Here is a 57,671-nt window from a genome sequence, read left to right as displayed (position 1 = left end):
CGATAGATACTTCAGAAACAATAGGCAAAAAATTGAAAATAAATAATCATAACAAAAACAATATATACAATGGTGGCCCTACAGATTAAGGATAATATTCTTCATGTCTAAAAAATTATTATTTATATTATTAACACTTGCTATTTCTCACAGCCTTGTGGCCATGAAACATGAATATACACCTGTAGAAAAAGCCTTTCGAGAAGAATTTTCTATAACACCATCAAAGCCTTTTACTCAAGTCGCTAAAGCCGTATTGGGATCAGGTCTTGTAGCAGGCGGCGGATATCTTCTTAAAAAGAACTTAGCAGGCATACATGCTATTCCAACAGAATTGAGTGTGCAAGCTAAAATATGTGGCGCAGCAACAGCAGTATTTTTGGGTCTTGGTTTATTAGCATGGGTCAAGCCAAACCATTTTTGTAAGATCAAAAAAGAAAAAAAATTTAATGATTTAGTAACAAAAAGTATGGGTGGTACCAATGCAGGATATCATATAAATTTTAAAGTAAATGCAACAGAATATATCAAAGATATTAATGCTGGTGGCTCTTTGTTTAATTTAAGTAAAGATAATAATAAGTGTATTTATGATCAAAGTACAAATGCGATTAAAGGAATTAATGATAAATTTAAAAATAGTATAAAAATTATTAGCGATAGAAAAAACAAAACCTTTTTACCTTGGCTTTTTTCTAAAATAATAAGAAGTAATACAATAAAAGATCAAGCTGAAAACTACTTAATCATAAAGAATTATTTATATAATTTGATTGCTCTATATAATTTCTATGAAAAAAAAATTGCTGAGCAAGAAGAACAAAATAAAGAACAAAATTCTGCGCTTTATCCTTTTTTCTTTTTTAACACCCAAAATACAGATGCCATAATGACAATAGAGTTCGATATGAATGGCATGCTGCGTATTATAAAAGCAAAAAAAAAAGACGCAACAATCCCAGTAAATAAAAACAGAAAAAAAATAACAAAACAAAGTAGCAATCTTGATACTTTAATCCAAGCGGTTACAAATATTAAAGATCAAAAGTATAATTGCATCACAGCTTGGCACGAAGATGTACGTTCTGAAGTTGAAAAAATTCAAAAAGCAGCAGCGGCTAAAGAAAACAACGTAGTAGAAAAAGAAGTAAATGAAAAAAAAGAGAATCTAAATAGTGTTTATTCAAGCGTCGTAAGTAGTGATTCGAGCAAAAAAGTAAATGAAGAAAAAAAGAATACAGATGGTGATTCAAGAGAAGAAAAAGAATGTAAATATCTTTTATTTAGCATAAGAATGAGATATAAAGTTATGATGCGTTTCAACAAAAAAGTATATACAGAAGCAATAAAAAAAGCAAAAGAATATAGAAAAAAAGCAGCAGAAGCAAAAACAGCGTATGGAAAAAAAACAGCATATGCAAAAACAGCAGCAGAAGTAAAAAAAGCAGCAGAAGCAATGTTATTATTAGCAGCAGCAAAAAAAGCAAAAGTAATAGAAAATGCAGCAACGAGAGCATTATTAGAAGCCGTAAAAAAAGAAGCAAAAGCAAAAGCAATAGCACTAAAAAAAGAATCAGAAGAAACAAAAGAAGCCGAAGCAAAAGCAATAAAAGCAAAAGAAATAGCACTAGAAAATGCCGCAGCAGTAGAAAAATCAGCAGAAAAAATAATAAAAAAGGCACAAAGGGCAACAGCTAAGAAAAAACAATATAAAAAAAATAATAAGAAATTGATAAGTACTTCAAAAACAACAGGCAAAGAATCAAAAATAAGACAACTCAAAAGAAAAGCAGCAAAAAATAAAGCATTAATTAGTAAAGAAAAGTAAAGTAACATCGATTTTAAGCCGTGTGGCTTTCGAGCCAATGATTTGGCGCATTCATACCAAAGTTTAAAACCTATGGGGTGTTCTGCGCAAGATAAATAAAGCAATTTTTTAAAATTGGACCAACGTTTTTTCCTTTCAGCAACGCTTTGAAAACTGATCCATCAATTGCTATCCACTTCATCATTTCACAATTTTTTCTTTGGTATTTTTTCAAAATTTTTATATAAAAGTTATGGAAAGTCTCGTTTTTTGATGAATTTTTAACATTTTTTTATCAGCGAGATTTTCCTCTTTTTACAAAACTATTTCAAGATTTTAATTTTGGGATAGGTTCTTAATTTGCTTTTTTGATTTTTTTATATAATCGATTACAAGTTTATCGTTTACTATATTGAAAGATAGATCGGAGAGACTTTTAGCGATAGATAATAGAGTTGTTTGAGTCTTTTCGAGTTGTTGTACTATTGAAGGTTCTAATAATCGTTGTACTACTTCATCATTCACTGTTTTTATTAGCGGATTTAAATTTTCTATTATGGTAGAAAGTAAGGTAACAAGGATGGCTGTGTTGAAGAGGGTGCTTCTAGTGAACTCAAGAATTGTTTGTATATTAGATAATACATTAATAAGACCTTTTTTTGTTGTATTTTGTGATAGACTATATTGAATTTGTTTGACTAATGGGTTACTTTCATTAGTTCCTAGGCTAATTTGTTTCCAGTCTTTTGCTATATTATCGAGCACGCGGTCGAATATAATAAATGCTGTATTGGTATTTCTTATTGGATCAGAAAGCTTTTTTGAAGAAAGAAGTGCGTGAATATTTTGTATACCTTTAAATTTATCGGGCAGTGTTTTGACGAGCTGGAGAGCTTGTTTTGCTTTTTGTATAACTGTTTGTTGTTCTGATTGCGATAAATCGGTGTGAACTTGTTGTTTAATCATGATTTCTATAGCTGGTTCAATATTTTGTAATCCACTCATTTTAATTAAAGCACTTGTACCAGAGCTTATTTTTTTGAAGCATTTGCTCATGTTGTGATTAAGTTCTTTGATTGAGTTTTCTATTTCTTTACTTGAAAAACGAGAGATGATATTAGTTACATTCTTTGTGTTATCAATTAAAATAGAGAGCTGTTTTGCCAGATAGGCTATTTTTTCTAAAATGTTTTTATCGTTCAATAAGATCTCGAAAGTATATATTACAAATCCGAATCTTTCTAGAGATTCGATATAATTGGATTTTCCACACAATGATTTAATGTATTGATGTTCTGTTGTTTCTAATTTGTATTTTTCTAGTATTTTTTTGCATTCCGGAGTAAGGGGTGTTTGAAAGGTAAGTTCTTTAAAAATTTTAAAGTCTTCTAGTAGTATAGTGATTATTGCATTTACTTTTTCAATGTTTAGTTTTTCTAAAAATGTGTATATATCTTTTTTTGAGTCGAAAATAGATTGGAATACTGCTGTGCTTTTTCCTATAGTAGTCGTTACTGGTGTTTCTTTTAGTTTTGCAAGCTGTCTCATTTGCATCCAAAGATTTTTTGCCTGTTGAGTAATGGGATTCGTGTATCTACGCCAGCCATCCATGGAGATTGATAAGCGTGAATAAATCAAAAAGGCTAGAATAGCTAAAACAACAATAGCTTTTTTTGCGTGCTTCATACTCAGCTCAATATAATTGTTTTGTTATTTATCTTATTTGAAAGAGTAATATATCATGTGAGTGAGAACACAAGAGTTTTATTAAAAATATGTTATTCGTCTGTTTATTTTTATCTATTAAACTCTTGCAACATGTATTGAAACCTTGCAACGCTACAATTCTGTAAGATATTTTTTGCTCTGTGTAAAAGAAACAGGTTATAAATAATGTTGCTAAGTTTGATAAATAATTTATTTGGTTACGCTTTTTTTTATTTTTTATGTGTTCCATTTTTTGTTTATTCTTTTTTTGAAAGCCACATTTCAAAACCTACAATTAATTCTTTTCATAAAAATAATTCTTATTATCGTCTTTTATCTGATAGTTTTTCTAGTTTTTGTATAGAACAAAAAAGTACTGTTATTGCCCCAAAAACAAAATCAAAAAAGCATTCCGATCATTATATAATCCCTTGGAAAAAAGAAAATGAGCAGATATCAGCACCACCATCATTAATGGGAAAACAAATGGGTGTTGTTGAAACACCTGGTGTACCTCCTTTGGGCTATGAGCTTGATGGTAATATTAAAATTTTTAGACTCATTGCACAGCCAATCGAGCATCTAATTGTTGATGAAAAAAATCGACGGTAGCTCATCTTATACCTGAACAAAACAAGGCTTCTCATTCGATGCATCATATTCCGCGATATCAAATAGTTAAGTGCTGGGGTTATAATGGAACAACGCCTGGTCCAACAATTGAAGCAACTGAAGGGGACAGAGTACGTATTATTGTAAAAAATGAACTCCCTGAACCAACATCTATACATTGGCATGGTATAGAGCTTCCTAACAATCAAGATGGTGCAGCTCCTGAAACAGCCCAACCTATTATGCCAGGAGAAGAATACACGTATGAGTTCACTCTTTATCAATCTGGTACTGTTATGTATCACTCTGGATTTAATGTGATGCGTCAGGATCATATGGGGCTTAATGGAACTTTTGTTATTCATCCTAAAACATATGAAACAAAAATTGATAAAGATTTTGTGATTATGCTTCAACAATGGGCAATCTTACCGGGAAGTGATTATGTTAATCTAATTACTATGGATTTTAATTGGTTTACTTTTAATGGTCGAGCAGCTCCTAACATTCCTGTTTTAACGGTTAAACAGGGCGATCGTGTTCGTATTAGATTTAGTAATGTTATTATGGATAGTCATCCAATTCATCTACATGGATATATTTGGACGCATGTAGGAACTGAAGGAGGGCCAGTTCCATTATTAGCTCAAACAAAAGGCTCTACAATCCTCGTTTCGGCTGGTACTACCCGTGATGTAGAATTTACTGCATGGAATGCTGGTATATGGTGAATACATTGTCATAAGCTTCATCATATTGTGAATGCCCATGCTGAGGTTCCAATGGGGTACATGGAACATGGGGGTATGTTTACGCTTCTTCATGTCATTCCAACAAATACTCATACAAGATGGGAGCATCCTAGCCAGAAGGGGACAGGATTATGAAAAAATCACTATCAATTTTAAGTCTTATTCTGCTATTACCACAATGCTTAAGTTTTCGACATGAAAAAATATTTGATCCAATCAAAACTGCATCGAAAAAGAGAATAAATATTGCTCCCGAATGGATGAATCCTTCAGTATCGTATGCAACTTTACCTCAAAGTAAACAACTAACGTTACAGGAAGCAATCGCAATTGGATTACAGTATAATCCAACTTTACAAGCTCATTTTGAAGAAATTGGTATTCGTAAATCAGATCTTATTCAAGCAGGTTTTTATACTAATCCTCATGTGGAATCTATATTTAAACTACCAACTAAAAATAATGATACCCATACTAAAGTAGAAATTTCAGCTCATTTTATGCTTTCAGATCTATGGCAAGTTCCTTTCAAGAAGAAGGTAGCTCAACGAAACTTAGATATGAAGACACATGAAATAATGAGTATTATTTTATCAACGAGAAAGACTGTTCAACATGCATATCTAAACTGTAAATATCAACAAGAATATTTAGAAATAGTAAAAAAAATAACTACAGTAATACAAAATATAAAAGATCATATTAAGTATCGTTATCAATTTGGCTATAACACAAAACTTGATTATTATTTTTCTTTGAGCAAACTTGCTGAATGGCAAGCAAAAATTATTGATACGCAAGTAGCTCTACAAATATCTTACACAAAATTGTATCAGTTATTAGGTGTACCCATCAACAATGACTATATTAGTCTAACTGATTCAATAGTAATGCCAACAGTTTCTATTTCTCAGCAAGAGCTAGAACGGTATGCGATGCTTTTTCATCCAGACATATTAATTGAGCAATCAAAAATTGCCAAAGCTCGCAGAAGTTAGTTATGAAAGATCACGTATTGTTGATAATGTACAAGTTGGTATTTCATATGAGCGAGATTTTGAGAAAAAAGTTTCTGGTGTGGGCCCAGCATTGGGTATTAATATTCCATTATTTAATACTAATTATGGTAATGTTGAGCGGGCGAAATCTGAAATCAATAAAGCTGAAAAGAATTTATTGGCACAACAACGCACGATTTTTGCGAATATATTTAATCAATTGTCTCGTTATAATTCATATCTAGCTCAAATTGAGCACTATAGACATAATGTATTGCCACCTGTTATGCAAGCAATTAAATTTAGCAAAGAATTTTTCGATAAGATGCAAATGAGTATGATCGTATTTCTTGAAACTCAGATTGATCTTTTTCAATCAAAAGTAAAATTGCTCGATCTTACTTATCGAGCTTCCTTGGAATATATAGATCTAGAATTTAGTGTGGGAGCTCAATTAGAAAATGTTGCAACCTAAAGGATAATCTAGCTTCCTTAAAGTACCATTATTTTGTTATATGGCGTTTTTATTATTTTAAAACTTTTTATTTGCACGTCTGATAGTTATTTTTGATGGTATATACATTTATAAAAAATTGAGATATAACTTAGCCGGCTAATTTTAAAAGTGTTAACAAAGTAGAGTTTGTTTAAAATGAGGACATATATGAAAAAGATACTAGGTTCTGTTGAGTTTTCAAAATAGCAGAAACTTTTTGTATGATAGCACCGAAAAAAATTAGCTTAGCAACAAAAATCAATCGGTACTATCATGAAAAAAGAGTATATCAGTGAATTTGCATGGATCAAAATTTTTAAGTTTTTAAAAGATTTGATTCATGGAGTAAAAAAAGTATTTGGAATGAATTACTTAAATTTTGCAATGAACAAGGAATAGACAGAGGTGTTGGCGGATTCACCAGTAAAATTCATGCAAAAGTTGATGCACTGGGCAATCCTTTGAAATTTTTAGTTACACCTGGACAATCAAACGACGTTAATCAAGCAGAAAAATTATTAAAAAACACTTCTCAATCGTATGTTTTAGCCTACAGGGCTTATGGTCAGTTCGTAATTTCAAAGCTTTTTTATCATTTGTTGGAGCAGTTTTATGGTTAAGATGAAAACTCAACAGGACCTATTAGAAATTAGCTGTACCACATCACTTCACTTTTTCAACCATCGGCAATAAACACATTGAAATCAAGTTTTTTGTATATCTTCAGAAGATTCAATATCATAAAGTGATACTGCATCCTCAACAGAAAATTAGCCAATAGAAAGACGCCGTAATGCTTGCGTGGTAGCGACGGTACCAACTTTTTCTGCAATATCATTTATCAAAACACGAATATCGGATATTTTTTGTTTACGCAATAACTCAGAAAGCGCCCAACCTTTATACTTAAGTGCAGAATAAATAGGTGGTATTTGAACATATCTTTCACCAAAAGATGTAATAGCATCTTGTAGCATGTGCTTTGTCACACCATTATTTACATGATATTGACCAGTCGCTTCGTCACGACTTGGCCTTGGCACATCCATTAGTTTACCTGTAAAATCAAGCGTATCTGTCAGCTGACCTAATTTGCCTTGCGCAATATACATCTTATCTAAGCTCATCAGCTTATCAATATGCCGCGTTGCACTTCTATCTATAGCAACGATTAATAAACCAGTCGCAAATGAATCAAGCGTACCAGCATGGCCAATTTTTATTTTCTTTGGTAGAAAATTTTCAATCTGGCAACACACTTAAATGATGTTATACTTGTTGGTTTATCTATTAATAAAAAACCTCTCATATTATTTTGTATTATATTCATGAAATTTTATAGATACGATGTTTACCAACCTTGATAATCATACCAGCTTTCCACTTAATTTCTTTTCTAAAGTCCTTCATAGATTTATCATCAATAATAACAGCCCCCGACTCAATTAAACGTTTTGCCTCAGAAGAACTTTTGACTGCATCAAGTACTTTAAGTAAATCTATAATCCAACATGGATTTTTAACATTAGATGGTAAACTAACTTCATTTGCTTGCGAATAATCTTTTTTCTGGAACAATGCCTCAAATTGCTTACGAGCAGATTCCGCTTCTTCTTTTGACCAAAATCGCTCTATAATCTCATATGCCATTTCTTTTTTTGCAGCCATTGGATGCAATGTACCGCCAGCAACACGCGACTTTGCCTGCGTCATCCAGCTATGATCTTTATATAAAAGCAGTTCAAAATAGCGCCACATCAAATCATCATTAATCGACATCAATTTCCCAAACGCCTGGCCTGCTGGCTCAATTAATCCAATAGCATTACCAAGTGATTTAGACATTTTTTGCACACCATCCAACCCTTCCAGCAAAGGCGTTGTGATAATAATTTGAGGTTCTTGCCCATACTGCTCTTGCAAATAACGACCCATGAGCAAATTGAATGTTTGATCAGTACCACCCAATTCAATATCAGCTTCAAGCACAACAGAATCATACCCTTGCAACAAGGGATAAAGTAATTCATGAAATCCAATTGCTTGCTGCGCTTGAATACGATTGGCAAAATCTTCACGCTCAATCAAACGCGCCACGGTAACCCTAGCACATAAACTAACAAATTCTTTACTGCTCAGTGCATCAAGCCACTCAGAATTACATTTTACCGTTACTTTGTCTGGATCTAAAAATTTTTTAATTTGTTCAAAATAAGTTTGCATGTTGCGCTGAATTTCAGCCTCTGTTAGTGGCGGGCGCATTTTTGATTTACCTGTTGGATCCCCGATACGTGCAGTATAATCACCAATTAAAAAAATAATCTCATGTCCCATGTCCTGTAGTTGTTTCATCTTTGAAAGTACAACTGCATGGCCTAAATGCAAATCTGCTGCTGTCGGATCCATGCCTAGTTTTACTTTAAGCCGACCACCACGTTTTAGTTTTTTATATAAATCAACTTCCGGTAACAAAGTTGATGTACCAATACGCAACTGCTCTATAATTTTTTTTATTTCCATGTAATACGTCGCTTTTCATCAGACAAGATTAACAAAATACGCAAGCATAAAACCAATTGTTGAAATAATCCACAACACAAAAAGACGCAGTGGATAAGAAAAGAATAAAATTAACAACATCGGTACCAGCAAAAATAAATAATTTCTATAGCGCCAATATTCTGGATAACGCTCAAGTAAAAATATAGTCAGTAAACCAAAACCACTTATGATAAAGCTCAAGGCAGCAAGAACAACATTTAAATATACTATTGCAATAATAATAAACATCAAAGAAACTGCCAGAGAAGAACTTGCAGTATATTCTTGCGCAATATACGTATGAGACATAACACCAAAACGTACCATTGGAATCACCAACTCTAAAACACGCGTACCAAAACCAACAAGTAAAGTAAACATACCAATAGTTGCAACAGCAAGATGTGCAAATGTATCAGAAAGATATGCCGCACACATGCGCAATGTACGTGATGGACCATGAATATTTAATGGATTAATAGGAATATGCCGTCCCCATCCGAATTGAAAAACAAACAAAAAAGCAAGACCAAACAGGTCAATATGCGCCAGAGGACTTAATGTTAAAAAACCAAGCGCTTGCCCGGTTTCGTCACCCATTTTATATGCAGTCCATGCGCGAAATGCACCTGCAACTGCAACAGAAATACAATATGCGATTAATAGCGTGATAATAGTAATGATTGAAGAAACACCTTGCAGTGTAACCATGAAAATCCTTTATACATAATGATAATAGGCCTATACAAAGCTTACGGTAAATTAAAAATAGGGTCAAACAAAACAACCTAACAATCAAAACAACTACATAGTAGTAAACACTAACAAACCTTTCAATTGCATTTAAAATGGATACCTCGACAAAAAAAAAATCGAAGGCTAGACTGCAAAAGTTGCTTAAAAAATGTATATCTAGAGAAAAAAATATGAAGCAAAACAATAGTGTAACAAAAAAAACACATCAATGGTCTTTTAATGTTATAATAACAACAATTCTTGCGTCGCTTACTGCAATTATATATTACCCTTCACTTAATTATGAATTTCAGTTTGATGATATCGCCAATATAACTAAACACTTTAATATTCGCCACTACAGCCTAGAACGATTATTTTTTTCTGGCCCACGTTGGATCAGTTACTGGCTCAACTCACTTAATTATAAGCTAGGTAAGTTTGAACCATTTTACTATCGTTTATTTAATATCTCATTTCATATCATCAACGGCCTACTTGTTTTTTTTGTTATTTTTTATGCATTATCACAATTAAAAAAAACAAGCTTTTTTACAAAAAATAAATTCGAATTGGCTACACTTACCTCATTATTATTTTTGTTGCATCCTGTGCAAACACAAACAGTATCATACGTTATTCAAGGGCAGCTTGAGGGCCTCTCATGTATGACAATTTTAGGTATGAGCTTAATTTTTTTATTATATGCACGCACCCAAAATACACTATCTAACGTAGTTTTAACATGCATTTTATTTATCCTTGCTATACTTTCATGCGGCACAAAAGAAATTGCTATAATCTCTCCTACACTTATTTTGTTGATTGATTGGTTCTTTGTGTCACAAGGAGATTGGTTATCACTCAAAAAGCGATTGTGGCTCCACATAGGAATTTTTGCCACCGTTTTTGGTATTTATTTATATCTACTCAAGCCACAATTTTTCACTGATATTTTAGGTTTCAAGCGGTTGGCAAAAAATAATATTGGTAATGTAATAACCCATACACCACAAACAACCATTACTCCGTGGATATTCTTCATTTCGCAGTTTAAAGTTATTTTGCACTACCTATGGATGTTTATTTGGCCATTTGGTATCAGCGTTGAGTATGATTGGAAATTAGCACGCGACTTTTTATCACCAGATGCATTTATACCATTTTTAGCGCTATGCCTTATCTCATGGAGTGTTATTACTCTACTTCGCAGAAGTATGAACCATACCATTGCTTTTGGTGCACTGTGGTTTTTTATTTGCATTGCACCACGCTCCAGTATTATTCCATCGCCAGAATTACTAGTAGACTACAAAACATACACTGCATCAATTGGCTGGCTTTTTATTCTATCTTGTGGCATTTTTAACTTTTTTTTATGGGCAAAAAAACAATTAAAAACCAAATCTCTTTTATTAGAACAATCATATATTAACCTCGCATTTATGCTCGTATTTGCAACACTTATTGGATTTGCCACTATTAACAGAAATCAGGTATGGCGTTCGGGGCATGAATTTTGGGAAAATATTATTAAAAATGCACCTGGTAAAGCACGTGCCTATAATAATTATGGCGTCGAACTTTCACAAAAAATGCACAAATTTGAAGAGTCAATCCCCTACTTTAAAAAAGCAATTGCTATGGATGCGAACTACCCAGACCCATGCAATAATCTAGCCGTCGCATATAGTCAAGTTGGTAAGATAGATCTAGCCATTCAAGCACTCAGGCGTGGTATAAAAATAAATCCATATTATCCTGAAGGCTACAATAATTTAGCATCATTTTATGTGCAAAAGAAGAAATTTGATGAAGCAGAAAAAATTCTCAAAACAGCTTTACGTTTGCGCCCGTATTATGGCAAAGCCTATTTTAATTTAGGGCGCGTATATCTAGAAAAAAATGAAATAGAAAAAGCATGGGAATGTTTTAAAGCTTGTTGCACTAAGGCCGATCTTGATAATGAATTTGGCTTTACAATGTATGGAAAAGCAAGTATGAGGATGAAAAAATATGAAGATGCTATTATTGCATTCACACGTCTGTTAGAATTTAAACCAAACGATTATGAAACATATTTTAGTTTAGCAAATGCTTATTTTTTAAATAAACAACACGCCAAAGCAATTCCATTATATAAGCAACTACTACACAGAAATCCAGATGATGTGCGCATTACATATAATATCGCAGAAGCATATTTGAACATGAACAATCCAGATATAGCACTAGAACTTTTTGCAAAACTCAAACCATTTGAAAAACAATTTCCCCACATTAATATCCGCATGGCCGCATGTTATGAAAAAATGGGCCGCATCCCAATGGCTAAAGAACTCCTTGCTCAACTAGTACAAAGCAATGGTCCTGAACAAATAAAAAATAATGCAATGACTTTAATTGCTCAGTTAAATAAAAAATATCTTACGTAATAACAATTTTGACGATTTAGTGCATTACAAGTAAAATTAAGCATTATGGATAAAAAATACGATCATAAAGTTCACGAAAAAAAGATTCAAGATAGTTGGGATAATAAAAAAACCTATGCACCACAAAATAATCAAGGGCAACAATACACTATAGATACACCACCACCAACTGTTTCTGGTTCTCTGCATATTGGGCATATATTCTCATACACACAAACAGATATCATTGCTCGCTATAAGCGAATGAATGGTTTTTCTATTTTTTATCCTTTTGGTTTTGATGATAACGGCCTACCAACTGAACGATATGTAGAAAAAAAACGCAAAGTAAGCCCATACAAAATTGGTCGCTCAGAATTTATTAAGGTATGCCTTGAAGAAGTAGAGCTTTCAGCACAAGAGTTTACTCAACTATGGAAGCGTATGGGACTTTCTGCAAATTGGGATGCTATATATTCAACTATTTCGGCAAGCACACGGAAGCTTTCACAAGAATCATTTATCAGATTGCATGAGAAAGGATTTATATATCGCAAAAATGAACCTGCTCCCTATTGCACATCCTGTAGAACCTCTGTCGCACAAGCAGAGCTTGATGATGCACAACATGATTCACTTTTCAGCACTATCGTATTTAAAGATCAAGAAGGTAACAATTTATTAATCGGAACAACGCGCCCAGAGCTATTATCTTCATGCGTTGCAATGTTTTATCACCCTGATGATAAACGGTATAAACATTTAAAAAATCAAAAAGCAATCGTACCATTATTTGAATATCAAATCCCTATTTATGCCGATAAACGTGTTAACCCAGAAAAAGGAACTGGGTTAGTAATGTGTTGTACGTTCGGTGACAGTACTGATATTGAATGGTATAAAGATTTTAATCTTAATTATAAACAATCAGTTGGCCGTGATGGAAAATGGGGCGAAGATACTGGTATATTGGCTGGCAAAAAATGCAAAGAGGCACGCCAGATCATTTTAGACACACTCAAAAACAACAACTTATTACTTGAGCAAAAGCCGATTTCTCACGTGGTAAATGTACACGAACGCTGTAAACAAGAAATTGAATACTTGATGTTGCCGCAGTGGTTTTTAAATATTATGTCTCACAAAAAAACATTTATTGAGTTAGCAAATCAGATTAACTGGCACCCAAATTTTATGAAAGCTCGCTATCTAGATTGGGTTAATAATATTGGATGGGATTGGTGTTTATCTCGCCAGCGCTATTATGGTATTCCATTTCCTGCGTGGCATTGCCAAGATTGCAATGAAATTCTGTTAGCAGATATTGAAACTTTGCCTATCGACCCGCAAGAAACTCAATATTCAGGTTCATGCACCACATGCGGATCATCAAATATTATTCCTGATACAGATGTTATGGATACGTGGAACACATCTTCACTCTCTCCATATTTATGTCACAAGCTTTACAGCAATGTTGTTGAAGGTAAGCAGGTAAATCCACTTACCGAGCCCGCAGGCACATTTGTTCCTATAAGTATGCGCCCGCAAGCGCATGACATTATTCGCACATGGGCATTTGATACCATTGTAAAGGTATGGATGCATCATACGACTATTCCATGGAAAGATATTATTATTTCTGGCCATGTACTGAGTGGTGATAAAGAAAAACTTTCTAAATCAAAAGAACAAAAAGCACTTGCGCCAATAGCGTTATTAGAAAAATATCCTGCTGATGTTATAAGATATTGGACAGCTTCTGGCGCCCTAGGACAAGATACTGCATTTTCTGAAACACAATTAAAAATTGGACAAAAACTCATTACAAAATTGTGGAATGCATTTTTATTTTTAAATGAGCACACAACCACAATTACATCTGTAAACAATTTAGTTGAGGTTTCTTCACCAATTAATAAATGGCTACTACATAATGCAAGCAACACATTCGATCAATACAAAAAATATTTTGAAAAAAATGAGTTCAGTTTAGCACTCGGCGTATCAGAGAAATTTTTCTGGCAAACATTTTGCGACAATTATTTAGAATTAATTAAAAATCAGTTGTTTAATCCAAAAAATTATGATGAACAACATGTACAAGAAACTCAAGCAACATTGTATCATGTCGGTTTACGCATCTTGCAACTGTACGCACCATTCGTACCACATGTAACTGAAGTATTGTACCAAGAAATATATAAACCTAATACGTCCACAGATTCACTACATCAAACAAGCTTTGCCAATATGCAACAAGCATACATGTTTGAACAAGAAACAAAAATTATGGATCATATTGTTGATCTTGTTGTAAAAGTACGCAAGCTCAAAACAGCCAAGCAACTTTCGTTAAAAACAGAGCTAAAAAAACTTACTGTTGGTCTAATTGATACAGAATTACTTGAGGCTATCAAAAAACAAGATCAATTATTACGTGGTGTAACACAAGCCTATGATATTGAGTATAAAATTACCAATAAAATATCTGATAAACTAGAAGAAAAAGATGGCTTCTGGCATGGGTTTGTTACATGATTCTTATCAGAAACACACAGAAAAAAATAAACATCAATCAAAAAAAATTGCAGCAAGACGCACAAAAAATATTGGATATCTTAGGTTATAATGATTTTGATTTGGGTATTTGGCTAACAACCAATACAACCATCAAAAAATATAACCATAATTACCGCAATAAAGATAAACCCACTGATATCCTCTCATTTCCCTATCACTCCGACCTAAAAGCTGGCGATAAAATTAGCGCAACAACAGATGAAGATAGAAATCTGGGTGATATTATCATCAGTCCTGAATATGTCAAAAAAGATTCCCCACGATGGGGACACAGTTTTGAACAACACATGCAAATGCTATTAGTTCATGGTATCTGCCATCTGCTTGGCTATGATCACATCAAAGATCAAGATTATGCAGTAATGAAAAAACAAGAAAATTTTTTGCTTAAAAAACTATCTCAATAACAAGTTTGTGTATTCAAGAGTGAATTGTGAAATTAAAAAATAAGTAAAAACAAAGTAGACTAGCTTCGTTTTTTTGGACAAAAAAAGGAGCTAGCCAATGCTAAAGAAATTTCTTTACAGAGAAATAATTTTATAGTTTGATGCGAACAGAGTTTTCAGGATGTTTTAAAAATATTCCAAGTTATCCACAATTTACTCGATCAATTAGAAAAGCTTTGCCATATATAGATCTTGTTTTAGCTGTTTTTACAAAAATTAACGCAAAGAAGTATCATGGACCCTTAGATGAATTTTTAACATCTTTTTGTCAGCGAGATTTTCCATTTTTTACAAGATTATTTCAAGGTCTTAATTTTGGGATAGGTTCTTACAAAAAAACATATGTGTCGTCCTGCAAATTACTTGTAGGGTGCTTTTTAATAAATATGCGTATTTTATAGCAAGTTATTGTTTATTTGTAATTTCTTTGTATAGCATCTTTGCTTTGTGACTTTCAATAGCATGATCGACCATTGGTGTTGGATAATTATGTATTGAATCGTGTGTATCTTTAAACCAGCTATGAATAATTTGATTATCAATATTTTTAAGTTCAGGAACCCACTTTTTTATATACATGCATTCAGGATCAAATTTTTTTTGCTGTAGCCATGGGTTGAAAATTCTAAAATACGGCTGTGCATCACACCCTGTTGATGCTGACCATTGCCAATTGCCATTATTAACGCTTGGATCATAATCAACCAATTGTTGTGCAAAATATTTTTCTCCCCATGTCCAATTAATATGTAAATCTTTTGTTAAAAATGAAGCGGCAATCATTCGTACTCGATTATGCATAAAACCAGTTTTATTAAGTTGCCGCATGCCTGCATCAACAACTGGAAATCCAGTTTTACCGTTACACCACTTTTTAAAATTGGTTTTACTTTTACTCCACCATAATTTGTTATATTTTTTGTAATATGCTTGTCCAAATACAAATGGACTATTGTAGGCAATATGCGTAAAAAAATCCCGCCAATATAGTTGTTTTATCAGTGGATGATCTTTTCCCAATTTTTTGCCAATACTATGATATGTTTGGCGAATTGATATGGTGCCAAACTTTAAATGTGCAGACAGATTACTAGTTTCAATAGCAGGAAAATCTTTTGTTTTTGTATAACTTTTCAAGCGAGTAATATTGCCAATTAACTTTTTTGCCTCTTGTGTGCCGCCATTAACATGTAAATTGGGATTTTCTTTTTTCAAAAATTTTTTATATATCATAGGTGTTTGTGAGCCTCTAATTGCGTGTATGTAAAAATTTTTCTTTCTACATATTTTTGGTATGGCAATTGTTTCTCTAATACTACGCTTATAAAAGGCACTAAAGATGCTATAGGGTGTGCCATCTTGTTTTTTTATTTTTTCTGGTGCATTAAGCAGCAAATCATCACACGAGATAAATTTTATTTTTTGTCTTAAACATATTCTTTTTATTGCATTATCTCTTTTTATACTAAACGGTGTGTAATCCGCATTGACATAAATAGCTTCGATTGTTTCCTGTTTGATGAGCCGCTCAACTACTTTTTCTGCAATACCATTGAAAATATACAACTTGCCTTTTTTTTGTTTGAGCTGCTCATCTAAATTTTTTAGTGATTCAATCATAAATTGAATACAGTTTTTGCTCTTGAAACTATTGCTTATACCAACTTGGCGGGGGTCAAAAATAAAGCAGGAAATAACTTTTTCTGATTCTGATAGTGCCTGTAAAAGTGTAATATTATCATCTAAACGGAGGTCTCTTCGAAAAATAAAAATTGATGTTTTATATTTTTTCATAGCTAAATAGATTATGGGATTATTCTTTTTATGCCGCTCACGACTTAAGTATCGTAGTGGTTTGTTATACAGGGTGTAAACATTTTTTATAGGATATATTGTAGAGATAAAAAGACATAAGGTGTGTTTTGAGTATATTTTATCTTGAATAACAGCTATTTTTGTGATTATATAGCCAGCAGTAAAAAGAAGGGAGCTTATATATGTCTTTTTATGATATAGATAAAAACTTCGAATATAATGCCAAAAATGCTGGTAAACTTGACCATGAAATTCCTGAGCGCATTTGGCCAGATAAAAACTTGTGGTACCCGTTTCTTGATAGCAAAATTGCCAGTCCTCTTGGGATTCCCGCATGTAGTATTACAACAGGTAAAAAAATTGAGCAAATAACTAAATTAGGATTTGATGTTCTGACGTACAAGACGGTCAGGAGTATTTGTGTTAATGCTCATCCAATGCCAAATATTTCTTGGATAGAGTGTAAAAAGCAGCTTAAAAAAATTGATGAGGGAGATATTTTTTTATCCAAATACACAGTGACTGATCTAACCAATGTAGCTATTGCTAACTCTTTTGGAAATGCATGCTTGAACATCAATTGGGTGCTTGAAGATATTGCATTTGCAAAATCATGTATGTCTAATGGACAATTTCTCATAGTCTCTGTTTATGGAAGTGTTGAACAAAAAGCGCGAACGTTTTTTGATGATTTTGCCTATGTTGCTGCTTTAGTGCAAGAGGCTGGCGCACAAGCTGTAGAGCTGAATATATCATGCCCAAATTATTGCGGTAAATCATTATATAAGAATTATTATGATGTTTATAAGTTGGTTAAGACAGTTAATAGGGCTGTTAATTTACCAATCATAATAAAAGTTGGTGTATTTGATAATTATGAGCAAGCAAAAAAAGTATTATATGCTGCAGCTCGTGCTGGTGCTCGAGGTATCTGTGGTATTAATTCTATGCCAAGAAAGGTTATGAATAAGGATGGAAAACCTACATTTGGTAAAAGAATTAAAGCTGGTATTTCGGGTAAGCCAATTTTTAGTTTAGCGCAGGAATTTATTATAGATACTCGTACAATTATTGATCAAGAAAAATTAAGTTTAATATTACTTGCAGCTGGTGGTGTAACATGCGCAGATGATTTTGATGTTTTTTTGGACCTTGGTGCAGACGTGGCTATGAGTGCTGGTGGTGCTATATGGAATCCTTATATTGCTCATAAATGGCATAAAAAACATTCATTTGTGTATTCACACTAGATGGGCCTATAAGACAAGCGGAGATAATTATGAATAAATGGGAGTTAGTTAGAAAGCTCTATGAAGTTAATGCAGTAAAATTTGGTAGCTTTGTTTTAAAAAGTAGTATTCAATCTCCAATTTATATTGATTTACGAGTCATTATTTCTTATCCAGACATTTTGCAAGCAGTTGCAAATTGCATGTGGAAAAAAGTAGCAACATACAATTTTGATCTTATGTGTGGAGTGCCTTATACCGCATTGTCAATAGCAACAGTTATGGCGATCAAACATAATAAACCAATGGTTATGAAGCGCAAGGAAATAAAAGGGTATGGAACAAAAAAGATACTTGAAGGTGTTTTTAAGGAAAAGCAAACTTGTCTTGTTGTTGAGGATTTATTTACTTCAGGTATTAGCTCATTAGAAACAATTAATTCACTGGAGAAAGCCGGTCTTCAAGTGGAGCATGTTGTGATACTTATTGATAGAGAGCAAGGTGGTGTTATTAATATCCAAAAACGCGGTTATTTTGTGCATTCTGTTTTTACTTTAACTGACATTATAAAAATTTTGTGCCAAAGTGGTGCAATCAATCAGGAGATAATTAATGTCGTTACTGCCTACATTAGACAAAACCAAGTCTATTTTTAATATAAATATGTTAACTTATGCGCAACGTGCTGAATATGCGCATCATCCATTGGCAAAAAGATTGTTTATGTTAATGGAACAAAAGCAGACAAACTTGATACACAATCCAGACGTGGATAACAAGAAACAATTTATTGCACTTACTGATGCTATTGGGCCGTATATTTGTGCACTTAAAACACACATTGATATTATTAATGATTTTGATTGGGATTTAATTGAACAACTTAAAACTCTTGCACAAAAACATAATTTTTTAATTATTGAAGACCGTAAGTTTTGTGATATCGGTTCAATTGTGCAAAAACAGTATCGTGATGGCATGTATAAAATTGTCGATTGGGCAGATATTATTATTGCTCATGCGGTTTCTGGTCCAGGTGTTGTTGATGGGCTTAAGTCTGTAGGTAAAGATAAAAATCGTGGCATGCTTTTGCTTTCTCATTTGAGTTGTGCGGGAAATTTAATTGATAACATGTATACAAAAAAAACTGTTGAGCTAGCAGAAACTAATACTGATTTTGTAGTTGGTTTAGTTGCACAAGAGCGTTGTACAACTGATATTGGATTGTTGATTGTTGCGCCGGGTATAAGTTTAACACAAAAAAAAGATAATCTATCTCAGCGGTATAATACACCTGAATATATGATTGGGCAATGCGGAATCGACGCTATTATCGTTGGGCGTTCAATTTATAATGCAGATGATCTAGTTGATTCTGCACAACAATATCGTGGTGCTGGATGGCAAGCGTACAAAAAGCGTATAGAAAGTTAATCGATATTTTTTTAATAGATACAAAAAAAGCTTTGCAAAATAGCAAGGCTTTTTTTGTATCAACATGTTTTTTATATTGTTGGTTGTTTAAATACATGTGCTGCGGCAGGTATATAGCTAGTTGAGTTTTCAAATAAAGCTTCTTTAATCATTGCTGCCTCTAGTCGCATTATGCCAATACCTCCACCAAAGCGAGGAAAAAAATTTAAATCAAGATATTGATTCAGTTCATTCATTACACGTTCTTTACCAAAGTGGTCAAAGAATAATTGTGCATATTTTCCGTCAACAATGCTGTGGAAATATGTTCTCATTTCTTCTTTATTGCATGAGCGCTCTGCAGACCCGATAGTTTCCATACCGTGCAAAATAACGTCAATTTTATTAAAGATACCATTGCCTACATGTTTCATATTCCAAAATGGGTCAGTACGTAGTGGATATTTCTCCAGAGAAATTGATGTACTAATCTCTTTAGACATACGCTCTTCTTCTGTATGTTCTAATATAGTAACGCCATAGCGAGAACATAAATCTTCATAATTGAGGTTTATAGGTGCCTTAAAACCAAGATAGGTAACTAATTCAACTTCTATTTCTTGTAAATCAGAAAAGTCTCCTCGTCCTTCAAAGTCGAACATAGGAAATAAACGTACGTGTCTGCCAGGAATTGGATTTGGTTCGTCTCGGAAACTTGGCCCTAAACAATAAACACCTTTCCATGAAGGATTTTTTAATAATTCTACTTCGAGCCACATTTGCCCGGTTTGCGGTAATGGAAATTTAAGCCCGCCAAGAAAGTATGTATTAATTGTTCGTGGATCTTCACATCCAGCCATGATTGACGTGCGATATGAAGCAGGAACTTCTATATATTCCTTTTTTTGAAAAAAGGCCCTTAGTTTTGTTACCATTTCATTGTAATGTAGAGTATTCTCCATATGTCTCCTTATTTTTTTAGATAATTATTTAGGCATACATACATATTGTTTTATTTGGGCACAAATTGTCAGAAGCATACTAGTGGTAAAAATAACTTGTCAACCGATTAGATAAATGAGTCCTTTTAAAAACAACAAAAAGACTACTTTTTTCTTTTATGATTTTCATGTAGAAATACTTCCCCCCAAAAAATTGTCCAATATCGCTTTTTATTATGATAATTTTAATTTTTTATTTAAAAATAGTAATTTATTAAAAAGGGAAACCATTAAAAAAATTGTTGTCACTAAACTGTTAGTTCATAATAAAAATAATAATACTCAAATACGGGCTTATTTAAGTATATCTAAATTAAAAACAAAGATTGAAAAAAAGTGGACTAAAGAAAAAAAAGACTGTGCGCCTATTATTGATCGCGTAATGATTCGTGAGCAACAATATCAAGATACGCACTATGTTTTTTATCATGGGCAAGAAGGACGTTTTCGCATACTGCAGGATATTATAAAAGAGCTGTATTCTGTTTTACATATCAAACGCACGGTGGTATAAAAATATATCGCTATACACAGGTTGAGGAACAAAAACAACATCAATATGAAAGTAATGTCAAAAAAATAGCACATGAAATGATTGCTGACTGGATCAAAGACAAAGATGTACTCAGTATTAAAAAAATTCTAAAAAAAGATTTACCACTTACTTAAATATTATCTTGGATAATATAATTCCATTATTTTTAAAAGAATGGAAGAAGCACAAGCAACAGGCGTATAAAGAATTTACAGAAGTTTTTTAAGTAATTCTTGAATAATTTTAGGATTACCCTTTCCTTGAGTTTTTTTCATTGCCTGACCGACAAAGTAGCCTACCATACGCTCTTTGCCCGCTTTGAGTTGTGCGACTTGTTGTGGACTATTTACAATAATTTCTTTTATCATTGCCTCAAGTTCTGGGCTAGCACCCATCTGCTCTAAGCCTTTTTCTTTTACGATATCAATAGGATTTTGCCCAGTTTGCGCAATTATTTCAAAAACTTCTTTTGCAGCATGATTGTTAATTTCTTCTTGTTCAAGCATTTGTATAATTATAGCTAATTTTTTTGGGGTGACTTTAAACTCAATAATAGACTGTTTATATTCTTTTAGATAACCAAGAACATCCCGTAAAATCCAGTTTACTAATTGTTTGCTTTGAGTTTCTTTGTATGCTTGTTCAAAATAGTTAGCAAGTGCGCGATCTTCCACCAGAATTTCTGCTTCATAGGGTGTTAAGCCAAGTTGACTTACAAAGCGACTAAACTTATCATGTGGCAGTTCTGGTAGTTGCGCAGCAATACGACTAATCCACTCTTGGTTTGTTTGAACCAAAGGCAGATCAGGTTCTTCAAAGTAGCGATAATCAGCCGCTTCTTCTTTTGATCGCATTGGACGAGATTCTTTTTTATTTGTATCCCACAAGCGGGTTTCTTGTTTTACTTTACCATCATTTTCTAATATATCGATTTGGCGTTCTATTTCGTATTCAATAGCGTCGCCAATGAATTTAAATGAATTGATATTTTTTAACTCACAACGAGTGCCAAGTTTTTCTTGTCCCTTTTTACGCACAGAGATATTGGTATCTGCGCGAAATGCTCCTTCTTCCATATTACCGCTACAAATATTTAAATATTGCACAATGGTACGCAGAGTTTTTAAGTATACTCTTGCTTCATATGTACTTGAAATATCAGGATAGCTAACAATTTCTAAAAGTGGTGTTCCTGTTCTATTGAAGTCAACAAAACTTTCTCCACTGTCAGGAGCATGAATGTTTCTTCCTGCATCTTCTTCCATATGAATACGAATCAAGCGAATCTTTTTAATACTTTCATCTTCAAGGCGGATGGGAATAAAACCTTCTGAGCAAATAGGGTTATCAGCTTCAGTAATCTGGTAATTTTTTGGCAAATCAGGATAGAAATAATGTTTACGCGCAAAAGAACATATAGGGGCAATGTTACAGCTTGTTGCAAGACCAGCCATAATTGCGTAATCAACTACCTTTTTATTTAAAACAGGGAGCACACCAGGTTGGCCGGTACAAATAGAACAAATATTTCTGTTGGGTTCCTTGGTAACGCTGTTGGAACATGTGCAGAAAATTTTGCTTTTTGTGGTAAGCTGGGCATGAACCTCAATACCGATAGTCAACTCGTAATCTGGGTAGTTGTCTAATACTGACGCTGTTTTTGCCATTATATATTCCTTTGTTTATGAGCATTCAGTATACTATTTTTTTTCAATTTTGTATTGGTTGAGCCCAAAATTCTTTTTAGTTACAAAGGTAATCCGGCAGCTACAAAAATTTTCAAGGGTAAGTACCGCATCATACTGAGCTGTTGTTATATACTTGAAAATATCTGGGTGAAGACTAATAGTAATAGAATCGCTAATTTTTTTGTCTTTTAGTTCTTGTGTTATTGCATGTAAAATAGTAAAACTTTGAGTTTGTACCGATTTAATAAAACCTGAACCTTCACATGTAGGACACGTTTCGGTCAACTGTTGAACTAGGGTTTTACCAGATCGTTTTCGAGTCATTTGTACTAAACCAAACTCAGAAACTTTCAGTACAACAGATTGAAATTTATCACGCTCTTTGAGTGTTTTTTCAAAAAATGTAATTAGCTTTTTCCGATTAGCTGCAGCAGCCATATCGATAAAATCAATAACAATCAACCCACCAATATTGCGTAAGCGTAGTTGGCGAACTGTTTCTTCTGCTGCCTCTAAATTTGTTTGTAGCATAGTGTCGGCCATATTTTTTTTACCGGTAAATTTACCGGTGTTAACATCAATAACTGACATGGCCTCAGTTGTTTCAATAATCAAAGAGCCACCAGATTTGAGCGGTACCTTTTTTTCGAGCGCTGCTTCTATTTGCTCTTCTATAGTGTAATATTCAAAAATTGGTGTTTTACCACGGTATAATTTTATTTTTTGTCTATGTTCGGGTGCAATTTTTTTTACGTAATTATAGATTGTTCTTTGTGTATCCTTGCTATCAACAATGATTGCTTCAACATCATTATCCAAATGATCACGTACGATTTGTAACGTGAGCTCAATATCTTCGTAAACACGTTCTTGAGGTTTTGCTTCTTTAAAACCGTTTTGTATCGTTTCCCATGTGCTTACTAATATCGAAATATCTTTTACAATTTCCCATTCTTTGCGCCCATCAGATGTGGTTCGAATAATAGCACCCATACTTTCTGGTAAATTTTTTTTTACAATTTCTTTAAGACGTACACGTTCTTGCCGATCTTCAATTTTTTTCGAAACACCAATACGAGGAATATTTGGCATTAAAACGATAAATCTACCAGGTAATGTAAAGCATGTAGTGAGTTTTGCTCCTTTCTCATATACTGGCTCTTTACTGACTTGAACCAATACCTCATCACCTTCTTTGAAAATTTTACTAATATCAATTGATTGACGAAGTTGAGCTGTTTTTTTAGAAATATCTTCTTCAAGTGAAATATGTTTGCTAAATTTGCCAAGTGCTAATTCTCTGTCTACTTCTGAAATATGCAAGAAGCCTGCTTTTTCTTGACCAATATTAACAAACGCTGTTTGAATTCCCGGTAATACTTTTGTAACTTTACCTTTAAAGAAAACTCGCTCAATAGACTGGACTGCCTGTGCAGAAAAGTATATATTCTGCAACGTACTATTGTCGCTAATAGCGATACGTATTTGCCAAGGATTTTTATTAATTAAAATTTTTTTCATAATATGATTTGTACCATTATGTTGCGTATTCTTTTCCCTTCTTATTTATTAAATATACCCTATTTTCATATGTATGAGTAGAAAATTAATAAAAAGTGTGCTACGCTCTCTGGCAGTAGGTTAAGTATGTGATTAATTTTTTTATAATTAGGAGTAAAAAGATGAAAAAAGCATTGGCTCTTTTTCTATTTGTGTTAGTTGCGCTTCCAGGGTGCTTTGGGAAGAAAAAAGAAAAAGCTGTAAAAAAAGATAGTAAGAAAAATGTATTCTCTTCTGTTGATATTCCTACAGCAGACGGTGATATGAGTGCCGTTTTTGATGATGAAATGGGAGATTTTATAGAAGTTGATGAATCTATGGCGTATGATGACATGAGTGATGATGAGCTTGATTTAGCAGATGTTGCATATGCTGATGATCTTGCAAAAAACGTAAAAGCTGATTCGGTGGAAGTTGATGATTTTTCTTGGATTCAAGAGTCACAACAACAAGAGTTTAAGGCTGTTTATTTCGACTTTGATAAGTTTAACATTCGAGAAGATCAAGAAGACACAATGGCATTTAACATAGAACAAGCGCAGCGTGCATTAGTAGAAAATCCTGATGCAAAAATTACACTTATTGTTGAAGGTCATGCTGATAGTGCTGCAGGATCTGATGCATATAACCTTGCGCTATCAGAGAAAAGAGCAAAAATAGTAAGAGATCGTTTTGCTGCTGCAGGTATTCCAACTGATTCAATTAAAATTGTTGGTCGTGGTTCAGAAGTGCCAGCAGTCGTCGATGGTAAAATTGTTGAAGGTGATAGAAACCAACAATGGGCAAATCGTCGTGACGAAATGAGAATCATTATCGGTTAGTCTGGCTAATTTTTAAAATATTGAAGGGAGCTTCGCAAAAGCGAACTCCCTTTTTTTTTTATTGATATACAAAAAATCGCTGAATAAATAAAAACCGAGCGAATTACTTAAGCATTTTTTCTACAAGTGTACGAATTTCGGTGCCGGCATGCTTTTTTTTGAATGTTTGTAGACTTTTTTTCATTCTTTGCCTATATGCAGTGTCGGAAAAAAATTTAGTGACGATATGTGCAATATCTTTTTCACTTTTAATACTTAATCCAAAATTGTGTTGTGTAACAAAATCATGATTAAATTTTTCCCATTCTAGTGTACCGCTTGTTGCATCAAGAAAAAGTGGCAAATTCATATACAGTGCTTCACATACGCTAACTGACCCAGATTTACCAATAAACACATCTGATATGCTCATTAAGTCAGAAATATGTTCAGTAAAACCAATAATAGTAGTTGTTATATGTGGTGGAAAACTAACTGTACGAATTTTTCTGACTACGTTAGTGTTTTTACCCGTACAAATTAAAACATGTATTGCCACTTTTATTTTCGCTAGTTCTTGTGCAAAATCATACAGTGCATTTGAACCACGATACCCCATTAATAGTAAAATAACTGGTTTATTGGGCAAAACATCATATTTGTGCTTAATATTCTCAATATCTTTGTGGGTAAAAAAAACTGGCCTGATGGGAAAGCCAGTTACAACAAGTTGTTTTTTATTAATTTGTGCTGGTGCAATTGTCTGAGCAATTGTATCGTCGTCAAATGAGCAAGTAAAACGAAAATGCTTTTCTTGTGGTTGATTAATACCATTTATTACTATCGTTGCATCCAAATCTGTAGGAACAATAATAAGAGGTATACCAAGATTTTTTGTACTTTTAATCAGTGCTGCATTAATCAGCGGTACTACAGAAATAACCATATCCGCATTTTCTTTTTTTAGATATGCTGTCAGTAACTGTACAAGTGGTCCGCTACGAATTCTCATATAATATGCACCGATTACTTGGCAAGCACTTAGTAGGCGAAACCATTTTTTTGTTAGAAAATCATTATAAAATCGTATCCAATCATATTTACCAAATGTGATTTTTCGTATTACATCAAGAGGGTGTATAACGTCAGAGAAAGTATTTACTGCATGTACTTTATAATGAGATCCTAAATATATTTTGAGCGCATCTGAGACTGCTAAATGTCCACCACCGCCTTTACTGGTAAGAATAATTATTTTTTTCACTGTTTTGCCTGATTATTTTATTTTTAATTACTTACCAACACAAAATTCACGAAAAACAGCATCCATTCCTTTTTCGCTGATGCTTTTGCCTGTTAGTTGATTTATGTGAGAAATTGCATCATTTAAATGATATGAGATGAGTTCGTACTGGATATTTTCTTTAAGCATTGGTGTGATTTTTTCTAATTTTTTTTCTAAGCCGAGCAAAATGTTAAATTGCCGTTTATTGAGGAGAAACGATGATTCGCTGCGTTTTAATAACTGCATGATTTTTTTTTCTATTTTTTGTTCAAGAAGTGTTATGTTATGTCCGGTTTTACTTGAAACAGTAATACTATGTTCCTCTTTTTTATCATTTATATATTTTTGCATATCATACTTAGTGTTCACACAAATTATTTTGCTGCGATATTTTTCAAGCAGTTCTGTATATATTTTTTTTTGTTCAGTATAGAGCTGAGATAATGAGTCGCTCACAAGTAAAATAATATCGGCTAAATGTGCTTGTTCAAAAGATTTTTTAATACCAAGTTCTTCAACAACATCATCAGTTTGTCGTAGTCCTGCCGTGTCAACTAATGTCCAATAGTTTCCACTTCTATATATACCTGCTTCAATAGCATCACGAGTTGTGCCAGCAATATTAGTAACAATAGCTCGTTCTTGACTAAGCAATGTATTAAATAATGATGATTTTCCAGCATTTACAGCTCCAATAAGTGCAATTCTAATACCATTACGTATATGTTGTTGTTGGTCAAATGTTTTTTTAATATCCTTAATATGTGTAAGTACATCAGAAAGTAATTGTAAAATTTGATTTTCAAAGGTTAGATCTTCTTCATCGATAAACTCAAAACTTGCTTCAGAAAGCGCTAGAGCCTTAATTAAATTGTTTTCAATTGTATGTAACCAGCCAGACAAACTTCCTTCAAGCTGAGCAAGAGATTGTTTGAGTGCTTGTTGTGTATGTGCATGAATAAGCTCATTAATTGCTTCTGCTTGTACCAAATCAATTTTGCCATTCAAGACCGATCGTTTGGTAAATTCACCATTTTGTGCTAATCGTGCACCATTTTTAATAGCCTCTTGGATAATTGCTTCAATAATAAATGGATTGTTGTGGCAGCTAATTTCTATTGTGTCTTGGCCAGTGAATGTTTTTGGGCCTCGCATTAAAAAAAACAAAACCTGATCAATAGTAGTACCGTTAGTATCAACTATCCAGCCATATTGAATAGTATGTGTTTTTTGCTGATATATTTTTTTGTTGCCAGGTAATTTGCTGATATGTGTTACGATTTCGAAACTATCGACTCCTGACAAACGCAAAAGTGCTATTGCGCCACTTCCTTGTGGTGTGCAACAAGCAATAATTGATTCTTGATCTTGTGATAATAAAACGCCAGGGCGTGCTACAAAAGACACTACAACCCCCACTACAATAATATAACTATTCTTTTTTGTCCCTAGAGTCGTTGTCCCCAGAATCACTTTCTTTGTTAGAAGAAATCGTTTGCTGATTCACGTATTTTTTTTCACCAGTTGAAGTTTTATGAAAAGTAACGTTATCTCCGGCAACAGGTCTACGATGAGTACTTCTGAAAAGCATTGTTGTTTTTGAAGATTTTTTTTCATCAACATTTTTTATCGGCTTTTTTTGTTCGTGTTCTTTTGGTTGATGTATTTCTGAGCGCTCAGGAGTTCTTTGCTGTTTTTCTTGATATTGTTTTGTACGTTGGCTATCAAATCGCTTTTCTCCTCGCAGGTCTTTTCTCGGCTGATCTTGACGACTGCGTTCTTCTATTCTTTGTTTCTCAGAAAAACGATGCTGCCTTTCATCATGCGGTAATTTTTCTTGATTATGTCTCTGGTTGATACGGCGGTTTCCGCGCTCATCTTCTTTGGCAGTAAAACGCTTTTGTTGTTGATTATTAAAACGTTTTTTTTGTTTATACTGTGTTGTTGGCTTTGATTCTTGACCTTCAACAAAAAAAAGCGCGACTTTTGCTGGTTTACGGGTCATACCCAAAAAATTTGTTTCTTCCTTTTCAAGAATTTTTATCGTAAATTCTTGAGGGCAACCGGCACGATTCCAGCCTTTTTCTATAGCTTTAAATATTGAAGATGCTGCTTCTACTAATGATTTCATAATAAGGAAAATATACCAGTTATTTAGCAAATAAGCAAGTTATAGTAGTAAAATAAAATTGTTCTGTGAGATACAGACTCGATGCAGATTTGGAGCGGGAAACGGGGGTCGAACCCGCGACCTCTGCCTTGGCAAGGCAGCGCTCTACCGCTGAGCTATTCCCGCAAGAAATTCAAATAATAATGATCTATAACCAAAACTACCTAAAAATGTATCATTACCAGGTTATTTGTCAATAAATTAAGGATATACATACATAAAAAAATTCCGTATGGTAAGATCATGATTAATCACATAAGTGGAACCATAACAGCCATTACACAAGATTCTATTATTCTTACTTCTGGACCTATAGGATTTTCCCTATATGTGGCAAACTCTGCATTTTTTAAAATAAACCAAAAAATTACCATACAGGTTTATATGTATTGGCATCAGGAAAATGGCCCATCTTTTTTTGGTTTTACTAAGCCAGCAGAGCGACATCTTTTTGTTTTAATTATCAGTTGTTCTGGCATTGGGCCGCGTATAGCTTTGTCTATTTTATCTCATATGAGCCCGTCAGAATTTGTAGAGGCAATTCAGACTGCAAATGAGCGCGCTCTGAGCGCGGTTAATGGTATTGGTACGAAAAAAGCAGAGCATATAATTGTTCAACTCAAACATAAAATCTCTCAATTAATCGAAGAAGGAGTTGATCTAGGTGCCCAAGGAGAAAGTGTCCAGCAGCGAAATCAGCTTGTTGATGTGCTTAAATCACTTAATTATTCTCGATCAGAAATTAACAATACACTGACTCATTTAAATGAGCAATACAACGATCCGACACTTCCATTTGATAAGCTTATGCGCCATGCATTAGCATTTTTAGCAAAAAAATTGTAAAATAAAAACTCAATCTTTACTCATTTGCTTATCGTACACTTTCTCTTTAATACATTTTTGTTTATTCGATAGATATACAGCTAAAAGGAACATTTCATGGCTTTAATAGATTTTTTTAAGTGGTTTAATGAGATTACTGCATTGCCAGCAACAGTTATATTTTTTGGTGTGGCTGTGCTTTTGACACTTAAAACAAGGTTTGTGCAACTTCGTTCATTTCGTTATTTTTTACAACTTTTGCGTAAAGGATTCCAGGAGTCAGATACAAAAGAGCAAGATGTAAAAACAATTAATCCATTTCATGCGCTTTTTACTGCAATGGCAAGTACTATCGGCATGGGAAACCTGGTGGTGCCAGCGGTTGCTATTTATTCTGGTGGGCCTGGTGCGTTGTTTTGGTTACTTATTTATATTTTCTTTGGATGTGTAACAAAATTCGCAGAGGTTTCTTATGCGGTTGAGTCTCGGGTAAAAATGGATGATGGTACTGTTATTGGCGGGCCAATGCAATACCTTAAATATATTGCTTCATGGCTTGGTGGTTGGTATATGTTTGTAATTGCTTTTTTATATATGAGTTGGTCTGCTTTGCAGGCAAACACGCTAGCATTGATTTGCTTTCAAGAAGGTATTTCAAAGATATATATTGGTATTGCTCTATCGTTATTGATGATTTTTGTTCTTCGTGGCGGTGCGCGGCGAGTTGGGGTAATTGCGAGCAAATTAGTACCAATTATGTTTACACTGTATGTTGTGTTTGCAATGTTTATTTTATTGCGGGATATTTCAGCGGTTTATCAGGCATTTTCTCTTATTTTTACCAGTGCATTTTCATCAACTGCTGCACTGGGTGGTTATGTTGGTGTTGCGTTGTTACAAGCAATGCGATCGGGTATTTATCGTGGTATTTTTATTACTGAAGCGGGTATTGGGACCTCCTCAATTGCACATGCAATTGCGGATACCAAAAAACCATCTGATCAAGGTGTACTTGCGATGTATTCCATGATGAGCGATGCATTTTTATCTACTATTTCAGGGCTTCTTGTTTTAGTTACTGGTGTCTGGATGCAGGGTAATTTTAGAAGTACGTTTATCTATGAAGCATTTAAAATGCACGCACCTGCAGCAGGTGACATTATCTTGCTTATTACGATTTCATTATTTGTGTTAACCACTGTGATTGGTAATACATTTAATGGTAAGCAAAGCTTTGCACTTTTGACACATAATAAGTATATTTCCGTTTATTTAAGTATGAGCGTTGTGGCAATTTTTGTTGGCGCGTTGGCTGATGTTGAATTTATGTGGGCTTATTTGGATGTATTATTGACACTTATTGCGATACCAAACGTTCTCGGTTTGCTTTATTTAGCGTTTAAAAAACCTAAAGTGCTTGAGGTAAATTAGGCTTGCTGTAAAGGCATAAGCTTTTTACTTTTTTCAAGCTTTTTCTTGCTATGTTCAAATGCCTGTAATGCTGCGTTACGTGTTAAACTACCCAATATTTGAATAAGTTCTTTTTGTAGTGTTTGCATTTGGATGATTTGAGTAGCAATATTTTTGTATTGAACAGAGTCCTTTGCTATACTGTTTTTTTCTAATTCTTGTAATTGAATAGTCAGTAATTGAATGGCTTGTGTAGCGTATTGCAATGCTTGTTCTTTTTCCTTTATTACTTCAAAGTGTAATAAGGTGGCATTTTGCTTTATTTGTTGATCTTTACTTGGGCCAAAGAAGCTTTTTATCGCTTTATTAAATGCAAGAGATATTGGGAGTGTTGCAACAAATAAACATACTTGTATAGTACCCTGTATAACTGATTGCTTGGTTCCTTGTCCAACTAAATCCTTGAATGTTCCAAACCACGTTATTGGCTCTGGCTGATAAATATACATCGTTTTTATTTCATGTGAAATAAATAACGTAGAGGCCATACATACAGCTACTAAAAAACTAATTATCTTTTTTTTGAATTCCATTATAATCTCCATTTATTGAAATACATAAGCGCTATATAAACTCTAGCATGTAACATCCTAATTTTTATACAAACAACCAATTTGTTATTGTTTCACGTACTTTTGAGACACTTTTTTTTGTTAAATCTTTTTTTACTGTATCAGTCGCAAGTTTAATTGGCTGGTTGTTGCTGCCAGCGTATAAATTAAACAAGCCAAATGTTCTTGATGGGAAACCAGGTGCAGCAACTTTTGCAATTTTTTTTATTGTTACTTTTTGAACGATATTTTGTGTTGGGAATGTACCAGTTATGATAGTATCAGTGACTGCAAATGTGGCAATTTTATTGCCGAGATTAGTTGTTTTACCTAATACAGATGACTTTTTTACTTTATCAGAAAAAATATTATTTACTCCATATTTAAGGCTAGCACTAACCAAACCAGAAACCGTTTTTTTTGTGTCGCATATTGCTGCTACTGGAGTAAGCCATAGCGATTTTTTTACACAGTGTTTTGCGCAAGATTGCAAGAATGTGTGACTAATATTTGTTTTCTTTTTCAAAAGAGCATTTGTTATTGCTGTATCAAGTGTATCTTTACTAGCTTCTACTGCAATATCATAAATAATATTGAAAGTTTTAACTGCAATTGGATTGTTATCAAGACTAGATTGAACAATTGGTCCTTTTGAATCAGCATAACTGAAATTAATCAAATCAGAGCTCATTGAATCATACATTTCATCAAACATACCTATAGCAGGCACATGTGAGGTTAATAATGTTACTAATGTTAATAACGATAACAATTTTAGCTTTTTAAGCATGACAATCCTTTACAATACGGCTAACACATAATTTCTTTTGCATAATAACCATGGTATCAAATATAATTTTTTTTGCAAATGGTAAAAAATAATAAAAAATATACTTTTGGATGGTATTTTGATGAGGGTGCTTATTAAAGTAACTTAATGGATATGTAGAATAAGATATGGTTATTTGACAAAGGCTTTTTCTATGCTGATTTTAGTAATCCTTCTTCCTGCTCAAATTCAATTAAATTAAGCTTATCAGCGTAATATTGACGACTAAGATCTTCAATTTTTTGTTGTTGATTATTACATAGTTTTGCAAATTGCTGTAAAAATTGCTCATCTTGTTTTTTATACTTGGTGTATCTCAATGATGATCGATACAAACTAAGCATTGTTTCATTAGTTAAAAGTATTTTTTGTCCCTCTAGAATCTCTTTTTCCAGATCAACTCTGAGTTTTTCTTGTGGGCTCCAGTAGTAGTGACCCACTTTGATAACGTAACTAATGCCCTTGACTGTATAGTGTGTAACAATAGTACTTGCACCAAGTATAAGAGGAAATAAGCATGGGTGTTTTTGAACAGTGCTAGTGCATGCCTTGAGCAACTCTACGGTAGCATCAGAAATATCTCCAGTTTTTATGGGATGATAAGAGAAAATAGTAAAAATAATAGCGGAAAAAAAAATACGCATATTGAATATATACATAATTTTTTTTAGCTGTTTATTACTAGAATAAGTAAGCATTATATTTATTTTTATTTTTTTTTATATATAACTAACAGATTCTTGTTTATTAGTTTCTTCTAAAATATAGCTTCCTGACGAAGTGTCTTGATTATCAAAGTTCAAATAATCGATTTCTTTTTGTTTTTCTTCTTTAGGTAAATAAGAAGAGGAGTTGGTAACGAAATTATTCATTATTCTAGGACGTTTTTTCTTTGGTTTTTTGATTTTTTTTGTTTCAAGCATAGGCTGTTTTTTGGGAAGCTTTATTTTGTATCTTTTAGCAATAGTCTCTGAAAAGTTATTTACTTCATTATTATATTCAACGGGAAGCTGTTTTAATACAGCGTTGGATTTTTCTGTATCAGCTTTACTTCCTCTTATTTTTCTGACAGTTGCATTCATTTCACTTAGATTACTCAGATAAGTCATTATAAGGTTAATATCTTGTATTTGCTCGGCGGCTATTATGTCACAACTAGTTTTTGTTTTTAGTATTTTATGAATAAATACGTATCCAGTAGTAATAGCAAGATTTATTGCGCCGCCAGTCAATTCCATAATACCCCTTTGAATGCCAGCCTCAAATCCTTTTAATAGATTACCTCCAAAAAAATGAAATGGGTTTTTCCATAGGTGTTGCATTTCAAGTGAGCTGAGCCCTATGTCACGAATGTGCATTGCCTGTGCTGCATCGCGACCCTCTTTTTCTGGATCAGCATCCACTTTTGTAGTATACCTTCTCATTCTATCTGTAAAAAGGAGAACGACAATTTCCCTTTGTTCTCTTGGTGAGAGTAGATTAAAAACCTTTTTTTGTTCTTCTGTTGCTTGAAAAAGAGCAATTTTTTTTATAAAGTCATCAATATTTTCTTCCATTGCCCATACGCTACCTACAAAAAAAGAGTAGACTAAAATAGCTGCTAAAAAACGTGTAAAAAAATCTTTTGATTTCATGTTAATTCTCCGTTACAAAGAAAAAAGCAAAAAATGCCCAAAAATGCCCTATAAATAGAGTTATTTTATCAGAGTTTTGGCTGTGTGTAAAGAAATCTGTGGCTTTATTCTCAAGTGTAGAAAATTCTACTGTTTGTAAGATATGGTTCTGACAGTAGGATTTTTTGTAATGCGGAGAACAAAAATGAAGAAAAAATTGTATTGTTTTTTTTGCTTATTGATTGTGTGCACTGCTAGTAGCATGGAAAGAAAAATCAATAAAAAATCCATTGAAAAAACGGGTGTCATGTGCACTTTATTAAAAGCCATTGGCAATTCTTTTGTACTTAGTGGGCAGATATTTAACCCCAACCCATATAATGCAAAAGTTGTTTGTGATGCGCTAGATAAAAGACCCCCATCCTGAAGAACAAAAATACCGCATTGATAGCAAAAAATGACACTGATTTACTTTTGTGCGCCATGGCGCTATACTCCTTCTCCCAGGTTAAATATTTTAAAACTGCCCTTTGCAGGAGGCGATATAATGAACAGCAGATACTCTATTTATCTTGTAATTATTCTTTTTCATGGTGTTATATTTGGGATTACGGAAAAAAAGTCTTATGGTAATTCAAAAAGAAGGCAGAAAGAGTCTGCTGCGTTAATAAAGCATAATGAAAAAACAGCTACTCCCGGACTTGGTAAGCGCTTTGCGCAAGTGACATTCCAAGAATGTAAAAATTTTTTTGCCAGCTTTTTTACGAAAAATAACTTTAAATACAAGTGTGAAAATCGGCATTAGTTAAAGGGCAGATTTCACTTGGCCATACTACGCTCTTTGAGCTTCGAAGGGCAAGTTATGCTATGAGTTGCATAACTTGAAGTAGTCGCGATAAATACTGCCGCCTGTGCGTAGGGTGCGGTTTTGTGTTTCAAAATCAACATGATATAATCCGAACTTTTGCGTGTAAGCGTCGTTCCATTCATAGTTATCCATAAGTGTCCAATAAAAATAACCACGAACATCGTACCCCTGCTGTAGTGCTTTATAGACACTATCGATTGCAACTTTAATAAAGTGCCCACGGTTAACATCATTTTCGTCGGCAATGCCATGCTCAGTGATATAAATTGGTTTACCCAGATCACTCATTTGAACAATTGCATCATATATCCACTCTGGCGCACATGGATATTCCATATCTGTCATAACTTGGTTTGAATAACAGGTTGGACCGGCAGTACCAATAATTACGCGAGAATAAAAGTTAAGCCCAATAAAATCATATGATTGTGGTGCATCAGAGTTGTAACCAGTCACATTACACATCTGCCCAGAAAATGTCGGCAGTTTTCCTATAAATGGAATTTTGTATTCAAAAATACCTGTTTTTAAAAATTCTTTTGTTGCGTGATGTGCAAATGTAAAGGTAAAAATACGAGATACCAATGCGCCAAGTGGGTTAGAAAGATTCAACTGTGTGCACAGTGCATTGATGTTATGTTTATATGGCTCAAAAGTTAATAGCTGATGCACAATGCCAATTTGTGCTTGTTGGCCACCTGGCAGTGCTTTTAATTCTTTATACACTTGTACATGCGCTTGTAATAAATTAAATAATACATGCCCTGCCAAGCCAAACTGAAAAACACGCCCGGGAGGATGAAGGCCAAGTACATAGCCACATGCGCTTAGTACAGTTGGCTCATTAATGGTGCACCAAAATGGAACTTTTTTACCTAAGCGATTAAAAATACGTTTACAATAACGAACAAAATAATCAATATTTTCTGCTTTAGTAAATCCACCCATTTGCTCAAACCATAAGGGGTGTACAAAGTGATGCAGCGTAATCATTGGCTTAATGCCATTTTCAATCAATGCATCAACATATCGTTCAAAAAAATCTAAATATTTTTCATTAAAGATACCTTCTGATGCTTCATAATCTGCCCATTCAATAGAAAATCTGAATGCATTTACGCCAAGATCCTTAAGGAGTTTGATGTCATCAAATGCACGATCATAAAATTCTGTTGCACGGCCAATTTTTGCACCACCTTCAATAACTGATGTAGGGCGTATGAAGCCAATATGTTTAAAGTTAAAGCATGTTTTTTGGTTTTCAAAACGGCTCCAATTACTTTGTCCATTGATATGGCCACCATTCTGGTAGGCAGAAAGGGCGCAGCCTTTTAGAAAGCCATGAGGAAAAATTGGTCCACTATTACTATTTGTAACTATTGAGAATAACAGTGCTATACAGGAAAAAAGGCGAGTTATAATAAGAAAAATTTGCATAAACAAACCCCCCACTTAAACAATGACTATATTTTAGAAAAAGTATGCATTATTTATGTTTAATTGTCAATTAGCCTATTTATCTTGTGTTGTGCCGTATGGATTATAGAATTTCATGTTTTATGTTGCCTGAAAAAATAAAGATTTTACATGAATAGAAGTTTTTGGAAAGAGTTAAGAAAGATTATTCCTAAGAAAAAAAGCATTAACTTTTATATAAAAATTTTGAAAAAATACCAAAGAAAAAATTGTGAAATTCAATAGATTATTAGAAAGAGTGTTTTGATATTTGGAATATCTAGTAAGGTATGTTTATTCGATGGAATAAGAAAGTTGAAAACTACATAGCGGCAATTTGGATTGCCGCTATATTCTATACATTGAAGTATTTATAAATTTTGGAATAGGTTCTATAATTGAAAATTTGCAACCAAACTAAATAAAGGCATAGTAGGACTAAACTTCCGATCTTTAATGGTCTGTTCTGCAGTACAAATTCCATACATAATGAAAAATTTTGCAATGCCCTCAACTGCCACACCCGCAGAACTATTTCGTTCTACATTCAATTTTTTGAAAAGCCATGGCAGCACATTTTCAGAGATAACACCATAAGCATATCCTCTTACAGCACCACAAACTCCTTTTTTGATACAAGAAATAGAACTAAATGGTCTTTTAAATTGTGTATGTACTAAGTTAGAAGTATAATATGCATAAGATAGCATATGTATTCCAGATTCTTCTAATGAAGCATATGCAATTTCTGGACTTATCCAAGTAATTTTCTTACTTTTTTTAGTTGGTACAGACATTAAAAAATTCTTAACAACTCTATCCCTGCCTAGGACTCTTTGGTATAAACATGCCGTATTAGCTAACGCTATGATATTGTACTTTAGTTGTTTTTTTGTAGTTTCACTGAATATCACACCTGAAAAACCAAGACTGATTGTTGCCAAAAAAAACATAATATGCTTAATAGAAAAAAAACTCATGAATCCTCCACTTTTAAATATATTACAACAAAATATATAATATACTTATATAATAACAAAAAAAACAAAATGTGCAACTTGTAACCATTTAGTCCATATAAGATTTTTGGGTATTCACTATATTCTATATTCTATATTTTAAGGTATCTATGAATTTTGAAGTAAGTTTTTAAAAAAAATCTTACCATTCTTTTCTACAATAAAGTCTTCATCAATAAGTTGCCCAAAAACACTTTCAACCCGTCCTTTTTCGTGATTAATAAAATCAAATAAGCTACTTTTTGTGATACTATTATGTTTAATTAATATTTTCAAAATCATACCTCTAATTTGTCGGTTAGAACCTTCAAATTTAGACTGCTTGGTGTAATGTTTACTTTTTTTGTTGGGATTAGGTAACCTTTTTTTGAGCATAACACCATAATCCATCAGTGCATAATACCATTCACGTGGATTTGTTGTATCAAGCGTTAATTTAATTAATGGAAAAATTTCTTTATCATGCACTTTTTCTTGATACTGAAAAAAGTGGTGAATAAATACAGCGCGAATATTTGTTTCTATAAATACAGTTGGACTATTAAAAGCAAATGCACAAATTGAAGAGGCTGTTGCTGGACCAATACCAGGGAGTGCTTCAAGTATTTGCGGACAATTTGGCAATTGACCATCAAACTCATTTACTACTTTTTGTGCAATACAGTGTAAATACTTGCCACGCCTATTATATCCAAGCCCTTGCCACAATCGCAATACATCAAGCAATGATGCACTTGCAAGTGACTTAAAATCTGCAAATACCGCAATAAAATTCTTATATTTTTCAATAACTCGACACGTTTGCGTTTGTTGAAGCATGATTTCTGAAACAACAATTTTGTATGGGTCGTCAATATAACGCCAAATAAATTTACGGCCCGCTTTTTTGTAAAACGACCAAATATACTGTTGGAAATTTTTTATTTGGTTTTTCTTTAAATATCTCATGAGAGTAATACAAATAATCCACTTATTGCAAAAAATTAGTTTTATAATATACAGTAAGTTTAGGAAAAGATTTAAGTATAGCATACACAACAAGGGGGGGGATATACTAGCTACAACAGCCATTTTAAAAAAATCGCAAATAAGGGTCAAATTATGACTCAGGGATTATGGCGATACACTTAGTCCTTTACTTATTACATATTTATTGCGCTATGTTTCTGGTATTCCACTAACAGAACAACAACTTGGAAAAATAAAGTATACCAAGAGTACACAAAAACAACGAGCATTCCTATCCCATGGTTTGTAAAAAAAGTAAATTAAAAATAATGCTTTTAGGATAAAAAAAGAGGTGTTAATGAAGGAGTCAAAAATAGCAATTATAGGCGCAGGGCTGGTTGGCTCAACCATTGCTTATACCCTCATGCTTAAAAATGTAATCGCAGAAATAATACTCGTAGATATTGACGAGGTTCGCTGCACAGGTGAGGTGTTAGACTTATCGGATGCTCTAGCCTTTTGTGAAACATCAATAGTGCGTAGCGGTACATCACAAGACGCTAGCCTGGCAAATATTATTATTATCGCTGCTGGAAAAAAACAAGAGCCTAGGCAAGACCGTTCAGAACTTGCACAAACAAACAAAAAAATTGTCGCCTCAATAATAAACAATATTAAACCAATACGAGAAGATACTATTATTTTAATGGTTACTAACCCTGTCGATGTTTTAACACATTACACACAAAAAATAAGTGGCTTACTGCACAATCAAGTTATTGGGTCTGGCACGTATTTGGATACACAGCGATTACGCGGATTACTAGCAAAAAAAATTGGTATCGCTCGTCAATCAGTTGATGTATATATTTTAGGTGAACATGGCGACTCACAAGTTCCTATTTGGTCAACTGCGCATATTAATGGTTCTTTGATTAAAGATTTTATCGATTTAAATAACCAAAAATTAGAACAAATTGCACAAGAAACGCGCAGGCGCGCATATGAAATAATAGAATGCAAAGGAGCAACGTATTATGGTATAGCAAGCTGTGTAACTGATATTTGCGAAGCAATTCTGTTTGATCAGAAACAAATTTTTCCCATTTCTTGCTATATCAAAGAATACGACACGTGCTTAAGCATGCCGGTTGTTCTTGGCGTACATGGTGTAGAATCAATTGTACCAACACACTTAAATGAAACTGAGCAAAAACAATTACAAGAATCCGCAATAAAAATAAAAAAAATTACAAGCACATTAGGTATATAAATGAGCTTGTAATCTATGTAGAAACAGTGAGTATATACTATGAAAAAACCTGTTCTCATTATAGTAATATTGATTATTGTTCCACTTATTTTCTCCAGTTATAGAACTGGAAAAATGAGAATTCCACAATCAATCAAGAAAAAATATCAACCTAACATAAAGAAGTATTTATCGCCAAGACTAAAAGCATGGTATAGATCCCGTTATCAGGATTTCACTATATCTACAAAAAAGAATATACAAAAACATAAAAAAATATTCTTACAATCAGATACAACAGAAAAAGTGAAAAACATACAGAAAAAACCAAGCAATTGGACAAATTGGATAAACACATTCAGCAAATGGTTTAACTTCGGCCAGACAATAAAAAAATACTAACAACTTTTAAGTAACAAAACATTTCTGAATTAAGAAATTACCTTTTAGACTCTGCCTATTCTAAGTGTTAGCAAATTATCTACATCAAGCACATTTTGTACAGCCTCTTTAACTTGAGTAATTGTTATTTTTTCAAAATCTTGCGCTCGAGCATCAAAATAGTCCTCTGATAAATTATATTTATCCAAAAAAAGAAACACACTTGCGATACTATAATTGGATTCAAAATGATTAACCAACGAGTTTATAATTGCATCCTTGGCATGCTCAAATTCATCTTTTTCAATCGTGTCTGCTACACCTTTTAATGTTTCTTTAATCGCATCTTCTGCCTCTTGCAAACGATCAACAGAAACTATTGTTTTTACGGCTATCATTCCCGGTTCAATATCAACGTTAGCAATTAAAGATCCGTTGATTGTATAAAAAAGCCCAGTTTGCTCACGTAGTTGAAATAAACGAGAACTCATAGAGCCAAGCACGCCGCCTCCTAAAATTTGATCAAAAACCAAAAGCTTATCGTAGTCTTTATCGCAACGATTGATTGAAAGACCAACAAAGCAAAGGGTGACCTGATCACGATTAATTGAATGATTGATTTCTTGCCCCGACGTCTTTTCAAGCCCTGGAAACTCTATGTCTTCAACACTACTTCCAATCCATGCACCAAATATTTGCTCAAGCTCTTTTTCCAAATTATAACCAGAGAAATCACCAACGATAGATATTTTTGCACCATTAGGACTAATATATTTTTTGTAAAACTCCACTAGATCATCACGAGTAATTGATTTAATTGACTCTTCTGTTCCCAATGAGTTTTTGCTATATGGATGCCCCTTATAAATTTGCTCTTTCAACAACTGACCCGCAAAATAATACGGTTCATCCCAAAAATTTTTAATATCTACTAAAATCTGGGTACGCACTTTTTCTATACATTTCTCATCAAAAATTGAATCAGTAAGTATTTCATATAACAGCTCAAGCCCTTTAGGTAAATCCTGCGCTAGCATACTTATAGCAATAGAGCCTGGATATACAGAAAAAGACATACCGCGTGATTCAAATTCATGCGCAAGTTCAGTTGCAGTATATTTACTTGTTCCCTCAGAAAGCATTCGTGCCACAAAACCATAAAGCCCCTGTTTATCTTCTGGGTCATAATATGCTTTTGCTTTTAAATCTAAAATAAGATTAATTTTTGGCGTTGTATTGTTGTTATAAGATAAAACCCTAACTCCATTTGAAAGCTCGGCTTTTCGGGCATGTGGAAAATGAAATTTTTTCGCTTTTTCTGGTTCAATAGTAAGCGCATAACGCGGTGGCTCAACCGGCGTGTAGCGAATTCTTTCCGATAAGATTTTCTTATCTTCTTGATCAGAAAATTGCTGTAATAATGCCCACTGCTCCTTTTCTTCTTTTGGTAATGGTAAAATAGCGCCCTTGTGCATTATAGATGGACGCATATATGCCTCAACCAGATTTTGTGCTTTTTTCCTTAATTGCTCAATTGGCTCACTTAAATACTCAAATGCATAATTTTCATCGCCAGTTGCCAAAAAACTTTCGCCTATTTTATATGCTTGTTGTTCCATGTCTTCTAATAATTTGTAATATTGCATTTGTAATTTTTTCACAGCGCGCTGCATTTCATCATCACGCAAACCACCCTTAACAATAGAAGCTATTTCTTCATTAATCAGTAATTCTATTGTGGCAACATCTTCCATACGTTTCGGTTCAAAACTTATAATAAACAATCCATATTCGAATAAATTCCAAGACGAAGCACTGATAGATGTTACCAATTGCAACTCGTCAACCAACTTTTTATACAAGCGAGATGCTTTACCCGAGCCTAAAATTAAAACTAATAAATCTATTATATGATCAACTTTTTCATAAAATCCTGGAACTACGAAAGCATTAACTATAAGTGACTGCTTAACATCGCGATAGAACGTAACCTGTTTGGAAACAATATCTTTATTATAATAGAATGATGGACGTTTATAATCTGATTTTTGCTTAATACTACCAAAATATTTTTGAGCAATATTAAATACATGATCAGAGCTAACATCACCAACAACAACTAATGTTGCGTTATTTGGTATATAATGTTCTTTATAAAACTTTTTTAGATCCTTACCGCGCACACTCCATAAATCCTGTTTATAACCAATAACCGGATAATGATATGGATGATCAGCAAAAATAGAAGTTAATAAATCTTCAATCAAGCTTCCGCCATAGTCATCTCGACGCATTTTCAACTCTTGAATTACTGCTTTCATTTCAGAATTAAGATGATCATCGTTAAAAGAGCAATTGCTCATACAGTCAGCAATCACTGGCAAAATTTTTTCCCAGTTATGCGAGGGCAAATTAAACAAGTATCCCGTATAGTCATACCAGGTAAAGGCATTACAACTACCAGAAAGCTTATGTGTCAGAACATTTATATCGGACTCAGAAAGTAATTCTTGCGTTCCCTTGAAAATCATATGTTCAATTAAATGAGCAAGCCCTTTTTCTCCCGTTTTTTCATCTTTTGCACCAACATTGTACCAGATTTGTAAAGAAACTTTTGGAATAGTATGCACAGAATTGACCAATACAGTCATCCCATTATCAAGCACTTTCTTGTCCACCACTAGTTTCTTTAATATTTTTTCCATACTATTCCTATTGCTTTCTACTCGCATATAGCTGTTTGCTAACAAATCACAACTAAAAACACCTAAAAAAATACCTATATAAAAAACTACACATTTTTTCACACATCTCTCCTTCGGACTAATTGTTACACATTAGAAAGAATAGCGCCAGCAAAAGCCCTTTTAAATAGCTTAGATAAAAAACATTGAACTAACTCCTAAAAATTAATTATTATCGCTATAGAAAGATTAGAATAAGCACAGTGCAATATAACGCACTACCAATATTAGGGGATGTGATGAAAAAAAGCATGGTAATAATTATTCTTGTTACATCAATTACTGTTACCATCGGTTTACTAAAAAAAAGCTGGGTACAAGCAGCTACACCAACACAAAAGACCAAAGAAGCTACAGAGAAAAAAAAAGCTGATCTTTTTTCCAAAAAACTGCAGGAAACACGAGCTCGTGCAATTGTACAACGTGTTGAAGCTACAATAAATGTAATTAATCGCTATTTGGATCGCATTGTTCGTAGCGCACCTGGCGTTTCCACGGTGCAACAAAAAATAAAAAAAAATAACGACGAAATAGATAAAATAAAGGAAAAGTACGGTATCAAAAAACTTGAAAAACAACTCAAAAAGCTCGAAGAAGACATGAATGAGCTATATGCAAATGTCTATACAGAAACCTCTCGCCAATACAGTGACTTAAACAAATTGGTAAAACAAGCACTCGATGATGCAACGGTTGCATCATATGCAAAACAAATAAGAAGCCTAAAAACAAAAATGGCAACCGAGCTAAAAGATTATTTAGTAAAAATACAAGAAAAGGGCAAAGAAATTAATAACCTCACAAAGAAAACATCCCAAGCAGAACTCAATAAGGCAAGAATAAAAACCTCTTTGTATAAACAACAAATAGAAACTCGAATGCTTTCTGAAAAAACCATTGAAGAAATGGATAAATATGTCACAGAGAATAGAGAGTATAATCGAGACATACAGGTAAACCTTGCCAAACTTTCTTCTTCTGACCAGGTAAAAATAAGGGAGCTGAAAAGCGCAATTGAGCGTCTTAATTTTATGCTCAATGCACTTAAAAACCCAAGTAGAATTGAAACCAAAACAGTTGAAGATATTATCGAAATCATAACCTAGCCCAAAACACATCATTATTGCTAAACTAGAGAAATTTCCAACATAAGCACCGCAAATCTCCCTGTTCTTAAAAATAAAAATTGTGTTACAGTAAGTAATTATGTTATTCAGGGGTGCTCTCAAAATAAAACAAATTATTATCAGTCGCTATATATACCATGAAAAACCAATATTTCATTGGTCATTTTACGCACTCACTTTTTATTCCCTAGGAATCATTTATCAATCTTTTTTACGCAGCTCATACCCCTCACACTACCTTCTTTATCAACCAGAATTATTGCTTATAGGCATAGTTATTTTAATCATCTTTACCTCCATCTGCATTATAAAACAATACAAAAAAAAATTCACCCTAGTCGTATTATTGCCTACAACCTCTCTGTGTGGAGCATTTTTATATTATAATCAACAAATAAAGCACAAAAACTTTCAGGACCTTATCAATAAAAAGAAACATACGGTGATAGGAGAAGTTACAGATATAGAGCAGCTTGCAAAGGGTCATCTTAAAACAAAAATTACCCTTAAAATAAAAAATATGCTGCAAACAAGCAACAATACAACACATCAAACAGAAAATAGCTCTGGAAAAAAAATTACACTTTACACACAAACTCAAAAAGATATACAAGTTGGAGATGTAATAAAAATCGCAAATCTCCTTTTCAAAAAAATCAAGAATGAATCGTTTAATAATTATTTAATTAAAGAACATATTGCAGCAACCACTTGTGAGCCAAAGCTCAACTATATCCCAATCAGCAGGGCAACATATTCGCTCACGCGCTGGCTACACCAAAAGAAGAACACTATCTTTAGTACACTCAAAAACAAAATAAACAAAAAGCATTTTACTCTTGTTGCAAAAATATTTTTTGGAAACAATAATACAAGTTTTTATTACACTCAACAAACAAAAGAGCAGGGTAAGCGTTGGGGAATTGCACATTATTTTGCCCGATCGGGACTACATTTAATTATTTTTATTTTACTATGGAATTTATTATTTCGCCTTATTCCAGCACCATTCACCATTAAACAAATAGCTGTTGTTGTTATGGGTATTATTTATTTTTTATTAAGTTGGCCTAGCACATCATTTAATAGGGCATTTTCTACCTTTTTGTTATATAAATTTGGCACCATACTTCGCCTGCAAACAGATTTTTTACATCTATTAACCCTTGTTTGCCTAGTCACACTTGTGCTCAATCCCACACAACTCTTTTTTTTGGACTTTCAACTAAGCTTTGGCCTCACTCTTGCGCTTGCATTATTAAATAGAAGCAGCAGCCAAAAAATATAATTTTGTAATAATTTTATTGATTATCAACTCCTTAATTCAATAGGATTACCCATAGGAGAACAAATTCTCACGTAAAAAGGAGATTATAATGAAAACTTGGCACACTTTTACAAAAAAAATACTTAAGCAACTGTTATATATGCTTTTTCTAGCAAGCTTTTTTAATTTAACACACACAAAGATATACCCAAAAAAAGATTGGACCATTATTGTATATATGGCCGCAGACAATGACCTACGTGGCTTTGCTGCAAAAAACATAAAACAAATGTGCCAAGTCGGCTCAAACAAGCACATGAATATCGTAGTCCATCTTGACATTCGCATATCGGGAAACAAAAAAATTACGCGCCGCTACTATGTGGAAAAAGATAAATTTATACACATGAATGCCAATGATCCACACACACAAAGCATGGATAGTGGAGATCCAAAAACATTAGTTTCTTGTTGTAAATGGGCAATAAGTAAATATCCCGCAAAGCATTATGCGCTTATATTTTGGAATCATGGATCAGGAATTTTAGACACAGACCGAGGCAGAATTTTAAATGTTATTGATTTATTTGTGTTCAACCCAAAAACAAGAAAGTTTGATCTTGACCGAAGCATAAGCCCATTTGAATTATTACAAGATAGAGGTGTTTGCTGGGATGACACAACGGGAAATTACTTAACAAATCAAAAACTCGATAGCGCACTTAAAATGGTATGCGAAAATTATTTACATGGTGAAAAATTTAATATCATTGGGTTTGATGCATGCTTTATGTCGATGCTTGAGGTAGCAAATATTATAAAACACCATTCTCATATTATGGTTGGCTCACAAGAAGTTGAGCTTGGAACCGGCTGGAATTATAGTAAAGTACTCGCACCATTTACACAGGGAAGCATGGATCCAGTCGGACTGGCAACACAAATGGTTGTCTCGTATCATGATGTATATGAAAAAATCACTAACGACTTCACTCAATCTGCAATCAACCTTGATGCACTCAATATTATAGAAGAAGACATTAATACAATAGCAAGCCTTTTGATTTATGGATTAAAAAACCAAAATCAATCCTCGGTAAAAAACGTCATAGAAAGAAGCCGTAGAAAATCAGATTGCACACACTTTAGCGAGCCAAGCTATATTGATCTGCACCATTGGTACAACAACCTACTTTCTCACTCAGAGAGCATGTCCTTGCATAATACACATGCAACATTTAAATTTAAAGAAGAGCTTCAAGAAAGCTTAAAGCTTGCAATTGCTAACATAGAAAACACGGTGTTTGCAAATGCTGCAGGACATAGTCTGATTAAAGCAGAGGGCCTTTCCGTGTACTTTCCACTGCGGAATATACATAGCTCATACAAAAAAACACAATTTGCACAAGGCAATGCATGGCCAACATTCCTTGATAATTATTTAAAGGGATAAAGATGATTTAACTATTTTACAAGAAATAGCAAAACGACTACATTATGCATCATAATAAACAATAAAAAGAATTAAACACTGTGAATGCAAGAGAATACAAACAGCAGCTCCTTACCAAACTGTACGAACCATATAGAAAATGCATGCAATGCCCGCTTGGTGGCATGGGAAGAAAAAACATTGTATTTGGCTCTGGCAATCCCGACGCACAACTAATGCTTGTTGGCGAAGGACCAGGCAGAGATGAAGACGAACAAGGCATACCATTTGTTGGAAAATCTGGACAATTGTTAAATCACATTGTCGAAATTGTCGGTATCACTCGCAACGATATTTTTATAAGCAATGTGGTTAAGTGCCGCCCACCAAATAATAGAAAACCAACACCTGCCGAAAGTAAAATATGCAAAAGTCTGTTACTATTAAACCAAATAAAAATTATTTGCCCAAAGGTTATTTGCACACTCGGATCTGTTGCAACTCAAGAACTACTAGAACAAGAAGTTAGAATAACCAAAATTCGTGGCAAACAATTTAAAATGAGCCAAATCACTATTATTCCCACTTACCACCCAGCGTACATTTTACGCAACCCCAAAGAACTTAATAAACTTGCTGATGACATAAGATTGGCACACTCACTCTCCCTTTAAAACCAAACTTTTTTATAAAAAACAATTCATAACATCAAAAAATCAGTCCATTCAGTTATGATTATTTTTAATAACACAAAAACCATTAAAGATGGGGGTTAAATACCATTAGGAATGTTGATAAGTGGTGGATAAGTGGTGGATAAGTGGTGGATAAAATGTTGATAACTTTTTTAAAGATCCTGAAAACGCCCTACAGATGGGCTGCCTAGAAGAATGTTGATAAAAAACCCGCTCTAGATCATTATTTTGGGCAAAATAAAAAAAGTTATCCACCACTTATCCACCACTTATCCACCACAAAATATTTTTCGTATTTTGCTATCTGGAGGCACAATCAGGCTGTTGTCATCCTAGGTTATCCACCACGAGCGCCCTACCTATTATTATTAATTTAAAAATATATTATATAATATATTAACATTATACATCTCGGCCTTACCCAAACTTATCCCTCGCTGACCATAGCAAGCAAAAAACAAACTTAGGCAAAAAAACAAAATCAAAAAGTGCTTGCGGTGGTTGTTTTATTGTAATACACTATGGAAAGAGCGCTTGGATTGAGCACTTTCAGGATCAACAGAGTCAACATATAAGGCAAAAGAATGGTTCAACTTTCTGCAGTCATAAACGAGCTTGTCGAAGAGGGAGGTGTTGATCGAGTGGTATTGGGCTCGATTATTTCCGAGGGCTTGCTTGCTGCATACGAAAAAAAATTTCCAGATCTACCACTTCGCGCTCGGTATGAAAAAAAAATAGACGAAATTGTTATAGAAGTACAAAAAAAGGTTGTTTCATCTGTTACAAATGATGATCTTGAGATTAGTGTGCGCAAAGCGCGAGGAATAAATCCTAGTGCACAAGCCGAAGATGCGCTCTGGGTGCCATTTGATGGAAAAATTGGTAGAATAGAAATTCTTCGGGCAAAACAGGTTATTGCGAGTAAGATTCGTAAAATTGAGGCAACCACGATATATAACGAGTTTAAACCAAAAGAAGGCTCTATTGTCCATGGTGTTATACATAAGGCGGAGCATGGTGGCACAGTGGTTAAGGTTCAAGAGGCGCTTGCATTTTTGCCAAGGTCGCTTTCTATTCCTGGAGAAAAATTTATTGTTGGCTATCCTGTGCGAGCGCTTCTTAAAGAGGTGCTTCCGGAGCCTAGAAATGATAATCAGCTTATTCTTGATCGGTCTTCTCAGGATTTTTTGCGGCGACTTTTTGAGCTTGAGATTCCAGAGGTTTTTGAAAAGCTTGTAGAGATAAAAAACATTGTTCGCATTCCTGGCTACAAGGCAAAAGTTGTTGTTGTGTCTAATGATAAAAATATTGATCCAGTTGGAACGTGTGTTGGGGTTGGTGGTATTCGCATTAAGCCGATACTCAAGGAGCTGGGTGGTGAGAAGATAGATGTTATTGCCTGGACAGATGACAAGCAAGAGCTTATTAAAAACGCGCTGAAGCCAGCAAAAATTGACCGAGTTATATTGGTTGATGGAGAAAATGTACACGTTTGGCTAGATGAAGATGAGCGCTCTTTGGCTATTGGCAAAATGGGGCAAAATATTGCGCTGGCCTCTCGGCTGGGTGGTGTTAAGATACACCTAATACAGGACGGTCATGCCTCGAATGGCTCAGGTACCAAGGAAGAGGTTGGGGGGTCTAAGGACGATGCCTTCAAGTAGACGGGTTGCATAAAAATTTAAATTTTTTTACTTGTAGCGGGTTATAATCCACATGCGTGTATACGAGTTTTCGAAAAAATATAATATTTCAAACAAAGAGCTTTTGCAAAAACTTAGAGGTGCGGGCTTTGAGATAAAAAGTCACATGTCTGTGCTTGGCGAGGGGGCGGTTAGTTTCTTGAATAAAACATTTGCTAAACCATCATCGACTATTGAATCTTTAATTAATCAGCAAAAAGAGCAGGAGCCACAACCAAAATTGGAACCAAAAAAAATAGTAGAGCGTGGTGGTGCATCTCGCGCGGTTACTACTACTCTTCGTGCATCAAAATCTTTATCTACAGTTAGGGATTTGCGAGATAAACTCCCTGAGAAACAAAAAAGCATTCAGCCAAGAGAGCTTGTTCTCGAGGATCAAGCGGTAAATACCCTATGTCAGAAAGCTAGTTTACCCATTAATAGTGTGATGTTAACACTTTTAAAGTGGGGGGTTTTGGCAAGTAAAAATATGATGTTGCCTAAAGAAATGGTTGAGCGCATTGCAAGGTATTATGAAATTCCAACCGTTGCGCCAAAGCAAAAAAAGAAAGAGGAAGAACGCAAAAACTTTGTGATGCAAGGTGCTGAGCTTAGATCTCGATTGCCGGTGGCGGTGGTTCTTGGACATGTTGATCATGGAAAAACAACATTGCTTGATTTTATAAGAAAAACTCGTGTTGCTGCAAAAGAAAAAGGTGGTATAACTCAGCACTTGGGTGCATATGAGGCTCAAACAGATCATGGCAGTATTGTTTTTCTTGATACACCTGGACATGAAGCATTTTCAAAAATGCGTGCACGTGGAGTGCGAGTTGCAGACATTGCGGTTTTGGTTGTTGCTGCAGATGATAGTGTTATGCCTCAAACAATTGAGGCAATTAAGCATGCTAAATCAATGGGGGTTCCTGTTGTTGTTGCAATTAACAAGGTTGATAAGGTTGAACCATCTCGGATTGAAACAACACGGCGTGATTTGGCACAACATAATCTGTTACCTGAAGAGTGGGGTGGCGACGTAGTTATGATTCCAATTTCAGCGAAAACAGGACAAGGGGTTGATCGATTACTTGAAATGATTTTATTGCAAACAGAGCTGATGGAGCTACGAGCGGATTTTTCTGGATTGGCAAAGGGGTATGTACTTGAGTCGAAATTAGAAAGGGGTCGTGGTCCTGTTGCAACACTCCTGTGTGTTCATGGCAGAATAAAGGTTGGTGATTATTTTATTTCTGGTAATGCTATTGGTCGTGTTAGCTCGCTCATTAATTCTGCAGGTCAACGTATCCAGTCGGTTGGGCCATCAATTCCGGTTCAGGTTTCCGGCTTTTCTACGCTTCCAGATGCTGGAGATTATTTTGAGGTTGTTTCAAAAGAGGTGTATCGTAGCAAATCGCGCGAGATAGGAGGAACTCTTCGCAGGGGCGCGGCGGCTATTGGGGTAAGGCAACTAAAAACAAGGGAAATGTTAAGATTGGGTCTTATTGTAAAAACTGACACTAACTCTTCCCAAGAGGCACTTTTAGAATCTATAGATAAGCTTTCTAAAAAAGGCAAGGTTGGTTTTACCATTGTTGATGCTTCTATTGGTGATGTGAATGAAAGCGACGTTGTTTTGGCATCTAATACTGGTGCAAAGATTGTTGCTCTTCATGTTAAAGCTGAGCCTAACTCTGTAGCATTGGCTCAAAAAATGGGTGTTACAATTTCTTCATTTCAAATTATTTATAAATTACTAGAGTCGCTTGAAGAATTTGCAAAGGGTAGTGTTGCACCAGAAGTAGTTATCAAAAAAGTCGGTGAGGCTATTGTTCGTCGTGTTTTTGATATAAAAAAAGTTGGAGTTATTGCTGGTTGCTATGTTAGTGATGGATTTTTTTCACATAAAGGTACTGTTGTTGGTTGGCGTGGTAGAACAAAAATTGGCGAAGGAGCTATTAAGAGTTTACAGCGAGAAAAGCGCACAGTTAAACAAGTTAATGCTGGTTTTGAGTGCGGCTTCATTGTTGATGGCATTACTGATTGGCAAGTTGAAGATCGCGTTGAATGTTTTATTGAAGTACCCAAAGAGCAGGTTTAGTTGTTAGTTAGTCGTCACGGTAATGGAAGCAATAATAAAAAGTTTTTTCGCGGTATTTATATCTTTTTTGGTTACTTTTTATGTGACACCTCTTTTTTCTGCCCTGGCACGAAAACTGCAGTTTGTTGATGTACCTGATGGTAAAATTAAACTACATAAAAATGCAGTTCCTTATTTAGGTGGTCTCGCTGTTTATTGCGGTTTTATTGTTTCTTTGGCGCTTGTATTTCCAATTGAAAATAATATTCTCTTGTTTTTGATCGGCTCAACATTATTGTTATTTGTTGGTCTTGTGGATGACTTGTTTGTTCTTAAGCCGTATCAAAAATTTTTTGGTCAAATTATTGCAGCTTTTTGTTTTTTAAAGGCTGGATTTTATTTAAAAGAACACTTTTTTTATACATTATGGCATATTCCGCTTTCTGTATTATGGATACTTTCAATTATCAACGCGTTTAATCTTGTTGATGTTATGGATGGCTTGGCGTCATTATTAGCTATTGCTGCTACAAGTTCTTTTATGGTTATTAGTTTCTATTTTAACCATAATACATCCCTGCTGTTATTAGCATCTCTTTTAGGATCTTTGATGGCTTTTTTTTGGTATAATAAACCATCTGCAACTATTTATCTTGGTGATGCTGGTTCGCTTTTTATAGGAGGCTTGGTTGCAACTATTCCATTTCTTTTGCCGTGGGGGCTTTATAATTGGCATGGATATCTTACTCCATTGGTAGTACTCCTGATTCCTTTTTTAGAAATTGGAGCACTAATCTTGATTAGAACATATAGAGGAATTCCCTTTTATAAGGGAAGTCCAGATCATTTTAGTCATTATTTACTGCGTAAGGGTTGGAAAAGGGCTTTTATTTTAGGTTATATAGCCCTTTTATCAATTATTCAAATGCTTATTGCGCGATTGTTTGTTGCACATATTATTAATCTTGATGCTCTTGTGGTGTCTCAGGTCATTTTTATTATATTTTGGTTTTTTACTTTATTTTTAGGAAAAAAAACTCCTGTTGCATAAAGCGGATGTTTTTGTGCAACGCGTTGCTTTTTTTGTAAAGCAACAAAAAAGCAACACATTTTTTGTAAAGTGACTAAAAAAAAGCCGTTTTCTTGTTGTTGCTTTTTTTGTTGTATTAATTTTGTTGTTTTTTATTGTTATTCCATCAAACTTATTTGCAAACAAGGCTTGAGTTGTATACTCCTCCTTTCATCGGGAGAGGTGTGGTTAGAGGCACTGCTTATTTTGAGTGGGTAATAGACTAAGGACGATAAAAAGTATTGCTACAATTCCTTCTTAGCTTCAATACTTTCAGGTTCTTGTCTATTACTTTACTCAGGTTTTTATTAATTTTTTAATAAAGGCCATATTGTGAGCATCTTCTTCCAGGGTTTCTTTTGGGGTTTCTAAAATTTTTGGAATGTTTGAAAATCTTTTATCTGTGAGTAATAGCTTAAATGCCTGAGAGCCCAATTTTCCCTTACCAATATGTTCATGCCTATCAACACGTGAGCCTAGCTCTTTTTTGGAATCATTGATATGAATTACCTTAAGTTTCCTTATGCCAATTGTTTTTTCAAACTTTTTCCAGGTATCTACATAGCTTTTTTTATCGCGTAAATCATAACCGGCTGCAAAAACATGGCATGTGTCAAAACAGACACCAAGGCGTTTTTTCTTTTTTGATTTTTTAATGATATAAGCAATATGTTCAAATGTATAGCATGTGCTGGACCCTTGTCCGGCCATGGTTTCGAGTAAAATCATAGTTTTGCCATGAGCTTTTTCAAGGGCAATATCAAGATTTTGTGTTATGATATCAAGACATTCTTGCTCGTTTGTTTTTAGGCATGAGCCTGGGTGTATAACTAAATATGGTATACCAAGTTTTTCGCATCTATTGAGTTCTTTTACAAGTGCATCAACAGATTTTTTTTGTGTTTCCTTTTTGGGAGATCCGATATTAATCAGGTAGCTTGCATGTGCAACTATAAATTTAATGGAAGAATTTTTAAGGGCTATTTTAAATTTTTGTGAATCTTCTTTGGTTATTTTCTTTGCATTCCATCGCCGATTGTTTTTGGTAAAAATTTGAATAGCTGTGCAGCCAATTGATTCTCCATACTCAATTGCTTTTTCAAAGCCTTCAGCAATTGACATGTGTGCACCGAGTAATAGTTTTTGTTCTTTTATCATGATAGTATCCTTCACTTTTGCTTACAACGTGTAGCATAAATTTGACAAACACACAAAAAGCAGTACCCTCTTAAAATTATTTAAGTTTAAGGAAGTTTAAGGTCCTTTATTATCCAGCGGTTAGGGATTTTAAATTCTTAAAAAAAAGTCAAAAAAGGTAGTGGTATATGAGGGGGCTCCATAGCGGGGCTTTTTTTGTTCCCGTATTTTTTAATTTTTAACTACGTAGAAGAGGGTATTATGATATATCCGGTGCAAAAATCGGTTGGATTAAGGCTAGCGTTTTTATTTAGCGGCATATGTGTCTCGTTTGGTGCGTTTGCAAATCTTTCAACAACATACGGTGACTTTCAATTAGATTTTTGGGGAACTGCGAGGTTAGAATCCTTTTATGGCAAAAACATAAGTTTACTTAATAATAAAGAGGGGGCTGATAGAACTCTTTTTTCTCGTCATACAATTGATTTTAGACTTGATGCTTTGTATGGGCAGTATCGAAACACTAAATATCCAGCAATTGAGTTTAATTTTACCGCTCGAAATAAGGCAGTTTGGGGTGATCCAAGCAGTATTGCATCTACAACTGATACAGAAACTCAATCGCTTGATGAGGTTGGCAGAGGACATAAACACTTTATTCCTCGTCATTTTTTTTGGATGAGAGAGGGCTGGTTACGTCTTTCTTTGAATCAAGTATTCTCACTACCGATTGAGTATGAGCACACTTTGACTCTTGGTGCGTTTCCATTTGAGCTAGGGCGTGGTATTGCACTTGGCTCTGCATTTGCCGTTGGCCCAGAGCTCCTTGGTTTTTTTGTTGATTATGCAATTGATCAATATGCATTTGGTGTGAAATTCTCTGGCAACTTACTTGAAAGTCAAGCGTTGTCATATGACTTATATGCATCGATATTAGATAATAAAACTGGTAGCCTAGGTGATACTGCTGCAAAAATTCGTGGGCAAGAGTATGGACGCATCGATTGTCCTCAGCGCGGTTTTGGCCGTATGAATTATTTGTTTGCTGGTAAATTGCATTGGATTGTATTTGATAATCAAAATGTCGGCTCGCTTTCTTTTGAGCCATACTGGTTGTATAACAACGATCCTGAGCAAAAAATTGAATTTTTGGCAGACGCAGAGAGTAAACTCGGCACTATTGGTTGTGCGGGTGAATATGAGTCAGAATATTTTGCTGTTGGTTTTGATGGTGCGGTAAACATTGGACAACAAAATGTTCGTGGTTGGGATCGCAACGTTGTAATGCGACAAAATAGAGACGGTACTGTATTTTTAGTAAATAGCCATGCATATATTAATGTTGATCCAACAGACCAAAATGCGCCTTCTGATTTAAATCCTTATTTGGTTCCGCATGCTGTGGGGTCTGTTGTTGGTGCTGGTAATATACCGACTACAATCGGTAAAACAGCTCAAAATTTTATTGATAATGAACTTGATTCAGCCGAACGAAATGGAAAATTAATTGGTACTGCAACTGGTTTTAGTACTGCGCTTGAGAATATACCAGTGGCCGTTGCTCCAGCACAGACAGACCAGCTTTTTAATGCAAAAAATCGCTATCGTGATCCGTATACCAATCGCTATAAAGGTGCAATGTTTGTAGGTGATGTCGCGCTTTACTTCTTTAATAAAGAATTAGAGATCGCAGCAAGTTTTGGTATTGCAACTGGTGATGATAATCCAAATGATGAAGTTGTTGATGGCGATTTTACTGGCTTTATTAGTTTACAAGAATTATATTCTGGAAAGCGTGTGCGTAGTGCGTTCTTATTGGGTGGTGCTGGCCGTGTTAAACGTCCACTTTCAGCGCCAAGTTCTATCACTGCACCGAGTCCGTTTGCACGTGTTGTTTCTCGTTTTACAGATCTAATTTTTTGTGGTGCTGGAGTAAAATGGGAGCCGACTGATTTTACTAAAGAGTTTAGATTTCATCCAAACTTAATTTTATTCTGGAAAGAAAATACAGTCAAAAAATTTGATGCACAAACAAGGCAGGAGATTGGTGAGTGTGCAAGTAATTTCCTTGGTGCAGAATTGAATCTTTTTGCTGACCTTTACCTGTATGAGCATCTTAAATTATATTTTATTGGTTCGGTGTTTATTGCAGGTAAATATTATGATGATGTTCGAGGTATACCGTTGAATTCTGACCAAAATAGTGCCCTTAACAGATTAGACAGAACTGGATTTTCGGCAGATAGAATTCCAAATTTAGGGAATGACCCTGCATTTACTGTTAATATTGGTTTAGAATTTAAATTTTAAACAGCAAACGAGTATCTTGGTGGGGCCATAATCGGGAACAATGGGCTCTGGCTGTATGCCAGGGCCTATGTGGTGAATCTCTTGTAAACTGGCATTATTAGCCATATTTGCTATAATTAAAATTTAATATTGGGTTAATACTTAAATATATTTTTTAGCAAACGCGTGTAAAAATCAGGAAGCGGTATGCAATTTTTCAAACGAACAGTAGGGTGCGGCGAAGTTGATGTAAAACTTTTTGGCAAAAAGATTGATTTGTCTGGTTGGGTGCATCGTAGGCGTGATCATGGTGGACTGATTTTTATCGATCTGCGTGATCGTAGTGGTGTGATGCAGCTTGTTTTTAATCCTGATTTTTCTCAAGATGCACATAAAATCGGCCATATGCTTCGTTCAGAATTTGTCGTTTCTGTAATAGGTATGGTTGTTGAGCGTTCAAAAGAAACTATAAATAATGATTTACCAACGGGAAGATGGGAGCTTCAAGTAGAAAATGTTACTGTCTTAAATAAAGCAGGTGTGTTACCTTTTCAGCTTGATGAGGCATCAAACGTTGACGAAGAATTACGTTTAAAATATCGTTATCTTGATTTGCGTCGTACTCAGATGCAGGATAATTTTGCACTGCGTAATAATGTACTATTTTTAATGCGCCAGTTTTTGCAAGAACATACATTCTATGAAATTGAAACACCTATATTGACCAAAAATACACCCGAAGGTGCACGAGAATTTTTAGTGCCCTCTCGTATTCATCAAGGTTCTTTTTATGCACTGCCACAATCACCACAGTTATATAAACAACTTTTGATGGCTAGTGGTATGGAACGTTACTTTCAAGTAGCTCGTTGTTTTAGAGACGAAGATTTACGAGCTGATAGGCAGCCGGAATTTACTCAGCTTGACTTGGAAATGTCTTTTATCAAAGAGGGTGATGTACAAAAAATTATTTCTGACATGCTTGCGTTTATTTGGAAAAAGATATTTAACGTTGATTTACCGTTGCCCATACAACATATGACATATAATGATGCAATAAAACAATATGGGTGTGATAAACCAGATCTTCGCTTTGAATTAAAAATTAATGATTGCAGTCAGTTATTTGAGAATACTGAGTTAAAGTTTTTGCGTACGGTACTTGATAAAGGGGGCAAAATTGGTGCGCTGCATATTACCGATTATGAGTTTACGCGCTCGGAGTTAGATGGTTGGGTTGCAAAAGCACAAAAACTTGGTGCAAAAGGTTTACTTTGGATTCGTTTTAAAGATGGCGCTGTTGATTCCCCGGTGGCTAAATTTTTACCAGACAATTTTATGGAACAGGTAGCACAAGCTTTTCCAGAACTTTCTGCCAAATCAACTTTATTTTTGATGGCTGGTGACTATAAAAAAACATGGCCATTACTTGGTAGATTACGTTTAGAGCTTGGCAGTGCCTTAAATCTTATTGATAAAGATATATATAAATTTTTATGGGTTACTGATTTTCCATTGTTTGAATATGATGAAGAGGGAAAATGTTATAATGCAATGCACCATCCTTTTACTTCTCCACAAGAAGGGTGGGAACAATATGAGCCTGCTGATATGAAAGCACGCGCATATGATATTGTGTTAAACGGTGTTGAGCTTGGTGGTGGTTCTATCAGGATTCATGATGCTTCAATGCAAGATAAAATGTTTGATTTGCTCGGGCTAAGCAAAGAGCAGGCACGTAATAAATTTGGCTTTTTACTTGATGCACAAGACTTAGGTTTTCCGCCACATGGCGGTATTGCGCTTGGTATTGATCGTTTAATTATGCTTATGACTAAATCACAATCAATTCGTGAAGTTATTGCGTTTCCAAAAACAGCTCGCGGTATCGATCCGATGATGGAAGCGCCAACTATTGTCGAAACTGATAAGCTTAAAGATTATGGGTTAAAATTATATGCCAAAAAGAAAGATTAATTTTTATATGATTTCATATTTTGTTTTACCCAGAAAAATAAGATCTAGTTTAAATTCTTGTGATATTTTTTCGTTATTTTCTGGCAAGCAAAATTCTGATTTACAAAAATAAGAAACAATGTTATCCCACCGACTACTTGTCATATCTAATAGGTTATATCGCAGATTATATTGCAAAGTTCCATAGAATCAGAGTTATTTAGTAATATACTGTATGCCGATTTTTTTTATACTTCATTTCGCCTAGTCAGGCATTATGATATGCTTTTTTTTAAACCATGAAATTGTTACAATAAGAACCTATCCCAAAATTCATAAATGCCTCAAAGTATAGAATATAGCGGCAATTTGGATTGCTGCTATATAGTTTTCAACTT

General features: G+C 34.2%; 48 protein-coding genes, 1 tRNA gene and 1 pseudogene (1 of these 50 running past the window's edge). 29 read left to right on the top strand and 21 right to left on the bottom strand.

What is annotated here, in order from left to right; translation table 11 throughout:
• Both KC460_02420 and KC460_02415 read left to right on the top strand, forming a co-directional pair.
• Positions 1 to 89, top strand: partial view of a hypothetical protein gene (locus tag KC460_02420; protein MCA9770202.1) — the 3' portion only. 181 nt of this gene lie to the left of the window's left edge; 89 of the gene's 270 nt are visible here — the last part of the coding sequence; the start codon falls outside the window, past its left edge; the stop codon is at positions 87 to 89.
• 14 nt (positions 90 to 103) lie between these two features.
• Positions 104 to 1,828 (top strand): hypothetical protein, encoded by a 1,725-nt coding sequence (locus tag KC460_02415; GenBank protein MCA9770201.1) that lies wholly within the window; start codon positions 104 to 106, stop codon positions 1,826 to 1,828.
• 315 nt (positions 1,829 to 2,143) lie between these two features.
• Here the strand turns inward: KC460_02415 and KC460_02410 are convergent, their stop codons facing one another.
• Positions 2,144 to 3,493: a hypothetical protein gene (locus KC460_02410; protein ID MCA9770200.1), complete on the bottom strand. Its 1,350-nt coding sequence runs from the start codon at positions 3,491 to 3,493 to the stop codon at positions 2,144 to 2,146.
• Between the two features lie 207 nt (positions 3,494 to 3,700).
• On the opposite strand from KC460_02410, the gene KC460_02405 reads away from it, so the two are divergent.
• The 5 genes from KC460_02405 (at position 3,701) to KC460_02385 (ending at position 6,992) form a co-directional block, all read left to right on the top strand.
• Positions 3,701 to 4,126 carry a hypothetical protein gene (locus KC460_02405; GenBank protein ID MCA9770199.1) on the top strand — a complete coding sequence of 142 codons (426 nt, stop codon included), beginning with the start codon at positions 3,701 to 3,703 and terminating at the stop codon, positions 4,124 to 4,126.
• A gap of 38 nt (positions 4,127 to 4,164) precedes the next feature.
• Positions 4,165 to 4,857: a multicopper oxidase domain-containing protein gene (locus KC460_02400; protein ID MCA9770198.1), complete on the top strand. Its 693-nt coding sequence runs from the start codon at positions 4,165 to 4,167 to the stop codon at positions 4,855 to 4,857.
• Between the two features lie 152 nt (positions 4,858 to 5,009).
• Positions 5,010 to 5,876: a TolC family protein gene (locus KC460_02395; GenBank protein MCA9770197.1), complete on the top strand. Its 867-nt coding sequence runs from the start codon at positions 5,010 to 5,012 to the stop codon at positions 5,874 to 5,876.
• Entirely contained in the window at positions 5,854 to 6,351 is a 498-nt protein-coding gene (locus KC460_02390; GenBank protein ID MCA9770196.1) for a TolC family protein, read from the top strand. Before KC460_02395 ends, KC460_02390 begins: the two co-directional genes overlap by 23 nt.
• A 377-nt stretch (positions 6,352 to 6,728) precedes the next feature.
• On the top strand, positions 6,729 to 6,992 hold the full coding sequence (locus KC460_02385) for a transposase (protein MCA9770195.1): 264 nt from the start codon (positions 6,729 to 6,731) through the stop codon (positions 6,990 to 6,992).
• Positions 6,993 to 7,142: 150 nt separating this feature from the next.
• Here the strand turns inward: KC460_02385 and KC460_02380 are convergent, their stop codons facing one another.
• The 3 genes from KC460_02380 to KC460_02370 all read right to left on the bottom strand — a co-directional run bounded on the left by KC460_02380 (position 7,143) and on the right by KC460_02370 (position 9,624).
• On the bottom strand, positions 7,143 to 7,631 hold the full coding sequence (locus KC460_02380) for a hypothetical protein (protein MCA9770194.1): 489 nt from the start codon (positions 7,629 to 7,631) through the stop codon (positions 7,143 to 7,145).
• Between the two features lie 67 nt (positions 7,632 to 7,698).
• On the bottom strand, positions 7,699 to 8,892 hold the full coding sequence (locus tag KC460_02375) for a tyrosine--tRNA ligase (protein MCA9770193.1): 1,194 nt from the start codon (positions 8,890 to 8,892) through the stop codon (positions 7,699 to 7,701).
• Positions 8,893 to 8,910: 18 nt separating this feature from the next.
• Positions 8,911 to 9,624 carry a hypothetical protein gene (locus KC460_02370; protein ID MCA9770192.1) on the bottom strand — a complete coding sequence of 238 codons (714 nt, stop codon included), beginning with the start codon at positions 9,622 to 9,624 and terminating at the stop codon, positions 8,911 to 8,913.
• Positions 9,625 to 9,839: 215 nt separating this feature from the next.
• Here KC460_02370 and KC460_02365 point away from each other — a divergent pair, with 215 nt between their 5' ends.
• Genes KC460_02365 through ybeY form a run of 3 tightly spaced genes read left to right on the top strand, consistent with a single transcriptional unit; the run spans position 9,840 to position 15,052 of the window.
• A complete protein-coding gene (locus KC460_02365) occupies positions 9,840 to 12,083 on the top strand; it encodes a tetratricopeptide repeat protein (GenBank protein MCA9770191.1) in 2,244 nt (747 codons plus the stop codon).
• Positions 12,084 to 12,128: 45 nt separating this feature from the next.
• Positions 12,129 to 14,603, top strand: coding sequence for a valine--tRNA ligase (locus KC460_02360; GenBank protein MCA9770190.1), 2,475 nt, complete (start codon positions 12,129 to 12,131; stop codon positions 14,601 to 14,603).
• Positions 14,600 to 15,052, top strand: coding sequence for an rRNA maturation RNase YbeY (gene ybeY / locus KC460_02355; protein ID MCA9770189.1), 453 nt, complete (start codon positions 14,600 to 14,602; stop codon positions 15,050 to 15,052). Before KC460_02360 ends, ybeY begins: the two co-directional genes overlap by 4 nt.
• Before the next feature lie 444 nt (positions 15,053 to 15,496).
• Here ybeY and KC460_02350 read toward each other — a convergent pair whose 3' ends face one another.
• Entirely contained in the window at positions 15,497 to 16,885 is a 1,389-nt protein-coding gene (locus KC460_02350) for a deoxyribodipyrimidine photo-lyase (protein ID MCA9770188.1), read from the bottom strand.
• 203 nt (positions 16,886 to 17,088) lie between these two features.
• Here KC460_02350 and KC460_02345 point away from each other — a divergent pair, with 203 nt between their 5' ends.
• From KC460_02345 to pyrF, 3 genes are read left to right on the top strand one after another with little or no spacing between them, the layout of a single operon-like run.
• Complete coding sequence (locus KC460_02345) at positions 17,089 to 18,156, top strand: tRNA-dihydrouridine synthase (protein ID MCA9770187.1); 1,068 nt, start codon at positions 17,089 to 17,091, stop codon at positions 18,154 to 18,156.
• Positions 18,157 to 18,185: 29 nt separating this feature from the next.
• Entirely contained in the window at positions 18,186 to 18,791 is a 606-nt protein-coding gene (locus KC460_02340; GenBank protein MCA9770186.1) for an orotate phosphoribosyltransferase, read from the top strand.
• Entirely contained in the window at positions 18,748 to 19,569 is an 822-nt protein-coding gene (pyrF, locus tag KC460_02335; protein ID MCA9770185.1) for an orotidine-5'-phosphate decarboxylase, read from the top strand. Before KC460_02340 ends, pyrF begins: the two co-directional genes overlap by 44 nt.
• A gap of 149 nt (positions 19,570 to 19,718) precedes the next feature.
• On the opposite strand, the pseudogene KC460_02330 reads toward pyrF, so the two are convergent.
• Positions 19,719 to 20,510 (bottom strand): annotated as a pseudogene (locus KC460_02330) (transposase).
• A 115-nt stretch (positions 20,511 to 20,625) separates the two neighbouring features.
• On the opposite strand from KC460_02330, the gene KC460_02325 reads away from it, so the two are divergent.
• Entirely contained in the window at positions 20,626 to 21,063 is a 438-nt protein-coding gene (locus KC460_02325; protein MCA9770184.1) for a hypothetical protein, read from the top strand.
• 230 nt (positions 21,064 to 21,293) lie between these two features.
• Here the strand turns inward: KC460_02325 and gatB are convergent, their stop codons facing one another.
• Together gatB and KC460_02315 are read right to left on the bottom strand one after the other, a co-directional pair.
• The gene (gene gatB, locus KC460_02320) at positions 21,294 to 22,751 is read right to left on the bottom strand and encodes an Asp-tRNA(Asn)/Glu-tRNA(Gln) amidotransferase subunit GatB (protein ID MCA9770183.1); all 1,458 of its coding nucleotides are present in this window, start codon (positions 22,749 to 22,751) and stop codon (positions 21,294 to 21,296) included.
• 33 nt (positions 22,752 to 22,784) lie between these two features.
• The gene (locus KC460_02315) at positions 22,785 to 24,293 is read right to left on the bottom strand and encodes an Rne/Rng family ribonuclease (protein MCA9770182.1); all 1,509 of its coding nucleotides are present in this window, start codon (positions 24,291 to 24,293) and stop codon (positions 22,785 to 22,787) included.
• 161 nt (positions 24,294 to 24,454) lie between these two features.
• On the opposite strand from KC460_02315, the gene KC460_02310 reads away from it, so the two are divergent.
• Positions 24,455 to 25,153 (top strand): OmpA family protein, encoded by a 699-nt coding sequence (locus tag KC460_02310; protein MCA9770181.1) that lies wholly within the window; start codon positions 24,455 to 24,457, stop codon positions 25,151 to 25,153.
• A gap of 103 nt (positions 25,154 to 25,256) precedes the next feature.
• Here the strand turns inward: KC460_02310 and KC460_02305 are convergent, their stop codons facing one another.
• The 4 genes from KC460_02305 to KC460_02290 form a co-directional block, all read right to left on the bottom strand.
• Positions 25,257 to 26,396, bottom strand: coding sequence for a hypothetical protein (locus KC460_02305; protein MCA9770180.1), 1,140 nt, complete (start codon positions 26,394 to 26,396; stop codon positions 25,257 to 25,259).
• A gap of 27 nt (positions 26,397 to 26,423) precedes the next feature.
• A complete protein-coding gene (mnmE, locus tag KC460_02300; GenBank protein MCA9770179.1) occupies positions 26,424 to 27,824 on the bottom strand; it encodes a tRNA uridine-5-carboxymethylaminomethyl(34) synthesis GTPase MnmE in 1,401 nt (466 codons plus the stop codon).
• Between the two features lie 25 nt (positions 27,825 to 27,849).
• On the bottom strand, positions 27,850 to 28,548 hold the full coding sequence (locus tag KC460_02295; GenBank protein MCA9770178.1) for a Jag N-terminal domain-containing protein: 699 nt from the start codon (positions 28,546 to 28,548) through the stop codon (positions 27,850 to 27,852).
• A gap of 90 nt (positions 28,549 to 28,638) precedes the next feature.
• Positions 28,639 to 28,713, bottom strand: a tRNA-Gly gene (locus KC460_02290).
• A 117-nt stretch (positions 28,714 to 28,830) separates the two neighbouring features.
• On the opposite strand from KC460_02290, the gene ruvA reads away from it, so the two are divergent.
• Both ruvA and KC460_02280 read left to right on the top strand, forming a co-directional pair.
• Positions 28,831 to 29,433 carry a Holliday junction branch migration protein RuvA gene (gene ruvA / locus KC460_02285; GenBank protein ID MCA9770177.1) on the top strand — a complete coding sequence of 201 codons (603 nt, stop codon included), beginning with the start codon at positions 28,831 to 28,833 and terminating at the stop codon, positions 29,431 to 29,433.
• 96 nt (positions 29,434 to 29,529) lie between these two features.
• The gene (locus KC460_02280) at positions 29,530 to 30,843 is read left to right on the top strand and encodes a sodium:alanine symporter family protein (protein MCA9770176.1); all 1,314 of its coding nucleotides are present in this window, start codon (positions 29,530 to 29,532) and stop codon (positions 30,841 to 30,843) included.
• Here KC460_02280 and KC460_02275 read toward each other — a convergent pair.
• The 4 genes from KC460_02275 to KC460_02260 all read right to left on the bottom strand — a co-directional run bounded on the left by KC460_02275 (position 30,840) and on the right by KC460_02260 (position 33,896).
• Positions 30,840 to 31,415, bottom strand: coding sequence for a hypothetical protein (locus tag KC460_02275; protein MCA9770175.1), 576 nt, complete (start codon positions 31,413 to 31,415; stop codon positions 30,840 to 30,842). The two genes, KC460_02280 and KC460_02275, sit on opposite strands and share 4 nt — an antisense overlap.
• Before the next feature lie 64 nt (positions 31,416 to 31,479).
• Positions 31,480 to 32,223 carry a hypothetical protein gene (locus KC460_02270; protein ID MCA9770174.1) on the bottom strand — a complete coding sequence of 248 codons (744 nt, stop codon included), beginning with the start codon at positions 32,221 to 32,223 and terminating at the stop codon, positions 31,480 to 31,482.
• Positions 32,224 to 32,414: 191 nt separating this feature from the next.
• Positions 32,415 to 32,921, bottom strand: a complete 507-nt coding sequence (locus KC460_02265; protein ID MCA9770173.1) for a hypothetical protein — start codon at positions 32,919 to 32,921, stop codon at positions 32,415 to 32,417.
• 60 nt (positions 32,922 to 32,981) lie between these two features.
• Positions 32,982 to 33,896, bottom strand: a complete 915-nt coding sequence (locus tag KC460_02260; GenBank protein ID MCA9770172.1) for a hypothetical protein — start codon at positions 33,894 to 33,896, stop codon at positions 32,982 to 32,984.
• A 526-nt stretch (positions 33,897 to 34,422) separates the two neighbouring features.
• On the opposite strand from KC460_02260, the gene KC460_02255 reads away from it, so the two are divergent.
• A complete protein-coding gene (locus tag KC460_02255) occupies positions 34,423 to 34,680 on the top strand; it encodes a hypothetical protein (GenBank protein ID MCA9770171.1) in 258 nt (85 codons plus the stop codon).
• Between the two features lie 60 nt (positions 34,681 to 34,740).
• Here KC460_02255 and KC460_02250 read toward each other — a convergent pair whose 3' ends face one another.
• The 3 genes from KC460_02250 to KC460_02240 all read right to left on the bottom strand — a co-directional run bounded on the left by KC460_02250 (position 34,741) and on the right by KC460_02240 (position 38,165).
• Positions 34,741 to 36,180 carry a family 1 glycosylhydrolase gene (locus KC460_02250; GenBank protein MCA9770170.1) on the bottom strand — a complete coding sequence of 480 codons (1,440 nt, stop codon included), beginning with the start codon at positions 36,178 to 36,180 and terminating at the stop codon, positions 34,741 to 34,743.
• Between the two features lie 410 nt (positions 36,181 to 36,590).
• The gene (locus tag KC460_02245) at positions 36,591 to 37,178 is read right to left on the bottom strand and encodes a hypothetical protein (protein ID MCA9770169.1); all 588 of its coding nucleotides are present in this window, start codon (positions 37,176 to 37,178) and stop codon (positions 36,591 to 36,593) included.
• 147 nt (positions 37,179 to 37,325) lie between these two features.
• Positions 37,326 to 38,165: an A/G-specific adenine glycosylase gene (locus tag KC460_02240; GenBank protein MCA9770168.1), complete on the bottom strand. Its 840-nt coding sequence runs from the start codon at positions 38,163 to 38,165 to the stop codon at positions 37,326 to 37,328.
• 358 nt (positions 38,166 to 38,523) lie between these two features.
• Here KC460_02240 and KC460_02235 point away from each other — a divergent pair, with 358 nt between their 5' ends.
• The gene (locus KC460_02235) at positions 38,524 to 39,438 is read left to right on the top strand and encodes an L-lactate dehydrogenase (GenBank protein MCA9770167.1); all 915 of its coding nucleotides are present in this window, start codon (positions 38,524 to 38,526) and stop codon (positions 39,436 to 39,438) included.
• Between the two features lie 39 nt (positions 39,439 to 39,477).
• Positions 39,478 to 39,819 carry a hypothetical protein gene (locus KC460_02230; GenBank protein MCA9770166.1) on the top strand — a complete coding sequence of 114 codons (342 nt, stop codon included), beginning with the start codon at positions 39,478 to 39,480 and terminating at the stop codon, positions 39,817 to 39,819.
• 44 nt (positions 39,820 to 39,863) lie between these two features.
• On the opposite strand, the gene KC460_02225 is transcribed toward KC460_02230, so the two are convergent.
• A complete protein-coding gene (locus KC460_02225) occupies positions 39,864 to 42,605 on the bottom strand; it encodes an insulinase family protein (GenBank protein MCA9770165.1) in 2,742 nt (913 codons plus the stop codon).
• Between the two features lie 176 nt (positions 42,606 to 42,781).
• Between KC460_02225 and KC460_02220 the strand changes: the two genes are divergently transcribed.
• The 7 genes from KC460_02220 (at position 42,782) to KC460_02190 (ending at position 51,873) form a co-directional block, all read left to right on the top strand.
• Positions 42,782 to 43,648, top strand: coding sequence for a hypothetical protein (locus tag KC460_02220; protein ID MCA9770164.1), 867 nt, complete (start codon positions 42,782 to 42,784; stop codon positions 43,646 to 43,648).
• Between the two features lie 100 nt (positions 43,649 to 43,748).
• Entirely contained in the window at positions 43,749 to 44,957 is a 1,209-nt protein-coding gene (locus tag KC460_02215) for a ComEC/Rec2 family competence protein (protein MCA9770163.1), read from the top strand.
• Positions 44,958 to 45,045: 88 nt separating this feature from the next.
• The gene (locus KC460_02210; protein ID MCA9770162.1) at positions 45,046 to 46,389 is read left to right on the top strand and encodes a hypothetical protein; all 1,344 of its coding nucleotides are present in this window, start codon (positions 45,046 to 45,048) and stop codon (positions 46,387 to 46,389) included.
• A gap of 143 nt (positions 46,390 to 46,532) precedes the next feature.
• Entirely contained in the window at positions 46,533 to 47,042 is a 510-nt protein-coding gene (locus KC460_02205) for a uracil-DNA glycosylase (GenBank protein ID MCA9770161.1), read from the top strand.
• Between the two features lie 605 nt (positions 47,043 to 47,647).
• Positions 47,648 to 48,727, top strand: coding sequence for a transcription termination factor NusA (nusA, locus tag KC460_02200; protein ID MCA9770160.1), 1,080 nt, complete (start codon positions 47,648 to 47,650; stop codon positions 48,725 to 48,727).
• Positions 48,728 to 48,779: 52 nt separating this feature from the next.
• Complete coding sequence (locus KC460_02195) at positions 48,780 to 50,843, top strand: translation initiation factor IF-2 (GenBank protein ID MCA9770159.1); 2,064 nt, start codon at positions 48,780 to 48,782, stop codon at positions 50,841 to 50,843.
• 22 nt (positions 50,844 to 50,865) lie between these two features.
• A complete protein-coding gene (locus KC460_02190; protein ID MCA9770158.1) occupies positions 50,866 to 51,873 on the top strand; it encodes an undecaprenyl/decaprenyl-phosphate alpha-N-acetylglucosaminyl 1-phosphate transferase in 1,008 nt (335 codons plus the stop codon).
• A gap of 315 nt (positions 51,874 to 52,188) precedes the next feature.
• On the opposite strand, the gene KC460_02185 is transcribed toward KC460_02190, so the two are convergent.
• Positions 52,189 to 53,013, bottom strand: coding sequence for a deoxyribonuclease IV (locus KC460_02185; protein ID MCA9770157.1), 825 nt, complete (start codon positions 53,011 to 53,013; stop codon positions 52,189 to 52,191).
• Between the two features lie 276 nt (positions 53,014 to 53,289).
• Here KC460_02185 and KC460_02180 point away from each other — a divergent pair, with 276 nt between their 5' ends.
• Positions 53,290 to 55,338, top strand: coding sequence for a hypothetical protein (locus tag KC460_02180; protein MCA9770156.1), 2,049 nt, complete (start codon positions 53,290 to 53,292; stop codon positions 55,336 to 55,338).
• A 186-nt stretch (positions 55,339 to 55,524) separates the two neighbouring features.
• Entirely contained in the window at positions 55,525 to 57,294 is a 1,770-nt protein-coding gene (gene aspS / locus KC460_02175) for an aspartate--tRNA ligase (GenBank protein MCA9770155.1), read from the top strand.
• Positions 57,295 to 57,671 lie beyond the last annotated feature (377 nt).

The organism is Candidatus Dependentiae bacterium, from assembly GCA_020431705.1.
Lineage (GTDB): Bacteria > Babelota > Babeliae > Babelales > Vermiphilaceae > JAGQHQ01.
The sequence above is the reverse complement of the archived record's forward strand: the minus strand, read 5'-3'. Positions and strand labels throughout refer to the sequence as shown.

Excerpts from the sequence above, each read along its gene's own strand:
- KC460_02415 (MCA9770201.1), top strand. The coding sequence starts at position 104 with ATGTCTAAAAAATTATTATTTATATTATTAACACTTGCTATTTCTCAC.
- KC460_02410 (MCA9770200.1), bottom strand. The coding sequence starts at position 3,493 with ATGAAGCACGCAAAAAAAGCTATTGTTGTTTTAGCTATTCTAGCCTTT.
- KC460_02405 (MCA9770199.1), top strand. The coding sequence starts at position 3,701 with ATGTTGCTAAGTTTGATAAATAATTTATTTGGTTACGCTTTTTTTTAT.
- KC460_02400 (MCA9770198.1), top strand. The coding sequence starts at position 4,165 with ATGCATCATATTCCGCGATATCAAATAGTTAAGTGCTGGGGTTATAAT.
- KC460_02395 (MCA9770197.1), top strand. The coding sequence starts at position 5,010 with ATGAAAAAATCACTATCAATTTTAAGTCTTATTCTGCTATTACCACAA.
- KC460_02375 (MCA9770193.1), bottom strand. The coding sequence starts at position 8,892 with ATGGAAATAAAAAAAATTATAGAGCAGTTGCGTATTGGTACATCAACT.
- KC460_02370 (MCA9770192.1), bottom strand. The coding sequence starts at position 9,624 with ATGGTTACACTGCAAGGTGTTTCTTCAATCATTACTATTATCACGCTA.
- KC460_02365 (MCA9770191.1), top strand. The coding sequence starts at position 9,840 with ATGAAGCAAAACAATAGTGTAACAAAAAAAACACATCAATGGTCTTTT.
- KC460_02360 (MCA9770190.1), top strand. The coding sequence starts at position 12,129 with ATGGATAAAAAATACGATCATAAAGTTCACGAAAAAAAGATTCAAGAT.
- ybeY (MCA9770189.1), top strand. The coding sequence starts at position 14,600 with ATGATTCTTATCAGAAACACACAGAAAAAAATAAACATCAATCAAAAA.
- KC460_02350 (MCA9770188.1), bottom strand. The coding sequence starts at position 16,885 with ATGAAAAAATATAAAACATCAATTTTTATTTTTCGAAGAGACCTCCGT.
- KC460_02345 (MCA9770187.1), top strand. The coding sequence starts at position 17,089 with ATGTCTTTTTATGATATAGATAAAAACTTCGAATATAATGCCAAAAAT.
- KC460_02340 (MCA9770186.1), top strand. The coding sequence starts at position 18,186 with ATGAATAAATGGGAGTTAGTTAGAAAGCTCTATGAAGTTAATGCAGTA.
- pyrF (MCA9770185.1), top strand. The coding sequence starts at position 18,748 with ATGTCGTTACTGCCTACATTAGACAAAACCAAGTCTATTTTTAATATA.
- KC460_02325 (MCA9770184.1), top strand. The coding sequence starts at position 20,626 with ATGAGTCCTTTTAAAAACAACAAAAAGACTACTTTTTTCTTTTATGAT.
- gatB (MCA9770183.1), bottom strand. The coding sequence starts at position 22,751 with ATGGCAAAAACAGCGTCAGTATTAGACAACTACCCAGATTACGAGTTG.
- KC460_02315 (MCA9770182.1), bottom strand. The coding sequence starts at position 24,293 with ATGAAAAAAATTTTAATTAATAAAAATCCTTGGCAAATACGTATCGCT.
- KC460_02310 (MCA9770181.1), top strand. The coding sequence starts at position 24,455 with ATGAAAAAAGCATTGGCTCTTTTTCTATTTGTGTTAGTTGCGCTTCCA.
- KC460_02295 (MCA9770178.1), bottom strand. The coding sequence starts at position 28,548 with ATGAAATCATTAGTAGAAGCAGCATCTTCAATATTTAAAGCTATAGAA.
- ruvA (MCA9770177.1), top strand. The coding sequence starts at position 28,831 with ATGATTAATCACATAAGTGGAACCATAACAGCCATTACACAAGATTCT.
- KC460_02280 (MCA9770176.1), top strand. The coding sequence starts at position 29,530 with ATGGCTTTAATAGATTTTTTTAAGTGGTTTAATGAGATTACTGCATTG.
- KC460_02275 (MCA9770175.1), bottom strand. The coding sequence starts at position 31,415 with ATGGAATTCAAAAAAAAGATAATTAGTTTTTTAGTAGCTGTATGTATG.
- KC460_02270 (MCA9770174.1), bottom strand. The coding sequence starts at position 32,223 with ATGCTTAAAAAGCTAAAATTGTTATCGTTATTAACATTAGTAACATTA.
- KC460_02265 (MCA9770173.1), bottom strand. The coding sequence starts at position 32,921 with ATGTATATATTCAATATGCGTATTTTTTTTTCCGCTATTATTTTTACT.
- KC460_02260 (MCA9770172.1), bottom strand. The coding sequence starts at position 33,896 with ATGAAATCAAAAGATTTTTTTACACGTTTTTTAGCAGCTATTTTAGTC.
- KC460_02255 (MCA9770171.1), top strand. The coding sequence starts at position 34,423 with ATGAACAGCAGATACTCTATTTATCTTGTAATTATTCTTTTTCATGGT.
- KC460_02250 (MCA9770170.1), bottom strand. The coding sequence starts at position 36,180 with ATGCAAATTTTTCTTATTATAACTCGCCTTTTTTCCTGTATAGCACTG.
- KC460_02245 (MCA9770169.1), bottom strand. The coding sequence starts at position 37,178 with ATGAGTTTTTTTTCTATTAAGCATATTATGTTTTTTTTGGCAACAATC.
- KC460_02240 (MCA9770168.1), bottom strand. The coding sequence starts at position 38,165 with ATGAGATATTTAAAGAAAAACCAAATAAAAAATTTCCAACAGTATATT.
- KC460_02235 (MCA9770167.1), top strand. The coding sequence starts at position 38,524 with ATGAAGGAGTCAAAAATAGCAATTATAGGCGCAGGGCTGGTTGGCTCA.
- KC460_02230 (MCA9770166.1), top strand. The coding sequence starts at position 39,478 with ATGAAAAAACCTGTTCTCATTATAGTAATATTGATTATTGTTCCACTT.
- KC460_02220 (MCA9770164.1), top strand. The coding sequence starts at position 42,782 with ATGAAAAAAAGCATGGTAATAATTATTCTTGTTACATCAATTACTGTT.
- KC460_02215 (MCA9770163.1), top strand. The coding sequence starts at position 43,749 with ATGTTATTCAGGGGTGCTCTCAAAATAAAACAAATTATTATCAGTCGC.
- KC460_02210 (MCA9770162.1), top strand. The coding sequence starts at position 45,046 with ATGAAAACTTGGCACACTTTTACAAAAAAAATACTTAAGCAACTGTTA.
- KC460_02205 (MCA9770161.1), top strand. The coding sequence starts at position 46,533 with ATGCAATGCCCGCTTGGTGGCATGGGAAGAAAAAACATTGTATTTGGC.
- nusA (MCA9770160.1), top strand. The coding sequence starts at position 47,648 with ATGGTTCAACTTTCTGCAGTCATAAACGAGCTTGTCGAAGAGGGAGGT.
- KC460_02195 (MCA9770159.1), top strand. The coding sequence starts at position 48,780 with ATGCGTGTATACGAGTTTTCGAAAAAATATAATATTTCAAACAAAGAG.
- KC460_02190 (MCA9770158.1), top strand. The coding sequence starts at position 50,866 with ATGGAAGCAATAATAAAAAGTTTTTTCGCGGTATTTATATCTTTTTTG.
- KC460_02185 (MCA9770157.1), bottom strand. The coding sequence starts at position 53,013 with ATGTCAATTGCTGAAGGCTTTGAAAAAGCAATTGAGTATGGAGAATCA.
- KC460_02180 (MCA9770156.1), top strand. The coding sequence starts at position 53,290 with ATGATATATCCGGTGCAAAAATCGGTTGGATTAAGGCTAGCGTTTTTA.
- aspS (MCA9770155.1), top strand. The coding sequence starts at position 55,525 with ATGCAATTTTTCAAACGAACAGTAGGGTGCGGCGAAGTTGATGTAAAA.